Source organism: Kytococcus schroeteri (assembly GCF_042433515.1).
Lineage (GTDB): Bacteria > Actinomycetota > Actinomycetes > Actinomycetales > Dermatophilaceae > Kytococcus > Kytococcus schroeteri.
Window position 1 is genome coordinate 133,734 of the sequence record NZ_JBHLVH010000027.1, and the last position, 48,978, is coordinate 182,711.

Genomic DNA, 48,978 nt, shown 5'->3' on the forward strand with positions numbered 1-48,978 from the left:
TGAGCGTGGGGTCCTTGCCCAGCAGGTCCGCGAACTCCCGGGCCGAGCCCTGACGGTCCCTCCTCATGCCCAGACCCGCCAGGTTGTGCTGCGCGTGGTGGTGGTGCGGGTCGATGGCGAGCGCCTGCCGGTAGGCGTCCGCGGCCGCGCCCTGCCACCGGTCGTGCAACGCGTACCCCAGCGCGAAGTACGAGTCGGCGGCGTGCGGGTCCAGCTCCACGGCACGGCGCCCCGCCTCGACCGCCTGGGTGTACCGCTTGAGGTCGCTGAGAACCTGCGCCAGCACCCGCTGCCCCACGGCCCGGTGGGGGTCGAGCTCCACCGCACGCGTCAGGGCCCCCAGGGCCCGCTTGGGCTGGTCGCCCTGCCGCAGGGCATCGCCCAGCATGATGTGGGTGACCGGATCGTCCGGCGCCAGGGCGACGGCCCGCTCGGCGGCCTGCCGCGCCTCCTCCGCCCGACCGGCGGTGAGGTGCAGGCTCGCCCAGAGCAGGTGCAGCCGTGCCTCCTCCGGCGACTCCGCCGTGGCGCGGGACAGCTCGGCTGCGGCGTCGTCCACTCGCCGCAGGCGCAGCAGTTCCTGCACGCGCGCGACGCGCACCTCCAACAGGGCGTTCACAGCAGCTTCTTCCCCTTCATGTACGTGCGCAGGTCGCCGTACTCGCCGGACGGGTCGCCGTAGGTCACCACGTTGCGCGCCGCGGAGAACCACGCCCCCGTCGAGGGCCGCACCTCCCCCAGGGCGGCCTCGAGATCGCGCTGGGTGATCATGCGCGGCGTACCGCTGCGCACGCTGTCCATCATCGCCCGCTCGGCGGCGGTGTCCACGAGGTGCGCCAGGTCCGCACCGGTCAGCCCGTCGGTGCCCTTCACCAGGCGGCGCAGGTCCACCCCCTCCACCGGGCGCCGGGAGAGGTAGCCGCGCAGGATCTGCTCGCGCGCGGCGTCGTCCGGCGGCAGCACCAGCAGCGTGCGGTCCAGGCGGCCCGGGCGGCGCAGCGCGGGGTCGATGTCCCACGGCGCGTTGGTGGCCGCCAGCACGTACACGCCGTCGTTGTCCGAGCCCACGCCGTCCAGCTCCTGCAGCAGCTGGTTGACCACGCCGCGCATGGCCCCCATGTCGTGCCGGGTGCGCTTCTGCCCGATGGCGTCCACCTCGTCGAGGAAGAGCACGGCCGGCGCGCTGCGGCGGGCCAGCTCGAACAGGCCGTGCAGGTTGCCCTCGGACTGGCCGATGTACATGTCCAGCACGTCCGAGAGGCGCACGTTGATGAAGCCGGCCCCCATCTCGCCGGCCACGGCCCGTGCGATGTAGGTCTTGCCCACCCCGGGTGGCCCGTAGAGCAGCAGCCCCCCACGGAGGCTCTTGCCGTACATGCGCCGCATCTCGGGGCTGCGCATCGGGCCCAGGAAGGACACCTCGAGGCGGTCCTTCACCTCCTGCATGCCGCCCACGTCGGCCAGGGTCACGCCGGCACGCTCCACCTCGAAGAGGTCCTCCACGCCCGCCGGCTCGCCCTGCACGGGTACGCGCTGCGGCTCGCCGTGGCCGCCCCCGCCCGGAGCACCGGCGACCCCGCCCTCGGCGGGCTCCACGAACATCGGCCCGGGGGCGTCCGGGAACTGCTCCTCGGCAGCCGACCAGTCGTACCCGTCGGTCGAGGCCCCACCCCCACCGGTCGACGCCCCGCCCTGCACAGGGGCCTGGTCGGAGGTGCTCGCCTCCGCGGCCGGCATCGTGCCCGCCGGGGGCGTGGTGGGTGCGCCCCCACCGAGGGCACGGGCCATCAGCGCACGGGCCTGGCCGCTGGTGGGGTCCTGCTGCAGCACGGTGGCGCAGTGGGCCACCGCCTCGTCACCCCGGCCGGCCCCCACCAGCAGGTCTGCCAGGTGGAGTCGCAGCGCGATGTCGTCGGGGCTCGCCTGCACGGCGCGCCCGAGGGACTCGATGATCTGGTCAGACATGCCGCGAGCCTAACCAGCGTTTCTGGCGGGACCACCGGGCTCCAGCGCGCGTGCCTGCTCGGCGTGGAACTCGGCCTGCTCGGTGTCTCCCAGGAGGCCGTGGACCTCCGCGAGCTCCCGGTGGGCGATGACGTCGGTGGGGTCGAGCGCGGCCGCCCGCGTCAACGGCTCCAGCGCGTCCTCGTGGCGTCCCTGGCGGCGCAGGATGATCGCCAGGTAGAGGTGGTGCGTCGGCAGCCCCGGCTCCAGCTCGAGGACCCGCCGCTGGGCGGCCTCGGCCTCCTCGGGCCGCCCCTGGTTGAGCCGCGCGATGGCGAGGTGGATCAGCCCGCGGGCGTCGTCGGGGAAGGCCTCGACCAGCCGCGCGGCGATGGCCGCCACGTCGTCGTGGCGCCGCGCCTCGGAGAGCCGGATCAGGTAGTCGATGGTGCGGCGCGAGGGCCCGATCCCCTCGCCCTGCTCGAAGGCCGCCAAGGCACCGCGTGCGTGCTCGTTCCCCGGGTCGGCCTCCACCACGGCCCGCAGGTGGGCCAGGCACCGCTCACGGTCGGTCACGCGCGCGGCGAAACCGGCGGCCTCGCGGGCCCGCAGGTCGTCCGGGGCGAGCTCCACCGCCTGCTCGGCCGCCCGCACCGACCCCTCGTGGTCGCCCAGCAGGTCCAGGACCTCGGAGAGCAGCAGCTGGGCCGCCACGTCGTCCGGGGCGAGCTCGACGGTGGCCCGCGCGTGGTGCGCCCCCTCCAGCAGGTGCCCCGCCGCCAGGCAGCACCGCGCCGCCGTGGCCCGGATGCCGCGGGCCCCCGGCTCCAGCTCGGCCGCCCGCTCCGCCTCCGCCGCGGCATCCTGGAAACGCCCCCGCTGGGCCAGGGACTGCGCCCACACGTGGTGGGCCGACGCGGTGTCGGGATGGTCGGCCAGGAGGCGCGCCACCGCCTCGTCCAGCGCGGTGTGCTCGCCCCGCGTGGCCAGGTGGAACAGCTCCACCACGCGGGGGTCGTCCTTGGCCAGCCCCGCGTCGGCCAGGTGCTCCACCAGCCGGGCCGACCGCGGCACCCCCTGGAGCACCTGCGGGTCGTCCGCGGCGCAGCGCAGGGCCTCGCGGGCGTGGTGGAGCGCCCCTGGCACGTCCCCGGACCGCTCGAGAGCCACCGCCATCACATCGTGGGCCAGCGCACTGCGCGGGTCGATGTCCAGGCCCTCCCGGGCCACCTGCTGGGCCTCCTGGGGGCGCTGCTGGTCGAGCAGGAGGTTGGCCAGGTTGACCCGCCCCACGACCCAGCCCGGCTCCCGGCGCACCACCTCTCGGGCCGCGTGCTCGGCCGCCCCCAGGTCCCCCCGCCGAGAGTGCAGCGCCGTCCACGCGGTCTGCAGGGAGACCGCGTCCGGATACGCGTCCGTCAGCGACTGCAGCACCCGGGCGGCCTCGTCGAGCAGCCCCTCCTCCATGAACGCCCGCACCTGCCGGCGCCGCGGGTCGCCATCCACGCCCGGACCGGTCGGCCGCAGGTACTCCTGCTCCCGCTCGAGGCCCTGCCGCGCCTGCGCGTGCTCCGGGTCCCGGGCCAGCACCTCGCGGTAGGCCCGCTCGGCCAGGGCGGGGTCCACCACGGAGACCGCACGCCCCAGGGCCAGGTGCGCCGCGGGGTCGGCCCCGTCGAGCCGCACCGCCTCGATGCCGGCACGTCGCGCGTTGCCCAGGTCACCCAGGCCCCGCAGCGCATAGGCGTACATCTGGTGCACCGGCGACCAGTCCGGCCGCACCCGGTGCAGGTCGTCCAGCGCCACCCGGGCCGCGGACCACTGCCGGTTCTGCAGGAGCGTCTCGGCCAAGCAGCGCAGCGGGTTCACCCCCTGGGGGTCCAGGGCCACGGCCCGGCGCGCGGCCTCCTCGGCCTCCCGCGGCTGCTGGGTCGCGCGGAGGTGCCAGGCGGAGGTGACGTGGAACAGGGGGTCGTGGGCGTGGGTGGGGGCCAGACGGTCCAGGAGCTGCTCGAGCTCGGCGAACCGGTGCTGGGCCATGAGCTGCTCGCAGGTGCGCATGTCCATCGGGTCCATGGGGCGAGATTCGCACCACTACCGCCGGCCACCCCTCATCCCGGTGGTGGACCGTGCGCCCGGCGCCGCTCGCCACCGCTCCCGCACGCCGACGGGCGGCCCCTCCCGCAGGAGGAACCGCCCGTCGTCAGCCGCGGGCGCGGGGCCCGGCAGCCGGTGGGATCAGAAGCCCATGCCGCCCATGCCACCCATGTCGCCCATGTCGGCGCCGGCAGCGGCCTTGTTGTTGTCCGGCTTCTCGGCCACGATCGCCTCGGTGGTGAGGAAGAGCGCGGCGATGGAGGCGGCGTTCTGCAGCGCGGAACGGGTCACCTTGGCCGGGTCGATGATGCCCTCGGCGATCATGTCGACGTACTCACCGGTAGCGGCGTTGAGGCCCTCGCCCGGCTTCAGGGAGCGGACCTTCTCCGCCACGACGCCGCCCTCGAGGCCGGCGTTCACGGCGATCTGCTTCAGCGGGGCGCTGGAGGCCACGCGGACGATCTCGGCACCGGTGGCCTCGTCGCCCTCGAGGGACAGGCCCTCGAACGCCTTCGTGGCGGCCTGCAGCAGGGCCACGCCACCACCGGCGACGATGCCCTCCTCCACGGCGGCCTTGGCGTTGCGCACGGCGTCCTCGATGCGGTGCTTGCGCTCCTTGAGCTCCACCTCGGTGGCCGCGCCGGCCTTGATGACGGCCACGCCACCGGCCAGCTTGGCGAGGCGCTCCTGCAGCTTCTCGCGGTCGTAGTCCGAGTCGGAGTTCTCGATCTCGGCGCGGATCTGCTTCACGCGACCCTGCACCTGGGCGTCGTCGCCAGCGCCGTCCACGATGGTGGTCTCGTCCTTGGTGACGACGACCTTGCGGGCGGTGCCCAGCATGTCGAGCTCGGCGTTCTCCAGGGTCAGGCCGACCTCCTCGGAGATGACCTGACCGCCGGTGAGGATGGCCATGTCGCCCAGCATCGCCTTGCGGCGGTCACCGAAGCCCGGGGACTTCACGGCGACGGACTTGAAGTTGCCGCGCACCTTGTTGACGATCAGCGTGGCCAGGGCCTCGGCCTCGACGTCCTCGGCGATGATCACCAGCGGCTTGCCGGACTGCATGACCTTCTCCAGCAGCGGCAGCAGGTCCTTGATGGCGCCGATCTTGGAGTTCACCAGCAGGATGTAGGGGTCCTCGAAGACCGCCTCCATGCGCTCGGTGTCGGTGACGAAGTAGGGCGAGATGTAGCCCTTGTCGAAGCGCATGCCCTCGGTCAGCTCGAGGTCGATGCCGAAGGTGTTGCTCTCCTCGACCGTGATGACGCCCTCCTTGCCGACCTTGTCCATCGCCTCTGCGATGACCTGACCGATCTCGGGGTCGGCGGCGGAGATGGACGCGGTGGACGCGATCTGGTCCTTGGTGTCGATCTCCTTGGCCATGGCGAGCAACTCGTCGGAGACGGCCTGGGTGGCCTTCTCGATGCCGCGCTTCAGGCCCATCGGGTTGGCGCCGGCGGCCACGTTGCGCAGGCCCTCGCGGACCATGGCCTGGGCCAGCACGGTGGCGGTGGTGGTGCCGTCACCCGCGACGTCGTCGGTCTTCTTGGCGACCTCCTTGACCAGCTCGGCGCCGATGTGCTCGTACGGCTCGTCGAGCTCGATCTCCTTGGCGATGGACACACCGTCGTTGGTGATGGTGGGGGCGCCCCACTTCTTCTCCAGCACGACGTTGCGGCCCTTGGGGCCGAGCGTCACCTTCACGGCGTCGGCAAGGGTGTTCATGCCGCGCTCGAGGCCGCGACGGGCCTCCTCGTTGAACGCAATGGTCTTGGCCATCGGTGGTTTCCTCCCACACGCGTAGCGGATGACCACCGGTCGCCCGCGACGGACGGGGTCGCCCCGCGCGGTGCGGACCGCCCGGCATCGACCCCTCGACCTGTGGTCGGTGTCTTTCACCCGGGTCGGCTCCGTGGCGACCGGCCGGGCCGGACGGGGGCACTCTCCTCGTCCTGCTGGCCCTGCGACCTGTCACTCGGAGCCGCCGAGTGCCAAGTGCGATTCTGGCACTCGCCCCCGGAGAGCGCAAAGCGCGGGGCGCGGGCCTCCTGCCGCCCCGCCCGGCACGCCCGCGCGACTCGGCCGCACGGCCGATCAGTGGGAGGATCGCCCCATGCCGACTCCTGACGCCGTGCGCCTCCTCCTGCTCGACGCCGATGCCGTGATCCAGCGCATGCCCGACGGCTGGAAGGACGAGGCCATCACCCTCCTGGCCACCGGGTGGGGCGCCCCGGCCGACCGCGTGGCCGACGACCCCGCGCTGTGGGGCCGCGCCCAGGCCGTGCTCGACGAGGTCTTCGTGGCCGAGGTGTTCCTGCTCACCGGGCAGGAGACCGACCTGACCTTCCCGGAGACCATCGCCGGCATCCTGGAGGGCCACGGCAACTCCACCGACGCCGAGCAGGTGGCCCGCCTGTGGCACCGCACCGAGCCGCTGGCCGAGGAGCGGGCGATGGTGGCCACCGCCCGCCAGGGCGGGGTGCGCGTGGCCATGGCCACCAACCAGCAGCCGCATCGCGCGGCCTGGCTCACCGACAGCGGCGCCTTCGCCGACCTGGCCGACGAGGTCTACACCTCCTCGCGCCTGGGCGTGGCCAAGCCGGAGCCGGACTTCTTCCGGGCGATCCTGCGCGCCGAGGCCGAAGCCGGGCACCCGGTGGAGCCGGGCGAGGTGGTCTTCGTGGACGACCGCGCGGACAACGTCGAGGGGGCGGCCGCCATCGGCATCCGGGCGCGGCAGTACCACTTCACCCAGGGCGTCGAGGCCTTCCGCGAGGTGCTGGAGTCCACCGGGGTGCTCGATGGGGCCGCCCACGCCGACGCGACGCACGACGGACCCGCCCCCACCGCCTGACGTGCTCTTCGGCGACGAGCTGCTCCCCCGCCCCGCGCAGGAGGTGTCCCCGGGCTGCCACTGGGTGCCGGGGTGGCTCACCGCCGAGCAGCAGTGCTGGCTCGTGCGTCACCACGCCGACTGGGCAGCCGGCCCGGTGCCCGCGCACGCCCCAGAGGTCCACGGTGGACGCATGCGCGTGACGATGGTGCCCTTCGGCTGGGTGTGGACGGCCCGGGGGTACGCGGCGCTCGACCCCGCATCGGGCGCCGTGCCGCTGCCCGTGCCGGCCTGGATGACGCGCCTGTACCACCGCGCCCTCGTGGCCACCGGGTGGCGGCGGGCGGACGAGGACCCCGGTCCCGCCCCGGACGCGGCGCTGCTCAACCACTACGCACCCGGCACGTCGATGGGGATGCACCGCGACGCCGACGAACGCACCGAGGACCCCGTGGTGAGCCTCTCGGTGGGGGACGCGTGCACCTTCCGCTTCGGCAACACCACCACCCGCACCCGGCCGTGGACCGACCTGCGTCTGGAGGGAGGCGACCTCGTGGTCTTCGGCGGGGCGGCCCGCCGCGCCTTCCACGGGGTGCCGGCCGTCCACGGGGGCACCGCACCGGGACCCGTGGCCGCCGAGCAGGAGCGGGTGGGACTGCCGGGGCGCCTGAACCTCACCCTGCGCGTGACGGGGATGCAGCGGTGAGCGCCCGTCGGCCCGCCGTCCCGGCCGGCTCCGAGGTGGTGGTGGGCGCCGACGGGCTGGCCCGCACGCCGTGGGCCGAGGGCAGCGACCTGCTGCGCCACTACTACGACACCGAGTGGGGCCTGCCGGTGCGCGACGAGACCGGGCTGTTCGAGCGGCTCAGCCTGGAGGCCTTCCAGTCCGGCCTGTCGTGGGCCACCATCCTGCGCAAGCGCCCCGCCTTCCGGGAGGCCTTCGCCGGGTTCGACGCCGAGGCGGTGGCGGCCTTCGGCCCGGCCGAGGTCGAGCGCCTCATGGCCGACGACCGCATCGTGCGCAACCGGCGCAAGATCGAGGCGACCATCGGCAACGCCCGGGCCACCCTCGCGCTGCGACAGGACGGCGGGCTGGTGGACCTCCTCTGGTCCCATCAGCCCGCCGAGACCCCGCATCCGCTGCGGGTGGCCGAGGTGCCCACGCGGTCGGCGGAGTCGGTGGCGCTGTCGAAGGCGCTCAAGCAGCGCGGCTTCGCCTTCGTGGGGCCCACGACGATGTACGCGCTGATGGAGGCCGTCGGGATGGTGGACACCCACCTGCTGGGGTCCCACAGGCGCGGGTGCAGCGGCCTCTGGCCGGACTGAGGTCAGTCCTCGCCGCGCTGGACCTGCTCGGCCCGCTGGCGCAGGGCGTGGGTGACGCGGGCTCCGCCGCCGCGCTGCGCCACGTCCCGCATCGCGCGGGCGAGCCGGGCCAGCTCGGCCCGGCGCTCGGCCTCCGCCGCCTCGTCGCGGGCCCGCTGCCGCTTGAGCTCACCGCGCGCCAGGACCAGGCCGAGCACGACGCCCCAGATGAGCTTGTCGTGGTCCAGCACCCACAGGATCACCGGCTTCAGCGGCGCCAGCCAGGCGAACAGCCACGACAGGTCCGGCCAGGGGATGTCCGGCAGGTCGGGCCGCGGGATGCGGGGTAGGTCCGGCCACGGGATCCGGGGCCAGTGGATGTCGGGCCAGGGGATGCGGGGCCAGGGGATGTCCGGCAGGTCCGGCAGGAAGTGCTCCAGCCACGCGATGATGCGGTCGACGAGCGGGCCGAACAGCAGCACGAGCAGCGGCCAGACCAGCCAGCCGAGCTTCATCACCAGGAAGCGGGCGGCCGCCACCCGGGGGCGCCGGGAGCGGAGCGCCTGGAAGCGCTCGGCACGGCTGCCGGCCGGCGGTGTGAGCCCCACGGTGCGGGCGATGGCGGACGGCCCCGGGACCGCTCCGGCGCCAGGCACGAGGTCCATGTCGTAGGGCCGCCCGCGGGCGTGGCGCACCTCGAGGGTGGCGCCGCTGGTGAACGGGGTGCCCCGGCGCTCCTCGAGCGTCCACCCGGCGTTGGCCAGGGCGCCGCTGGTGGCGCGGATCCGCAGCACGCCGTCGTCCTCGGCCCGGCCCACGCACGTGCCGTCGACGACGAGCCAGGCCTTCTTCTCCGGCCAGCTCTTGTGGAAGCGCCCCTCCACGTGGTGCCCGTGCACCACGGTGGACCAGCGCTCAGCCTCCTCGTAGGCGGTGGCCTCGTCCTCGGCCGTGGCCCCCGCCGCGTCGTCGCCGACCGCCGCGGACTGGTCCTGCGTCATGCCTTCGGGCTCCTGGCCCGTCGCGCCCTCGGCGCGCTCCGCCCCCACCGAGGCGGTCAGTGGCCGCGGGCGCGGGTGCGCGCCTGCAGACGGGTGCTGTGCCGGGCGTCGCGCTGGCGGCGCAGGCGCTTGACCAGCAGCGGGTCCGCAGCCAGGGCGGCCTCGGTGTCCAGCAGCTGGTTGAGGCGCTGGTAGTACTGCGTGGTGGTGAGGCCGAACAGCTCGCGGATCTCCTGCTCCTTGGCGCCGGCGTAGCGCCAGGCCTGTCGCTCGAAGGCGAGGATCTCGCGGTCCCGGGCGGACAGCTCCCCCGCGGCCCCGGTCGTCTGCTCAACTGCTCCCATGGGGGCCAGTCTACCGGCGAACCACATGCGTGTGATTCGCCCGCGGGGCGTCCGCCCGCGCCAGGGTGGGCCCTCACACGAGGCCGTCGACCACCCATCGCCGGACCCAGACCCGCACCGGTGCGGATCTCGACTGCCCACCTCTCCCAGACCCGCACCGGTGCGGATCTCGACAGTCGACTTGCGCACCGGTGCGGAGTTCGGACCGGTGGCAGGACGAGATCAGCACCGGTGCGGAACCGGCCCCGGCGGCACGACGTACCGTGGCCCGCGTGAACGACGCCCCCACCTTCGCCGGCAGGGTCCACGAGTCCTGGGTGCCGGCGCTCGAACCCGCCGCCGAGACCCTCGCCGGGCTGGGCGTCTTCCTCCGCGAGGAGATCGCCGCCGGCCGGGGCTACCTCCCGGCCGGCGAGAACGTGCTGCGCGCCTTCTCCCTGCCGCTGGACCGGGTGCGCGTGCTGGTGGTGGGCCAGGACCCGTACCCCACCCCCGGGCACGCCGTGGGGCTGAGCTTCTCCGTGGCCCCCGAGGTGCAGCCCGTGCCCCGCAGCCTGGCCAACATCTTCACCGAGCTCGTGGACGACACCGGCTGCGAGCGCCCCACCCGCGGCGACCTCTCCCCGTGGTTCCACCAGGGCGTGCTACTGCTCAACCGCTGCCTCACCGTGCAGCCAGGCGAGGCGGGGTCGCACCGCGGCCGCGGCTGGGAGCAGGTCACCGAGCTGGCCATCCGCGCCCTGGCCGAGCGCGCCCGCGACGGCCAGCCCATGGCGGCCATCCTCTGGGGCCGCGACGCCCGCAACCTGGCGCCCCACCTTGCCCCGATGCCGTGCGTCGAGTCCCCACACCCCTCCCCGTTGAGCGCGAGCCGGGGCTTCTTCGGCTCCCGCCCGTTCACCCGCACCAACGCGCTGCTCGCCGAGCAGGGCGCCGACCCCGTGGACTGGAGCCTGCCGTGAGCACCCACCCCCTGCACACCGTCCCCGGCCCGCTGCAGCACCTGGCCAGCACGCCGCGTCCGTGGGCCACGTACGTCGCCCTGGGCGACTCGTTCACCGAGGGCATGTGCGACGACGAGGCCCCCGCGGTCGGCGAGTTCGGTGGCTGGGCGGACCGCCTCGCCACGCTGCTGGCCACCACCGCCCCGGCGCCGCCCGCCGGCAGCAGCACCCCGCGCTTCCGCTACGCGAACCTCGCCGTGCGCGGCCGCAAGCTGGCCGACGTGGCGGGCCCGCAGACCGAGGCCGCCCTGCGCCTGGTGGAGCAGGCCCGCGCCGAGCGCCCGGACGCACCCGTGCTCGTGAGCATCGTGGGCGGCGGCAACGACATCCTGCGCCCCCGTGCCGACACCGACGCCCTGGCCCGCGAGCTGGAGCGGGCCGTCATCCGCCTGCGGGCCGCGGCGGCCGACGTGCTGCTGGCCACCCCCACCGACCCGGCCGGGGCGCCGCTCATCTCGGCCACGCGCGGCCGGGTGGGCCAGTACATCGCCCACCTGGTGAGCATCGCCGGCCGCCACGGCTGCCACCTGCTCAACCAGTGGGACTGCGACTTCCTCAAGGACTGGCGCATGTGGGGCGAGGACCGCATCCACATGACCCCCGAGGGCCACCGCCGCGTCGCGCTCGCCGCGCACGCCGCGCTGGGCTTCGAGGAGGCCGACGGGGGCGCCTTCCGCGAGCCGCTCGACCCCGCCGACGCCCCGGTGCGCACCTGGGCCGAGCACCGCGACTGGACCCGCACCCACCTCGGCCCGTGGGTGAGGCGGCGCGTCACCGGCCGCTCCTCGGGTGACGGACGCACCGGCAAGCTCCCGGAGCTCACCGCCTGGCCGATGGGGTGAGCACCCGCCCTAGCACGCCTCCGGGCGACTCACAGGCCGGGCGCGGCACGACCGCCGTGTGACCCTCGTTACCCTGTGTGCATGCCCGTGACCCGCTTGATGCCGACGCCCGAGTCGGAAGACCTCATCGCCCTCGTCCGCGACATCGCCGCCAAGGAGATCGCCCCGAAGGCCGACGAGTACGAGAAGAATGCCGAGTTCCCCGCCGAGGTGTTCAAGACCCTCGGCGAGGCCGGACTGCTGGGCCTGCCCTACCCCGAGGAGTACGGGGGCGCCGGGCAGCCGTACGAGGTGTATCTGCAGTGCATCGAGGAGCTCTCCAGCGCCTGGATGGCCATCGGTGTGGGCGTCTCCATCCACGCCCTCACCTGCTTCCCGGTCTTCAACTACGGCACCGAGGAGCAGAAGCAGCGCCTGCTGCCGGACATGGTGGGCGGGCAGTGGTTCGGCTCCTACTGCCTGTCCGAGCCGGCCGCCGGCTCCGACGTCGCCTCGATGAAGACCAAGGCCGTGGGCAGCGGCGAGGTCGACGAGACCGGCCGGTCGGAGTCCTACGCCATCTCCGGCGGCAAGATGTGGATCTCCCACGCCGGCCACGCGGACTTCTACACCACCTTCGCCCGCACCGGGGAGAACGACGGCAAGGGCATCAGCTGCTTCCACGTCCCGGCCGGCACCGAGGGCCTCACCTTCGCCGAGCCCGAGCGCAAGATGGGCCTGCACTCCGACACCGTCCGCGAGGTGCTCTACGACAAGGTCACCGTGCCGGGTGAGAACCTCATCGGCACCCCCGGCAAGGGTCTGAACATCGCCCTGGCCGCGCTGGACTCCGGCCGCCTGGGCATCGCCGCGGCCTCCACCGGCCTGGCCCAGGCCGCCACCGACCTGGCACTGAAGTACGCCGCAGAGCGCGAGCAGTTCGGCAAGCCGATCATCAGCAACCAGGGACTGCAGTTCATGCTGGCCGACATGCAGGCACAGACCACCGCGGCGCGCAGCACCTACCTGCACGCCGCCCGCCTCAAGGACGCCGGCAAGCCGTTCGGCCGCGAGGCCGCCATCGCCAAGATGTTCGCCAGCGACACCGCGATGAAGGTGACCACCGACGCCATCCAGGTGCTGGGCGGCTACGGCTACACCACCGACTTCCCGGCCGAGCGCTACTTCCGCGACGCCAAGATCACCCAGATCTTCGAGGGCACCAACCAGATCCAGCGCATGGTCATCGCCCGCGACATGCTCAAGTCGCTGGGCTGACCCACCTCCACACCCCGCTGCGCCGCCCGCCACCGGGCGGCGCGGCCACGCCAGAAGGGACACCTGATGCAGATCACCGAGGACTTCGTCGCCCTCATCACCGGCGGCGCCCAGGGCCTGGGCAACAGCACCGCCCGCCGCCTGCTCGAGGCCGGCGCCCGCGTGGTGCTCGTCGACCTGCCGGGCGAGGCCGGCGAGAAGGCCGCCGCCGCGTTCACCGAGGAGTTCGGTGACGGCCGGGCGGTCTTCGCCGGCGCCGACGTGCGCGACGAGGAGCAGGTGGCAGCCGCCGTGGCCGCCGCCCAGCAGCTGGGCACCCTGCGCCTGGCGGTGAACTGCGCCGGCGTGGCCACCCCGGGCAAGATCCTGGGCCGCAAGGGCGTGCTGCCGCTGGAGACCTACCGGACGGTCATCGACATCAACCTGGTGGGCACCTTCAACGTGCTGCGCCTGGCTGCCGAGGCCATGGCCGCCAACGAGCCGGTGGCCGACGAGCGCGGCCAGGGCGACCGCGGCCTGATCGTGAACACCGCGTCGGTGGCCGCGTACGACGGCCAGATCGGCCAGGCCGCCTACGCCTCCTCCAAGGGCGCCATCGCCGCCCTCACCCTGCCGGCCGCCCGCGACCTGGCCCCCAGCCAGATCCGCGTCATGACCATCGCCCCGGGCGTCATGGAGACCCCGATGATGGCCGGCATGCCCGGTGACGTGAAGGAGACCCTGGAGGCCCTCGTCCCCCACCCGGCCCGCCTCGGCAAGCCGGAGGAGTACGCCGCCCTGGTGACCCACCTGGTGGAGAACCCGCTGCTCAACGGCGAGGTCATCCGCCTCGACGGCGCACTGCGCATGCCGCCCAAGTGAGCCGTTCCACCGCGAGCAGCACCCCGCAGGAGACGCCGCGCCTGGCCTGGATGGTCTGGGCCGCCGGCGTCTTCGCCTTTGCGGTGGCCGTCTTCCACCGCAGCTCCCTGGGCGTGGCCGCCGTGCCCGCCGCGGAGCGCTTCGGCGTGGGCGCCTCGGTGGTGGCCACCTTCGTGGTGGTGCAGTTGCTGGTCTACTCCGGCGCGCAGATCCCCGTGGGTCTGGCCCTGGACCGATGGGGCTCCCGGCGCCTCATCACCGCCGGTGCGGTGTGCATGGCGCTGGGCCAGACCGGCATGGCCCTGCTGCCGGACCTAGGCTGGGCCATCGCCGCCCGCGTGCTGGTGGGCGTCGGCGACGCGATGACCTTCGCCTCGGTGATCCGCCTCGTGCCGGCGTGGTTCCCCAGCCACCGCGTGCCGGTGATGACGCAGGTGACCGGTCTGACGGGCCAGTTCGGCCAGGTGGTCTCGGCGCTGCCCCTGGTGTGGCTGCTGCGCACCACCGGCTGGACGAGCGCCTACCTGCTGGCCGCCCTCACCGCGGCCTTCTCCGCGGTGACCACCTTCATGCTGGTGCGCGACCACCCGCGCCGCCCCGACGGCTCGCAGGAGGCCGACCCGGCAGCACCCCGTCGGCCGCGCACGGGCATGGGCGCCGTGCTGCGCCACCCCGGTACCTGGCTGGGCGCGTTCACCCACGCCTCCACCGTGTTCGCTCCCATGACCTTCGCCATGATGTGGGGCTTCCCCTACCTCACGCAGGCCGAGGGGCGCAGCGACGCCACCGCCTCGGGGCTGCTCACCCTGCTGGTGCTGCTGGGCGTCGTGGCCGGACCGACGGTCGGCTTCCTGACCCAGCGCCACCCGTTGCGCCGCTCCACCCTGGCGCTGCTCGTGGTGGCCGCCACCGCGCTGCCCTGGACCGCGGTGATGCTGTGGCCCGGCCCGGCGCCGGTGTGGCTGCTGGTGGCCTGGGTGGTGGGGCTCTCACTCGGTGGCCCGGGGTCGGCGGTGGCCTTCGACTTCGCCCGCACCTTCTCCCCCTCGGAGCGGCTGGGTACGGCCACCGGCGTCATCATCATGACCGGCTTTGGGGTCACGCTGCTGACCATCCTCGGCATCGGCCTGTCCCTGGACCTGCAGGGCGGCGGGTACTCGCTGGAGGCCTTCCGCCGGGCTTGGGCGGTGGTGCTCGTGCCCTACCTGCTCGGTCCGCTGGGCATCGTGCTCACCCGCCGCCGCGCCCGCCACGTGCACGGGCTGACGGTGCCCACCTGGCGCGAGGTGTGGCGCCGCGAGGTGGGCAACCGCAACTGGCCCCGGCTCACCGGCCGCCGCTGACGGCCCGCCCGAGCCGCCGTCGGACCCCGTCGGCACCCCTTCTCCCAAGAACGCCCCCGGCCCACCGGGGGCGTTCTTGGGTGCGCCCCAAGAGCCCCTCACAGCAGACCACGGTTGACCCAAGGAATGGTCAAAGGGGTTGGTACGCAAAGTGAGTTGACCCACGATCGATCTCACCGGCGGACCAACCGCCACGACGGCGGGACTCCGCCATCGACGTCAAGGAGGAAACTCATGACCACCGTTCGTACCGTCTTCGGCCTCACTGCTGCTGCCACCCTCGCGCTGGGCACCACCGCCACGGCCGCGCCGACCGCCTTCGACGTGAACGCCGGCTCCGAGCAGGGCGCGACCGTGATGAGCGCCTCGCAGGCCGCCGACTACATCGTCATGCTGGAGCTCCCGCAGCAGGCCATGGGCGCCCAGGGCATGAAGTCCGCCGACGCCAAGGCTGCCGTCGCCTCCACCACCGAGGCCACCGCCGCCAAGTACGCCGCGAAGGGCGCCGACGTCAAGAACGAACTCAAGTCCCTGGGTGGCTTCACCGCCAACCTGACCCCGGAGCAGGTCGCCGAGCTCGAGGCCGACCCGGCCGTGGCCTCGGTGACCAAGAGCCGCACCGTCCACGCCACCGAGGCGCAGACGGACGCCACCTGGGGCCTGGACCGCGTGGACCAGGAGGCCCCCGAGCTGGACCAGACCTACAACTACGAGGGCACCGGCGAGGGCGTGAACTCCTACGTCATCGACACCGGCGTGCGCGCCACCCACTCCGACTTCGAGGGCCGCGTCGGCGAGGGCTTCTCCGCCATCGACGACGGCATGGGCACCGACGACTGCAACGGTCACGGCACCCACGTCGCCGGCACCATGGGCGGCAAGGAGTTCGGCGTCGCCAAGGGCACCAACCTCATCCCGGTGCGCGTGCTGAGCTGCGAGGGCTCCGGCTCCACCGACGGCATCATCACCGCCATGGACTGGGTCATCGAGAACAAGGGCGACACCCCGTCGGTCGCCAACATGTCCCTGGGTGGTGGCGCCGACCAGGTGCTCGACGAGGCCATCGGCCGCATGACCGAGGCCGGCATCGTGACCGCCGTGGCCGCCGGCAACGACACCGACGACGCCTGCAACTACTCGCCGGCCCGTGCGGAGTCCGCCATCACCGTGGGTTCGACCGCCGAGGGTGACGCGCTGTCCGACTTCTCGAACTTCGGTGACTGCGTCGACATCCTGGCCCCGGGCACCGACATCACCTCGGCCTGGATGGACGACGACGAGGCCACCAACACCATTTCCGGTACCTCGATGGCCTCCCCGCACGTCGCCGGTGGCGCCGCCCTGGCCCTGGAGAAGAACCCGCAGGCCACCGTGGAGGAGGTCACGGCCACCCTGACCGAGACCGCCACGAAGGACGCGATCGACGGTGTGAACGGCTCGCCGAACCTGCTGCTGAACGCGCTGAAGGTCTCCGCCGGCTGACCTGACGGCAGGACATCTCCCCACTGGACGTGCCGGGCTCCCCTCGGGGGCCCGGCACGTCCCGGCCCGGCCCCGTGCCGCCGGCCCGACGCACACACCTCAGGTACCACCCCCTCCGCACCCACCTGGAGACCCCCGTGAAGACCACCCGCACCGCCCTCGCCCTGGCCGCCACCACCGCCCTGACCCTGGGCACCGGCGCCGCCACCGCCTCCCCGCTGACCCTCGAGGCCACCCCCTCCGGCGCCTCGTCCACGCAGTTCGACGCCGCCACCGCCGGCGACTGGATCGTCATGCTGGAGCTGCCCGAGGAGGCCACCGGCGACCGCGCGCTGACCACCTCCTCCGCGCGCACGGCCGTGGCCACCGCCACCGCGTCGGCCGCCTCCCGCTTCTCCGCGCAGGGCGTGGACGTCCGTGCGCAGCTCGACACCCTGGGCGCCGTGACCGCCGCGGACCTCACCCCCGAGCAGGTGGCCGCGCTGGAGGCCGACCCGGCCGTGGCGTCGGTGGAGCGCGACGCGCGCGTCAGCATCGACGAGGAGCAGGCCGACGCCCCGTGGGGCCTGGACCGCGTGGACCAGGAGGCGGCCGAGCTGGACAAGACCTACACCTACGAGGGCACCGGCGAGGGCGTGACCGCCTTCATCATCGACACCGGCATCCGCGCCACCCACAAGGACCTGGCCGGCCGCGTGGGCGAGGGCCACACCGTCGTGCAGGACGGCGAGGGCACCAACGACTGCCAGGGCCACGGCACCCACGTGGCCGCCACCGTGGGTGGCACCACCTACGGCGTGGCCAAGGACGTGAAGCTGGAGCCGGTCCGCGTGCTGGAGTGCGACGGCTCGGGCTCCGTGCTGGGCATCCTGGCCGCGATGGAGTGGGTCATGGACGAGGCCGCCGCCACCGAGGGCCCGGACGTGGCCAACATGAGCCTGGGCGGCACCAAGCTCGGGGCCATGGACGAGGCCGTGGACCGCATGAGCGACGCCGGCGTGGTGACCGCCGTGGCCGCCGGCAACGACACCGAGGACGCCTGCCAGCACTCCCCGGCCGCCTCCCAGAAGGCCATCACCGTGGGTGCCACGGACAACACCGACGTGCTGGCCGAGTTCTCCAACTTCGGTGAGTGCGTGGACATCCTGGCCCCGGGCGTGGACATCACCTCGGCGTGGAAGGACTCCGACGACGCCACCAAGACCATCTCCGGCACCTCGATGGCCTCCCCGCACGTGGCCGGTGCGGCCGCCCTGGCGCTGCAGAAGAACCCCGAGGCCACCGCTGACCAGGTGAAGGAGACCCTCACCACGACCGCCACGAAGTACGCGATCGACAAGGTGAACGGTTCGCCCAACCTGCTGCTCAACGCGCTCAAGGCCTTCCAGGCCTGAGGCAGCGCCCCACCCGTCGTGCCGGGTCCCGGACCCGGGGCCCGGCACGACGCATCCCCGCTCCCACGGCTCTCGCCCCTCACACCCCGGAGACCCCCGTGAACCGCTCGCACCACCCCTCCCGCCCGTTCGTCGCCCTGGCCGCGCTGGGCCTGGTGGCCGCACCCGCCGCCTCCACCGCGGCACCCCTGCTCGATGCCGGCGCCCCGGCCCCCGCTGCTCCCACGGCCCCCGGCGCACTGGACGCCTCGGGCCGCACCACCTGGCTGGTGGTGCTCGACCTGCCCGCGCAGGCCTCCGCCGCCGGGTCCCTGGCCGCCCCCACCGCACGCGCCGCCGTGGCCCGCACCACCGACCAGCGCGCCGAGGAGGCCACCGCCCGCGGCCTGGAGGTGGGCCGCCGCCTGCACGGCATCGGCGGGTACACCGTGCGCGCCACCCCCGCGCAGGCCGAGGCGCTGCGTAGGGCCCCCGGCGTGGCCGCGGTCTCCCGCGACGGCGCGGTGGGCGGCGCCGAGACGCAGGCCGACGCCCCGTGGGGCCTGGACCGCGTGGACCAGGAGGCCCTGCCGCTGGACGGCTCGTACAGCTACGAGTCCACCGGCGAGGGCGTCACCGCCTACGTCATCGACACCGGCATCCGCTCCACCCACCAGGACTTCTCGGGTCGCGTCGGCCAGGGGGCGGGCTTCGTCGAGGACGGGTGGGGCACCGAGGACTGCGCCGGGCACGGCACGCACGTGGCCGGCACCGTCGGCGGAGAGACCTACGGCGTGGCCAAGGACGTGTCCCTGGTGCCGGTGCGCGTGCTGGGCTGCGACAACCGCGGGTCGTGGGACGGCATCATCGCCGGGATCGACTGGGTGGCGCAGAACCACTCCGGCCCGTCGGTGGCCAACCTGAGCATCCAGGGCCCGGCCAACGAGGCCGTGGACGAGGCGGTGAACCGCCTCACCGCCAGCGGGGTGCTCTCGGTGGTGGCCGCCGGCAACTTCTCGGCCGACGCCTGCTCCACCTCCCCGGGCCGTGCCGAGGGCGCGCTGAGCGTGGGCTCCACCGACTCCGCCGACCGGCTCTCGGACTTCTCCAACTACGGCCAGTGCGTCAACCTGCTCGCCCCGGGCAGCGACGTGGTCTCGGCCGGCATCGCCGGGGACACGGCCTGGACCACCATGAGCGGCACCTCGATGGCCGCCCCACACGTGGCCGGCGCTGCCGCGCTGCACCTGCAGCAGCACCCCGAGGCCACGGTCGCCGATCTCACCTCGGCCCTGCAGCGGACCGCCACCCCCGATGCGGTGGGCGGCACCAACGGGTCGCCCAACCTGCTGCTCGACGCCGCCGAGATGGGTCAACCCTCGGCCTGAGCACCACCCCCCGACGGGGTGATCGGTCAAGGAGGACCGGTCACCCCGTCCCGCTTTGCCCAAGAACGGGTCAAGACTTGGTCAGGTACCTGTCCTCCTCCCACACCGCACCAGAAACTCCGTCTACCGGCCGGGCTCGCACACCCCCTCCCCCCTCGCCCGGCCACCCCTCGCACAAGGAGTTCCGATGCGCCTGTCGCGTACCACCCTCGCCCTCACCGCCGCCACCGCCCTCACCCTGGGTGCCGGTAGCGCCACCGCCGCGCCGTTCACCGCCCCCGACGCCCAGCCCGCCGCGCAGCAGGCCGAGCTGCTCGACGTCCCCGACTCCGGCTACATCGTGATGCTGGAGCTCCCCTCCACTGTGAGGTCCGGCCCCTCGGCCATGGCGTCCCCCACCGCCCAGCCCGCCGTGGCCCGTGCCACCCAGAAGCAGGCCGACCGCTGGGCCGCCAAGGGCGTCAGGGTGGGCGACCGCTTCACCGCGCTCGGTGGCTTCACCGCCGACCTCACCCCGGCCCAGGTCAGGGCCCTGCGCAACGACCCGTCCGTGGCCTCGGTGACCGAGAACCGCACCGTGTCGGTGGCCGGCAGCCAGACCAGCGCCCCGTGGGGTCTGGACCGCGTGGACCAGGCGGACATGCCGCTCAACGGCACGTACAGCTACTCCCAGACCGGTGCGGGCGTGACCGCCTACGTCATCGACACCGGCATCCGCGCCACCCACGGCGACCTCTCGGGCCGCGTCTCCGGCGGCGCCAGCGCCATCAACGACGGCATGGGCACCAACGACTGCCAGGGTCACGGCACCCACGTGGCCGGCACCGTCGGCGGCGAGACCTACGGCGTGGCCAAGGACGTCAAGCTCGTGCCGCTGCGCGTGCTCGGCTGCGACGGCAGCGGGCCCACCGCCGGCATCATCGCCGCGATGGACTGGGTGGCCCAGAAGCACACCGGTCCGTCCGTGGCCAACATGAGCCTGGGCGGGTACGCCGACGCCGCCACCGACGCCGCCGTGGCGCGCCTGACCGCCTCCGGCGTGGTCACCGTGGTGGCGGCGGGCAACGAGCAGCAGAACGCGTGCAACGTCTCCCCGGCCCGCGCCAGCTCGGCCATCACCGTGGGGTCCACGGACCGGACCGACTCGCTGTCCTGGTTCTCCAACTGGGGCTCGTGCGTGGACATCCTGGCGCCCGGCTCGGACATCACCTCGGCGTGGAAGGACTCCGACACGGCCGCCAACACCATCTCCGGCACGTCGATGGCCTCCCCGCACGTGGCCGGCGCCGCCGCGCTCTACCTGCAGGAGAACCCCACCGCCTCGGTCTCCCAGGTGACCAACGCGCTGAAGTCCTCGGCCACGCCCAACACCATCACCAACGTGCAGGGCTCGCCCAACCTCATGCTCAACACCACCGCCCTGCTGGGCAACGACACCACCACCCCGGACCCCGACCCGGTGACCGGTGTCGTGGTCAACGGTGACTTCGAGGCCGGCGCCACGGGCTGGACCGGCGACACCTGGGCCATCGGCAACGACGGCTACACCGCCTCCTCGGGCAGCAACAAGCTGTGGCTGGGTGGCGAGGGGTACGCGGTGACCCACACGGTGGACCAGACCCTCACCATCCCCGCGGGCGCCACCGCGCTGGACTACAAGCTGCGCATCGACTCCCGCGAGTTCTCCGGCAGCCCGCGCTACGACTCGATGAAGGTGCAGCTGCTGAGCCCCTCCGGCACCGTGCTGAAGACCCTGGCCACCTACGGCAACGACAACGAGAACACCTCCTACGCCGCCCGGAGCAACAGCCTGTCCGGCTACGCCGGTCAGAAGGTGACGCTGCGCTTCACGGCCACCGAGGACAACAGCTCCCGGACGTCCTTCCTCGTGGACGACGTCGCGGTGCGCTGACCTCCCGCCACGTGTGAACGGTGCGGGGTGTCCTGAGGGGCACCCCGCACCTCGTGCACCACCCCTTGCCGTCCTCCCCTCCCCCTCGATGCCGAAGGACCCCGCCGTGCGCACACTGACCCGCTCCCTGCTCGCCCTGACCGTCGCCTCCCTGGCCGGCGCCACCACCGCTGCCACCGCCCTGCCGCTGCCCGCCGCGCCGGTGGGCGGATCCTCCGACCTCGCGCCCGCCGCTGCCGGGTCCGCCGACACCGACGGCCGCCGCCTCCACATCGTGATGGTGGACCTGCCCGACGCCGCACGCCGTGGGCCGGCCGCGATGGCCTCGCCCACCGCCCGGGCCGCCGTCGCCCGGGCCACCGACCGCCAGGCGGACCGTGCCCGCGGGCGCGGCCTGGAGGTCTCCCAGCGCTTCCGCGGCGTGGGTGGCTACACCGTGGAGCTCACCGACGCCGAGGCCGCGGAGCTGCGCCGCACCCCCGGCATCGCCAGCGTGGCGCCCGATGCCGTGGTGACCGGCAGTGGCACGCAGGCCAACGCCCCGTGGGGCCTGGACCGCGTGGACCAGGACCGGCTGCCGCTCTCGGGGACCTACTCGTTCCAGCAGACCGGGGCCGGGGTGACGGCCTACGTCATCGACACCGGGGTGCGGGCCAGCCACCAGGACTTCTCCGGCCGCGTGCGCCAGGGCGTGACCTTCGTCAACGACGGCTGGGGCACCAACGACTGCGCCGGGCACGGCACCCACGTGGCCGGCACCGTCGGCGGCGAGACCTACGGCGTGGCCAAGGACGTCAGCATCGTGCCGGTGCGGGTGCTGGGCTGCGACAACCAGGGCTCCTGGGCGGGGATCATCGGCGGCATCGACTGGGTGGCGCAGAACCACTCCGGCCCGTCGGTGGCCAACCTGAGCATCCAGGGCCCGGCCAACAGCTCGGTGGACGCCGCCGTCAACCGCCTCAACGCCAGCGGGGTGCTCTCCGTGGTGGCCGCCGGCAACTACTCCGCCGACGCCTGCTCCACCTCGCCGGGGCGTGCCTCCGGGGCGTTCACCGTCGGCTCCACCGACCGGTACGACCGGCTCTCCGGGTTCTCCAACTACGGCCAGTGCGTCAACCTGCTCGCCCCGGGCAGCAACGTGCTCTCGGCCGGCATCTCCGGCGACGCCAGCTGGGCCACCATGAGCGGCACCTCCATGGCCGCCCCGCACGTGGCCGGCGCGGCGGCGCTCTACCTGCAGAAGAACCCCACCGCCACCGTGCAGCAGGTGGCCTCCGCCCTGCGGCAGACCGCCACCCAGGGCATGGTCAGCGGCACCTACGGCTCGCCCAACCTGCTGCTGGACACCACCGCCCTCACCGCCGGGGGCACCACGACCGACCCGCAGCCCACCGGCGGCATCGTCAACGGCGACTTCGAGGCCGGGACCACCGGCTGGACCGGCGACACGTGGACCATCAACTCCGCGCAGTACACCGCGGCCAGCGGCAGCTCCAAGCTGTGGCTCGGCGGCTACGGGCAGGCCCGCACCGAGACCGTGCGCCAGAGGGTGACCGTGCCGCAGGGGGCCACCACGCTCGCCTTCCGCCTGCGCGTGGACAGCTCGGAGTACTACCGCTCCCAGCCGTACGACCGCATGCAGGTGCGCGTGCTGGGCACCGACGGCCGCCTGCTGGGCACCGTGGCCTCCTTCTCCAATGCCGACCACGGCAGCACCTACACCACCCGCACCGCCGACCTGGCCCGGTGGGCGGGGCAGACCGTGGTGCTGGAGCTCACCGCCACCGAGGACTCCGGCGGCCAGACGTCCTTCCTCGTGGACGACCTCAGCCTGCGCTGAGGCCGGAGTCGGCCAGGGTGCGGCCCACCAGCTCGTGGCCGGCGTGCACGAGCAGCTCGGCCACGCCGGCCACCCGCAGGCCCATGATCTGGGCGGCGCGCACCGCGGTCTCCTCGTAGGCCGGGGCGAGGGTGACCGGCTCCACGCTGCCGCCGCGGTGCACGGTGGAGCGGAACTCGTCGCCCTGCCCGACGCCGACGGCACCGAGCAGGTGACCTTCTGGGTGAACCCCTGGCAGGAGTCCGAGGCCGACGCGGTGGAGGTGACCCGTCCGGTGCACGACCGCCGCCGCAACCGGGGGCGCTGAGTGGCCCGCGAGAGCTTCGGCATCGGGCCGGTGCGGGTGCGTGCCGGGCGTGCCCAGAAGGTGGAGCTGCCGGTGACGCGCACCGTCACCGGGGCCGAGGTGGTGGGCGTGGAGGTGATCCGACGGGTGCGGGCCGACCTGGACGACGACCTGACCCGCCGGTTGGCCACCGCGTTCGGTGCGCCGGCGATGCTGCACGCGCAGATCCGCGACAGGTCGCTGCGGCAGGCGGCCCGCGAGCGCGGCGCACCGGCATCCTCCAGGTGGAGTGCGCCCTGGGCCAGGAGGTCACCCGGGGTGACCGCCTGGGGGGCCTGGGGAACTCGTTCGGGCGCGCCCTGGCCGTGGTCAAGGCCGACCGCGACGGGATGGTGGTGGGGCGCACCGGGATGCCGCTGGTCAACGCCGGCAACGCGCTGGTGCACATCGGCGCGCGGCTGAGCGCCGTGGCGGCCGCCCCCACCGAAGGTGCAGGCACACCGCGCAGGGGTCCGCCCGTCGGCGGGTCACGGGACTCCCGGATCGCTTTAACATCGAGCCGCCGGGGGCATCCGGCACTCGTCGTCGACCCACCAGGGGGAACCATGAACCTGACCCGTCGCACCCTCGTGAGGACCGGAGCGTGGAGCGCTCCGGTCGTCCTGGCCGCCGGCGCCGCTCCGGCGGTCGCGGCCAGCGGGGCCACCTACGACCTGAATGCAGCCAGCTACAAGGGCCAGATGATCACCTGGTACACCCCCGAGCGGGACGCCTGGAACCGCGCCAACCTCGGGGTATGGACGCTGGAGAACACCGGGACCACTGCCTCCCCCGCCACCGGGGTGACCCTGACCGTCTCCTGGGACCGGCGCCTGTGGGGCGACCTGACGGACTACAACCCGGCGCTGCTCTCCGAGCCGACCACCACCACGGATGGTGACCTGGTGACCGCCGTGTTCGCCGTCATCGCTGCGGTGGAGCCCGGGCAGTACGAGGGTCCGAGCATGGACATCGCCTTCTCCGAGATGCCCGAGGACGGCGTGACCGAGGTGCGGCAGGACTACCTGCCGATGACGATCGACATCGCAACCCAGGTGCCGGACGCCGACCCGTCCAACGACACCCGGGTGCTGGAGGTGAAATACGGCGAGGTGACCCCGTGGAACGGTGCCATCTCCGGCACCTTCGACACCGTGCGCGTGGAGTGCAGCGATGGCGCCGCCGACATCGCCTACCCCTCGACGATCACCGTCACCAGTGACGGCCCGAACCCCGTTCCCGCCGACATCTCGGTGTACTACTTCGCCAACTCCACCTACGTGGATGATGGCAACGTCCACACCTGGGGGGAGTACTTCGAGACCTTCCGGTGCGAGTCCGCGACCCTCGACGGCCAGCCGGTCACGCTGGAGACCAGGCGCGACAGCGCGGGCCTCGACACCGACTGGTCCCTCAACCAGCCGATCCCGGCCGGTTCCGTGCTGCAGCTGCAGATCAGCGCCACCGGCAAGGCGACCAGCGCCGACCCCGTCCCCACGGCCTCCTACGGCGGCATCGGCTTCGACGAGTCCGAGACCAACGACGAGGACAACCAGCTGCGGGCACCGGAGCCGGTCCGCGTCTGACGCGCGTCCAGCCCGGCCCCTGGACGGGCACGACGCCGATGGGGGGGGTGGTCGCCACGTGGCGACCACCCCCCCATCGGGCAGTGCGGGTTCTGAGTCAGCGGCTCAGAAGTCCTCGTCGAACGAGACGCTGCCCTCCACGCCCACCTGGTACGCGGACACGCGGCGCTCGAAGAAGTTGCTCAGCTCCTGCACGTCCTGGAGCTCCATGAACGCCAACGGGTTCTTGGTGCCGTAGATCTCCGGCATGCCCAGCTGCACGGCGCGGCGGTCGGCCACGTTCTCCAGGTAGGCGCGCATGTCGGCCACCGACAGCCCGGCCACGCCGCCACCCAGCAGGTCCTCGGCGAACTGCGCCTCCGCGTCGACGGCCTCCATGAGCATCTGCCGCACCTGGCCGGCCATCTCCGCATCGAACAGGTCGGGCTCCTCGGTGCGCACGGTCTCCACCACCTCGAAGGCGAAGGCCATGTGCATCGACTCGTCGCGGAACACCCAGTTGGTGCCCGAGGCGAGACCGTTGAGCAGACCCCGGCTGCGCAGGAAGTACACGTAGGCGAACGCGCCGTAGAAGAACAGGCCCTCGATGCAGGTGCCGAAGCAGATGAGGTTCAGCAGGAACTGGCGGCGCTGCTCCTTGGTCTCCAGGCGGTCCAGGTCCTGGATGGAGTCGATCCACCGGAAGCAGAACTCGGCCTTCTTGCGGATGGAGGGGATGTTCTCCACGGCGGCGAAGGCCTCGAAGCGCTCGGCCTCGTCCGGGACGTAGGTGTCGAGCAGGGTCAGGTAGAACTGGATGTGGACGCCCTCCTCGAACAGCTGCCGGCTGAGGTACAGGCGCGCCTCCGGGGAGTTGACGTGCTGGTACAGGTTGAGCACCAGGTTGTTGGCCACGATCGTGTCGCCGGTGGCGAAGAAGGCCACCAGGCGGCTCACGAGGTGGCGCTCGGCGGGGGTCAGCTTGGTGTGCAGGTCCGACAGGTCGCTGTGGAGGTCGATCTCCTCGACCGTCCACGTGTTCTTGATGGCGTCGCGGAACATCTCGTAGAACTGCGGGTAGCGCATCGGCCGCAGGGTGAGCGACATGCCGGGGTCGAGCAGGCGGGAGCCCTGGGCCACGGCGTCGTGCAGGTCGGCCTCCACGTGGTCGGTGTGGGTGGCGGCGGCCTGGTTCTTGGTGACGGTCTGGTTGGTCGGGTCGGTCGGCTGGGTCACGGGAGTCTCCTCATCGATGTTGAGTCGTCGTTCCTCGGGGTGAATCAGCCCTCCGGACCCCGGAGAACGACGACTCAACGTGGGGGGGGGTGGGGTGCGCGGGGGGTGGGGTGCGCGGGTGCCTTACTCGCAGGCCTCACAGGCCTCGGGGTTCTCCAGCGAGCAGGCGAGCGCCTCGGCATCGGTGAAGGTCCGCACCGGCTCCGATGCGGTGAGCCCGCCGACCACGCCCGGCGCACCAGGGGCCGTGGGCTGGCTGGCGCCCGGGGCACCCGTCGCGGCGCCCCAGCTCGCGCCGGCACGCACACCGGACACGGTGGCCTGCTGGATGCGGGTGGCCGGCCGGCTGCGCAGGTAGTACGTGGTCTTCAGCCCGGCCTTCCACGCGTACAGGTACATCGAGCTCAGCTTGCCGATGTGGGGGCTCTCCATGAACAGGTTCAGGCTCTGGCTCTGGTCCACGTACGCCTGGCGGGCCGCGGCCATCTCGATGAGCGCCTTCTGCGGCAGCTCCCACGCGGTGCGGAACAGCCGCCGGGCCTCCTCCGGCAGGTCGGCGATGCCGGCCACCGACCCGTTGTCGGCCTTGAGCTTCTCGCGCACCGTGTCGGTCCACAGACCCAGGGACTTCAGCTCGCCCACCAGCGCGGTGTTCACCTGCATGAACTCCCCCGAGAGCGTCTCGCGCTTGAACAGGTTGCTCACCTGCGGCTCGATGCACTCGTAGCAGCCGGCGATGCTGGCGATCGTCGCCGTGGGCGCGATGGCGATCATCAGCGAGTTGCGCAGGCCGTGCTCGGCGATGCGGGCGCGCACCGCCGCCCACCGCTCGGTCTGCGTGGGGGTCACCCCGTACAGGTCGTGCTGCAGCTGGCCCTTCGCAGCCCGCGTCTCGTCGAAGCTCGGGTGTGCCCCGAGCTGCTCGGCGAGTTCGGCCGAGCGTTCCAGCGCGGAGAGCTGGATCTCCTCGGCGATCCGGGTGCTCAGCTCGCGCGCCTCCGGCGAGTCGAACGGCATCCGCAGGGCGAAGAACACGTCCTGCAAACCCATCGAGCCCAGGCCGATGGGGCGCCAGCGCGGGTTGGACGCCGCCGCCTGCTCGGAGGGGTAGTAGTTGATGTCGATGACGCGGTCCAGGTAGGTGACCGCCAGCCGCACCGTGGCGCGCAGCTTCTCCTCGTCCACGCCGACCGCGCGTGCGGCGGCGTCCTGCGGGCGGGCACCCGTGGTGCCGTCACTCCATCGGAGGTGCTGGGCGAGGTTCACCGACCCCAGGTTGCACACGGCGGTCTCGTCGTTGCTGGTGACCTCGATGATCTCGGTGCACAGGTTGCTCAGGTGCACCACCGGGGCCGGCTGGACGGTGCCGTCGGCGGCCACCCGCGGCGTCTGGTCGTCGCTGGTCTGGTTGCACGCCCGGTTGGAGGCGTCCTTGAAGGTCATCCACCCCTGGCCGGTCTGGGCCAGGGTCCGCATCATGCGTCCGTAGAGGTAGCGCGCCGAGACGGTGCGCACCACGTCACCGCGCTCCTCGGCGGCGCGGTAGGCGGCGTCGAAGGCCGGGCCCCACAGGTCGGGCAGCTCCGGCACGGCATCGGGGTCGATGAGGGACCACTCCCCATCAGCCTCCACACGGCGCATGAACTCGTCGGGGATCCAGTGGGCCAGGTTGAGGTTGTGCGTGCGGCGGGCGTCCTCGCCGGTGTTGTCGCGCAGCTCGAGGAACTCCTCGACGTCCGGGTGCCACGGCTCGAGGTAGATGCACGCCGCACCCTTGCGCCGGCCGCCCTGGTTGACCGCCGCCACCGAGGAGTCCAACGTGCGCAGCCACGGCACGATGCCGTTGGAGTGGCCGTTGGTGCCGCGGATCAGCGCCCCGCGGGAGCGGATGCGGGAGAAGGCCAGGCCGATGCCGCCGGCGAACTTCGAGAGCTTGGCCACCTGGTGGTAGCGCTCGTAGATGGAGTCGAGGTCGTCGCGCGGGGAGTCGATGAGGTAGCAGCTGGACATCTGCGTGTGGCGGGTGCCGGAGTTGAACAGGGTCGGCGAGCTGGGCAGGTAGGCTAGGGAGGAGAGCAGCTCGTAGAACTCCACCGCCTCCGGCGCGGTGCGCGAGAGCCCGGCGGCCACGCGCATCAGCCAGTACTGGGGCGACTCGATGACCGCCCGCGTGAGGGGGTGGCGCAGCAGGTAGCGGTCGTACACGGTGCGCAGGCCGAAGTAGTCGAAGCGCCAGTCGGCGTGGGCGGCTTGAGCGCGGTGCACGGCATCGTCCAGGAGGCTGGCGTGCTCGGCGACGAAGGCGGCGGTCACGTCGCCGATGAGGCCCTGCTCGTGGCCGGTACGCACGGCCTGGCTGAAGGTGGCGATGCCCTGGCCGCGCACCTCCTTGTCGATGGTGCCGGCCAGCAGCCGTCCGGCCAGGCGGGAGTACTGCGGCTCGGTGGCGGTCATCTCCGCAGCGGTGGCGATGGCGAGCTTGTCCAGTTCGGCGGTGGTGGCGCCGTCGTAGAGGCCGGCGATGGTGCGGGTGGCCACGCGCATGGGGTCTACCTCGGGCAGGCCGTCGGTGCAGCGCTCGATGGCGGTGACGATCTTGGCCAGGTCGACCTCCTCGTGCTCACCGCTGCGCTTGACGACGCGCATCGGGTGGCGGGAGGTGGTGGGGGTGCCGTCCAGGGTGGGCTGGGCGGGGGTGCCGGGGCCGGCGGTGTGGGTGGTCATGCCCTCTCCTCGCGAGCTCGCGCCGCGAGGGGTGGGGGCGTCGGCCGGCCGGGCAGCGGTGGGCGCGCGGCACGGCGGTGCCGGCGCCCGTGTCCGGACGTGCGTCTGCCAGCCGTCCCGCGCGGCTCGACGGACCGGCCGCGGTCGCGGCCGGGCGCTGGCAGGTCTTCGGACTCACGGGCGTCCTCGTCACCGAGGCGTCCGGCAGGTGCCGGACGGGTGCCTACTGGCCGTCGCTTCCCAGGTGCTGGCTGCACCCAGTGCTGTGTGACGGCGGTCGTTCCCGAATACCGCTGCGGGGCAGTCCCGGACTCGCACCGGGTTCCCTCTTGCCTCTCCCTGGGGCTCGGTCGCCGGGCGCCCTGCCGCGCAGTGGTGCTGCGCGGCGGTGGCGTGCTGTGAAGCTGCACGTCCGGGCCGTTGGCCGTGCCGGGGAGAACCAGCACCCGCACCATATACGGGGCCTGTGGCGCGGCGCCACCCCCACATGTTGTGTCCGGCCGGGTTCGGTGGCATGGCGCGGAGAACCGGCGGCGACCCGGGGCCCCGGCGAGGCGGCCTGGGAGGGGTGGCCCGGGCACCTCGAGACGTCCACGAATGGTCATGTCGACTGTCGAGATGACCATGCGTGGCTGTCTCGACGGTGACGCATGACCCTCCCGTGTAACGCTTCGGCCGCCAGGGCGACCACCTCGTCACACGCCCGCGAGCCCAGCAATCACTTCCTCACACACACGCCACCGGCTCACGTCTTCCTGGTGACGCCGTGACCACCGCTGCAGTCAGGCCCTGGCACGGCGTTGCCACACCAGGGTCCCCACGATGACGGCCACGCACACCCCTGCCACCGCCAGTGACACCGCCGTCACGAGCAGGTAGTTCTCGGTGGTGTACTCCGCCGTGCCGCCCACGTAGGCGAAGAGGTAGGCAGCCGCCACACCGATCGGCACCGCCAGGGCCACGGGCAGGAGGGTCGCCACGACCGTGGTGCGCGCCGCCTCATCGGGATGCAGCCCGGCCCGCTCCAGGGCGCGATGCTCCCCGGTGGTCTCGATGGCCCGGTCACCCAGCACGCGCAACATGCCCAACAGGAGCAGGAGTGATGCCGCGAGGACGCCGGTACGCATCCAGTCCGTTCCGGGGTGCTGGAAGTCCGTGTCTGGCCCAAGCTTCTGCATGAGGACCGGCTCGGTGGACCCCTGGAAGAGACGCAGAGCATCGGCCCCGTTCCAGTCCAGCGGACCGCTGACCAGAACGTAGTCGGACGGCGCGTGACGCGTGGGATCCCCGATCAGAACCTCGCTGACCCGGGCAACGGCGCGAGCGCCGTCCGTCCCCACCCCGCCGCACTGCTTGGCCGGCACCTGCGTGCCGAAGAAGTCCTCGGCGGCGGCACAGTCACGGAACACCACGGCCCCGCCGGTGCCCTGGCGGTTCGGCTCCACCCGCCCACCGGCCTGCTCGGCCCTCTCCTGGAGCGTGCCGACGAACCCCTCGGGCGCATCAGCCCAGTAGGCCGTCCAGACCTTCGCCGAGCCGCCTGACTCCGCGAACGCCGGGCCACCGCCCGTTCCTTCATAGAGAGAGACCTCCGAGCCGATGATGAACACCAGGATCCCCACGAAGGCACCCGCGCGGGCCAGCCGTGCCGAGCCACCGCCCAGACGCTTGGCGGCGAGCCAGCGAGTGGGGTTGCCGGAGCGGGCGAACAGCCCGGACACCCATCGAGCGAGCACGGGAAGCCCCAGGGGCAGTCCCGCGATCACCAGCACGGCGCCCACCATCAGCAGCTGCATCGACAGGTCCGCGTTCTTCTGGCCCAGCAACTCTGGCAGGGGGACCGCCAGGCCCAGGCACACGAAGGCGGCGATGAGGGGCAGGATCGCCCAGTCCCCCCATCGCACCCCAGAACGGCGCACCTGGGGCACCACCCTGGCCGTGGTGGCCCAGAGGACGGCCACCCCGACCGTCAGGGGGGTGACCACCGCCGGCATCCACCAACTGCCCCGCGCGGCCGGGAGGAGCACCGCATCGTTGCCGGGCCAGCTGGTCCGCCAGCTCAAGATCAGGAGCCAGGCAAGGGCCCCCGATACGGCTCCGAGCAACGCCAGGACGCCCGTCTCCAACACGACCACCCGGCGGATCGATGCCGCGCTGACTCCCAGCCGCCACAGGCGCTCGGCACGTTCCCGGGTGACCCCACCCACGGCACGCGCCGCTGTCCCCAGCAGGAGAAGTGCTGGTAGAAAAACCAGCGCGAGGACGGACACCGCGCCGGGGACACCGGCCGGCGCATCCAATGTGGTCTCGACGTAGCCCACCCGCGCCTCGCCCGGGCCGTAGCCCGAGATGCGCTTGACGAAGTCCTGGTCCAGCTTCTGACCCTCGGGTGGGCGGGCGATGGCGTAGCCCTCACTGCGTGAGATCAGGAAGTCGTCCCCGATGGTGCCGCCCTCACCCGTGCCCGCGTCACTCGGGCGCAGCCCGAGGTCCTCGGCGGTCAGACCGTGCCGCGCGAGCCCCGGGGAGATGACTGCCTCCCCCGGGGCGGGGAGGCGATCCAGCCCCGGGGGCACCAACGACGGATCGTTCTCATGGCCGGGGTCGGGGCTGATCCACTGGATGGGGATCTGACCCAACCCCTCAGGCAGGATGGGCATGGACTTTCCCCAGTCGGCGACGGCTGTTCCGCCGACGTTCGGCCGTCGCGCATCCAGGTGGTCGTCGACCACCAGCAGGTGTGCGGCCATCATCGCGGTCACCAGGAGGGCGACGGTGGCCACTGCCGCGGAGAAGACGATGCTCACCTGGCGCCAGCGCTGCCGCGGGTTCGCGCTCAACGCGAGGCCGCGGGCGAGTCGCCACGCCGGAGCCCAGCCGCCCCTCATCGGTGATCACGCAGGTCGATGACGGTGTCACAGGCTGCCGCGACAGCCGGGTCGTGCGTGGCGATGAGGGCACCCACCCCCGTGTCGTGAACGCGTTCGCCCAGAAGGCTGATGATGTCGGCCGCCGTGTCCTGGTCGAGGCTGGCCGTGGGCTCGTCCGCCACCAGCAGGACGGCGGACGGCCGCACCAGCGCACGGGCGATGGACACCCGCTGTGCCTGACCACCCGAGATCTGGTCGACCGGCTTGTCCACGTGGTCGGTGAGACCCACTGCAGCCAGTGAGTCAGACGCCATCGAGAGGGCCTTCGAGCGCGGCACACCGTCGAAGAGCAGGGTCACGGCGACGTTCTCCGCCACGCTCAACTCGGGCAGCAGGCCCGCGTCCTGGTACGCCACCCCCATCAGCTCGCGGCGGAGGCGGGCGCGCCGGGAGGGGCGGGCGCGCGACAGGTCGTTCCCGTCCACCGCGACCGATCCGCGCGTGGGCCGCTGCATACCCACCGCACACGCCAGGATGCTGCTCTTGCCGGAACCACTGGGGCCCATGAGCGCGACGGACTGCCCGCGTTCCACGATGAGGGAGAAGTCCTCGATGACGGTTCGGTCATAGGTCACGCCGAGATGCTCGATGGCCAGCGCGGGCTCGTGCTTCATGGTCGCCTTTCTACACAGTGGTGGTGGGTGGGCCGGCCACGCCAGCCCACCCACCATGAGAGTTCTGTCAGTTCTTCCAGACGCGCTTCGGCTCGACCCAGCCACCGCACTGGTCGAAGATCATGAGCCTGCAGGACCGGAACTCCTCAACAGAACTCGTCTGGGTCAGGTGCTCGCACGAACCACCCTTCGAATCGCGCGCTCGCGCGGTCCAGGTGCCCATTCGCGCCTGCACCTCCATCTCGTGGCCGTCGTCCAAGGTGTCGCAGACGTAGACGTGCCGATTCCAGTCGGAACTGGACGCGTTCTTCGCGTGGCCTCCGGTGGTCCGGCTCTCTGCCACCTCCCAGGCGGCAGAGGCCGAGCCCACCATCAGTCCGGAGGCGAGCAGGGTCGCAACGACGATCTTCTTCATGGATTTCTCCCCGTGTGTGTGGTCACCCCCCGACGTGGAGGACACCACCTATCCAGCCTCGCCGTGTGTGTGTGTCAAGGAGCAGGAGGGCGATTCAGCCATGGTGGACGACGCCCGACAGCCGGTTGACAGCAGACCAACAGTGTCGCCCTGCGAGGCGGGACCCGCAGGCCCCCGGGTCACTCCGTCCGGCGGGGCACGGTGAGCGCCGCACCCACGAGCGCCATCACCGCGAAGGCGAGCAGCACCCACATCGGGCGCCAGAGGTCGGCACCCAGGTCGGTGTGGTCACGCACGTGCTGCACGGCGTCCACCGCGTAGCTGAGCGGCAACACGTCGCTCACCAGCTCCAGCCCGCGGGGCAGCCGGTCGCGCGGCACGAGCAGCCCGCAGAGCAGGAACTGCGGCAGCACGAACGCCGGCATGAACTGCACCGCCTGGAACTCGGTCCGCGCGAAGGCACTGGCCAGCAGCCCCAGCGAGGTCCCCAGGAAGGACGACACCAACGCCACCAGCACCAGCGCCCACCACGGACCGGCCACCTCCAGCCCCACCCACCGGGCCACCAGCGAGGTGGCCGCGATCTGCAGGACGGTCATCACCGTGAAGGCCAGGGCGTACCCGGCCAGCAGGTCCACCCGCGCCATGGGGGTGGTGAGCAGGCGCTCCAGGGTGCCGGACTGCCGCTCCCGCAGGGTGGCGACGGAGGTGACGATGAACATCACCACGAAGGGGAAGACCGGCAGCAGCACCGGGCCGATGCGGTCGTAGGCGCCGGAGAAGTCGAAGACCCAGCCGAGCAGGGCCAACAGGGCGGCCGGCACCACCACCAGCAGGGCCACGGTGCGGGGGTCGCCGGCCAGCTGGCGCAGCACGCGCACGGCCGTGGCCAGGGTGCGGCGGGGGCTCATCGGGTCTCCTCCGGGGTGTGGTCGGCACCCTGCTCCACCAGGCGCAGGAAGGCCTCCTCGGCATCGGACGCACCGGTGCGGGCCAGCAGCTCGGCCGGCGTGAGGCCGGCCAGCACGCGCCCCTCGCGCAGCAGCACGAGGTGGTCGCAACGGGTGGCCTCGTCCATGACGTGACTGCTCACCAACAGGGTGCGCCCCTCGCCGGCGAGGCGGTCGAAGAGCTCCCACAGCGAGCGCCGCAGCACCGGGTCCAGGCCCACCGTCGGCTCGTCGAGCACGAGGAGCTGCGGGTCGGCCACCAGGGCTGCAGCCAGCGACACCCGGGAGGCCTGGCCTCCGGAGAGCGACGAGACGCGGGCGTCGGCGCGGGAGGTGAGGTCGACCTGCGCCAGGGTCCGCTCCACCGCATCGCGCGCGGCGGCCCCGGAGAGCCCCGCCATCGCGGCGAAGTAGCGCAGGTTGGCGCGCACCGGGAGGTCGGCGTACACCGCGGGCGACTGGGTGACGTACCCGACGCGGGCCCGGTTGGCCGGCGACCCGGCGGGCTCCCCGAGCACGGTCACCTCGCCGGCGGTCACCCTCTGCACGCCCACCACGGCGCGGATGAACGTGGACTTGCCGCTGCCCGAGGGGCCCAGCAGCCCGGTGACCCGCCCGGCGGGCAGTTCCAGGTCGATGCCGGGCAGCACCTCACGCCCGTCGCGCACCACCCGCAGCCCGCGGACGGTGACGGCCGGGGCGGCGGCGGGTTCCCCCGCTTCGACCGGGCGCGGGGAGGGCTTGGTCAGGCGCGAGGCGGACATCAGGCCTCCACGTGCTCGTGCCCGTGGCCGCCGGTGCGGTGGTGGCCCACCACCACGAGCAGCAGCCCCAGCGCGAGCCAGCCGGCCAGCACCAGCCACGGCTGCAGCGTGGACGCGTCGGGGAAGTAGGCCAGGTCGCGCACCAGGGTGCCGGTGGCGCCGGGCACGAAGAACTGCCCGATGGCGCCCCACGCGCCGGGGAGGAACTCGGCCGGGGACTGCGCGCCGGAGATCGGGTTGCCGATGAGCATGGTCAGCAGCGCACCGATGCCGATGCCGGGGGCGCCGATGGCGCTGTGCAGCCCCACGATGAGGGCCACCGTGGCACCCAGGCTCAGCGCGATGGAGGCCCACAGCGCGAGCCCCGGGGCGGGCAGGAGGTTGAACCACCAGTCGAGCACGGCCACCATCGCCAGGCCGCCGAGCGCGGCGTAGGCGAGCACGCCCACGAGGCGGCGCCAGGTGCCGCGCACGCCGCTGCTCAGCAGCACACCGCCGAGCAGACCACCGATGGTGAGCGGCAGGGAGGCCACGGCCAGGCCGGCACCGCGGGGGTCGCCCTCGGTGAGGGGCACGACGTCAGTCACCCGCGGGCCGGCGAGCGCCTGCTGAAGCACAGCGGCCTTCTTCTGGGCCGGCACCTGCTGGGCCACCTGCTGCGCGACGGCGGTGCTCATGCCCTGCCCGGCGGAGGTGAGCATCTGGGCCACCGAGGCGTTGGCCGCGCCGGCGGTGAGCACCTCGAGGCGGTCGGTGGGGGCCTTCGGCGCGACGAACGCGCCGTAGAGCTCGCGCTCCCGGATGCCCTGCACGGCGGCCTCGCGGGAGTCGACGCGCTGCAGGTCGAAGGGCACCTGGCCGCCGGTGTGCTCGGCCTGCTGCTCCATGCCGGCCTGGATGCGGTCGACGGTGGCCTGGTCGCCCACGACGGCGACCGGCAGGTCCTTGGGGGTGGAGGTGACGGCGGGCCACAGGAAGGCCAGCAGTACCAGGGTGACCACGGTGGCGGCCAGGGCGGCGGTGCGCAGGGCGGTGCCCCAGGGGCTGCGGCGGTCGACCTTCTCGTAGGTCGGGGTGGGGTGCTCGGCGCGCTCGGGCGCGGTGAGGCTGGTGGACGGCGCCATGGGGGTCCCTTCACAAAAAGAACGACTGTTCGCCAGCGTAGGACCGCGGCACCCCGAGCGCAAAAAGAACGACCGCTCTGTAAGGTGTCTCACATGCCCCGCCTCACCCCCCAGCGCCGCGAGGCGCAGCGCCAGCGCATCGTCGACGCCGCCCGCACCGCCATGCTCCGCGACGGATTGCAGGCCACGTCGATGGCCCGCGTCATCGAGGAGTCGGGCCTCTCGGCCGGTGCCATCTACGGCTACTTCGCCAGCAAGGACGAGCTGGTGGTGGCCGTGGCCGTGGAGGTGATCCGCACCCGGCTGGCGAGCATGGCCGCCCTCGCCGAGGAGCGCCCCGTGCCCCACCCCGCCGCCGCGCTGGGCGCCTTCGTCGGCCAGCTGCCCCAGGGGCGCGAGGCCGCCCTGGTGCTGGACATCTGGGCCTCGGCCGCGCACCACGAGGCGCTGCGCGAGCGCACCGGCGCGGTGTTCGCCGAGGTGAGCCAGGGGGCGCTGACCTACCTCGAGGCGTGGTTCACCCACGGGCGCGGCCTGACCCCCGCGGCGGCCGCCACCGAGGCCCGCCGGGCCCTGCCGGCGCTGCTCGCCCTGGGGCAGGGCTTCATCGTGCAGAGCACCCTGCTGGGCACCCCGTCCCCCGAGGACTTCCGCGCCGCCGTGGAGGCCCTCTGGCCGACCCCGGAGGAGACCCCCGATGGTGAGTGACCGCGAGTTCAGCCGGGCGTGGGACGCCGTGGTGGAGGACCCCGACGCCGGCACCGAGCAGCTGGAGCCCACCGCCGCCGAGGCCCTGCCCCGCAACGGCCTGCGCATCCTGGGGGCCACCTCGCTGCTCAACGCCGCCGACCAGCTGGTGCACGCCCCCACCGTGCTCACCTGGGCCCTCACCGGCCTCGGTGCGCCGGGGTGGACCGTCGGCCTGCTCGTGCCGGTGCGCGAGTCCGGGTCGATGCTGCCGCAGGCCGCGCTCACGCCGTGGGTGGTCTCGCACCGGCGGCGCCACGGGCTGGTGGCCGTCGGGGGCCTCGCGCAGGCGGTGGGCGCGGCCGGCATCGCGCTGGCACTGGCCCTGCTCACCGGGCTGGGCGCCGGGCTCGGCGTGCTGGCCGGTCTGGCGGTACTGGCCAGCGGGCGCGCCCTGACCTCGCTGGCGAGCAAGGACACCCAGGGGCGCACCGTGCCCAAGGGGCAGCGCGGGCAGCTCACCGGCACCGCCACCGTGGTGGCCGGCGCCCTGGCGCTCACGGTGGGCGTGGGGCTGCGCCTGGCCGGCGAGGGCACCTCGCCGCAACACCTGGCCTGGCTGGCGGCCGGCGCGGCGCTGCTGTTCGTGGGCACGGCGGTGCTGTGGAACCGGGTGGAGGAGCCGGCCGGTGACACCCGGGAGGCCGACACCCCGGTGAGCCCGTGGGCGCTGTGGCGCGATGCGCCGGACTTCCGGGCCTTCGTCACCGTTCGCGCCCTGCTGCTGGTGACCGCCCTGACACCCACCTTCCTGGTGGCCGCGGCCGCCACGCAGGGCACCACTCCCCTGACCGGGCTGGCTCCCTTCGTGCTGGGCACCGGCCTGGCCTCGCTCGTGGGCGGGCGGCTGGTGGGGCGCGCGGCAGACCGCTCCAGCCGGCGCCTCATGGCCGTGGCCTCCGGGGCGGCCACCGCGGTGGTGCTGGTGGTGCTGCTGCTGGCCGCCGTGCTGCCCCCGGGGCCGATGGCGTGGGTGCTGCCGGTGGCCTACTTCCTGGTGACGCTGGCCCACACCGGGGTGCGCACCGGCCGCAAGACCTACCTGGTGGACATGGCCGCGGGCGACACCCGCACCGCCTACACCGCAGCGGGCAACACGATCATCGGGGTGGTGCTGCTGGCCGCCGGCGCGGTGGCCGGCGCCCTGGCCACAGTGACGCCCTGGTGGCCGCTGGCCTTCCTGGCGGCGCTGGGCGTGCTGGGATCGGCGCTCGGGCTGCGGCTGCCGGAGGTGTCGCGCGGCTGAGGCGCCCGGCGGGGGCCCACCACCAATTCCGCACCGGTGCGGAATTGGGCGCGGGTGGCAGGGCGAATTCGGCACCGGTGCGGAGTTCGGCGCGGGTGGCAGGGCGAGATCAGCACCGGTGCGGAGTTCGGGCGCCGGCGCCCACCGCATCGCAAGGGTCAGGTTTGCCTTCCCCTCGCATCGAGGTGGCGCGTCGGTAGATCCCGAGGAGACCCATGCGCATCGTGCGTACCGGCGCCGTCCTGGCCGCCGCCAGCCTGACCCTGACCGCCTGCTCCACCGGTCCCGCCGGTGAGGAGAAGCCCTCCGAGGGCGCCTCCGGCAGCTCCAGTCAGAGCAGCGGTTCCGAGGGCGGGGACGCCGCCTTCCCGGTGACCGTCAAGCACGCCCTGGGCGAGACCACCATCGAGCAGCAGCCCACCAAGGTGGCCACCCTCGGCTGGTCCGACCACGACGTGGTGGCCGCTCTGGGTGTCGTGCCCACCGGCGCCCCGCAGATCACCTGGGGCGGCAATGCCAAGAAGTCCACCGACTGGTTCGACAAGAAGGTCAACGAGCTCGACCCGAAGGCCGAGATCACCCGCTACTCCGACGCCGACGGCGCCCCGGTGGACGAGATCGTCAAGCTGCAGCCCGACGTCATCCTGGCCACCAACTCCGGCGTGACGCCCGAGGAGTACGAGAAGCTCAGCAAGATCGCCCCCGTGGTGGCCTACCCCGAGGTGGCCTGGGGCACCAGCTGGCAGGACTCCACGAAGATGACCGGCCAGGCCCTGGGCAAGTCGGACGAGGCCGAGAAGGTCATCGCCGACACCGAGAAGCAGGTGGAGGAGACCGCCGCGAAGTACCCGGCGCTCAAGGGCGCCACCGTGGCGTGGGCCTCCTTCTCCCCCACCGACCTGTCCACGTTCGCGCTGTACACCACCACCGACAACCGCCCGCGCATGCTCGAGGAGCTGGGCATGGTCAACGCGCCCCTCATCGGCGAGCTGAGCAAGGACGAGAAGTCCTTCCAGGTGGACGTCTCCGCGGAGAAGGCCAGGACCGTGGACGCCGACGTGGTGGTGTTCTACGCCGACGAGGCCGGCACCGAGAAGGCCGTCACCGGCAACAAGCAGCTGGCCGCCATCCCGGCCTTCCAGCGCGGCTCGTACGTGGCAGCCACCGACCCGGTGGCCTCCTTCCCGATGTCCAGCCCCACCCCGCTGAGCATCCCGACCGCGCTGGAGAAGTTCGTGCCCGAGCTGGCCAAGGCCGCCGAGAAGGCCAAGGGCTCGAGCGAGGGCTCCTCGGCCGGGGCGTCGTCCGCCGAGTGACCTCGCACCTCGCACCGCACGGCCACGGCCGCCGGCTCGCCCTCCTGCTGGGGGGTGGGCTGGTGGCCGTGGCCGTCGCCGTCCTCGCCTCGCTGGCGGTGGGTGCCACGGTGGTGCCCGTCGGTGCCGTCTGGTCGGCCCTGCGCGGGGCGGCGGCGAGGCGGCCGGCATCGTCGAGGCGCGCGTGGACCGCACCGTGCTCGGCGTGCTCGTCGGTGCCGCGATGGGGTGCGCCGGGGCCGCGATGCAGGCCCTCACCCGCAACCCCCTGGCCGACCCCGGCATCCTCGGCGTCAACTCCGGCGCGGCGCTGGCCGTGGTGCTCGGGCTCACCACCGGGGTACTGCACGAGCAGGGCCAGTACGTGTGGTTCGCCCTGGCCGGGGCGGCGCTGGCCGCCGTGGTGGTCTACGGCATCGCCGCGGCGGGACCGGGCGGGGCGCAGCCGGTGACGCTCACCATCGCCGGGGCGGCCTTCGCGGCCACCGCCGGGTCGCTCGGCTCGGGGCTGATGGTGGTGGACCTGGCCGCGCTCGACGTGTTCCGGGTGTGGCAGGTGGGCACCGTGGCCGGACGCGACCTGGGCCTGGTGGCCTCCGTGGCGCCGGTGCTGGTGGCCGGGTTCGTGCTCACCCTGCCGGCCGGCGGGTGGCTCAACACCCTGGCGCTGGGCGACGACCTGGCGCGCGGCCTGGGGCAGCGCGTCGGGCTGGTGCGGCTGGTGGTGGCCGCCGGCGCGGTGATGCTGTGCGCCGCCGGCACGGCGCTGGCCGGGCCGATCGCGTTCGTGGGGCTCGTGGTGCCGCACCTGGTGCGCTCGTTGACCGTCCCCGACGAGCGCCGCGTGATGCTGGGCAGCGCGGTGTTCGGCGCGGCCCTCGTGGTGGCCGCCGACACCCTGGGCCGCGTGGTGCTGCCGCCCACGGAGGTGCCCGTGGGGATCATGACCGCCGTCATCGGGGCACCCGCGCTGGTGCTGCTGGTGGCCCGTCGAAGGGTGCACACATGAGTGCCACGACGCGGGGGGGGCCGAGCGCGCGGGGGCGCCGGCACCGCAGTCCGCCCCGAGCCCGCGGCGGACGCTGCGCGCGGTGGGGCGCCGCCACGGCATCGTGCTGGGTGGCCTGGCCGTGCTGCTGCTGGCGCTGTTCGCCGCCCGCGTGCTGCTGGGCGACTACACCGTCACCCTGCCGGACTTCCTGCGCATCCTGGGCGGGGAGAACATCCCCGTGGCCAGCTTCCTGGTGATGGAGTCCAAGCTGCCCCGCGCGGCGGCCGCCGTGGTGGCCGGGCTGGCCTTCGGGGCCGCCGGCGCCACCTTCCAGTCGGTGCTGCGCAACCCGCTGGCCAGCCCGGACGTGGTGGGCGTGAGCGTGGGCGCCAGCTTCGGCGCGCTCTTCGCCCTCGTGGTGCTGGAGTGGACCGGCCCGGCCGTGGCTCTCTCCGCAGCCGGCGGGGGGCTGGCGGTGACCGGCCTGCTGGTGCTGCTCTCACGGCGCGGCCCGGCCGATGCCGCCGCGCACACCATGGTGCTCACCGGCATCGGGCTCTCGGCCGCCCTCATGGCGGGGATCCACTGGCTGCTGCTGCGCACGGAGCTGCACAAGGCGCAGGACGCGGTGGTGTGGCTCTCCGGCAGCGTCAACGACGTGCTGTGGCGCGAGATCGGGGTGCTGGCGCTGCTGGTCGCGGTGCTGCTCCCGCTGCTCGTGGCCACCACCGCGCGCCTGGGCGTGCTGGAGCTGGGCGACGACCTCGCCACCGGCCTCGGCGAGCACCCCACCCGCCTGCGTGGCCTGGCAATGCTGCTGGCCGTGCTGCTCGTGGCCGCCGCCACCGCCGTGTGCGGCCCGGCGGCCTTCCTCGCCTTCCTGGCCGGCCCCATCGCGCGCGCCCTCAACCAGGGGCGCACCACGGTGCTGGGCGCCGGGCTGGTGGGCGCCTGCATCTTCCTGGCGGCCGACTACACCGGCGCCTACCTGGCCCCCGGCGGCAACCTGCCCGTGGGCATCGTGACCGGCCTGGCCGGCGGCCCCTTCCTGCTCGGCCTGCTCCTGACCTCTCGGAGGTGGATGTCCTCATGACCGCCCGACTCGCCTGCCGCGACCTGCGGCTCTCCTACGGCGGCCCCGAGGTGGTGCACGGCGTGAGCCTGGACGTGCCCGACGGGGCCATCACCACGCTGGTGGGCGCCAACGGGTGCGGCAAGAGCACCCTGCTGCGCGGTCTGGCGCGGCTGCTGAAGCCAGCGGGCGGACAGGTGACGCTGGACGGCACCGACCTGCACTCCCTGCCCACCCGGCAGGTGGCCACCACCATCGGGCTGCTCCCCCAGCAGCCGCTCGTGCCCGCGGGGCTCACGGTGGCCGAGCTGGTGACTCGCGGCCGGCACCCGCACCGCGCGGCGTGGCGGCCCGCGTCGGCGGCGGACCACGAGGCGGTGGAGGACGCGATGCGGCGCACCGACACCCTGGGCGTGGCCGACCGTCCCGTCGCGGCGCTGTCGGGCGGGCAGCGGCAGCGCGTGTGGATCGCGATGGCGCTGGCGCAGCAGACCGACGTGCTCATGCTCGACGAGCCGACGAGCTTCCTCGACCTGGCCCACCAGGTGGACGTGCTGGACCTGGTGGCGCAGCTCAACGTCGAGCGCGGCACCACCGTGGTGATGGTGCTGCACGACCTCAACCTGGCCGCGCGGGTCTCCGACCACCTGGTGGCAATGGCCGCCGGGCAGCTCGTGGCCGCCGGGACGCCGCGCGAGGTGATCACGGAGGAGACGGTGCGCGAGGTGTTCGGGCTGGACTCGCTCGTGGTGGACGACCCCGTGACCGGCACGCCGATGGTGGTGCCGCGCGGACGCGTACCGGCACGCGCGGCCACCTGACCACGTGGCCGTGAGGCGACCCCGGCCCTCGTGGGAGGGGTGTCCTATCGCGTGATAGGTCGACCGATACGCAGGCGGGTGACTGGGATTCGGTCGACCTATCGGCCGATAGGACACCCCTCCGGACCACCACCTCCCGCAGCCCCGCCAGCCCGCCCGACCGGCCCACAGCTCACCTCTCACCGCATCGTCGAGTAAGGCTTGCCTTGCCTTAGCGAGTTGGGTACTGTTCAGGCATCGCAGGGCGCAGGGGCCCGAGCGGTACCGGAGGACGGGACCGGGTGGTGGTTCCCCGCCCTCCACGCACTGAAGGGGCCGGAGCGCTGATGCGCTCCGGCCCCTTCAGTGCGTGCCGGCCAGCGGCCGTGCGTGGTCAGCGGGCGGCGGCCCCCACGCGGTCGCGGGGGTGCAGCAGCTCCTCCGGGCCGGCGGCCGTGCGGTTGCCCAGCCCGCTGCAGCGCCACTGCCACTCCACCAGCGCCAGACCCACGCCCTGCAGCAGCACGCTCATGAGCAGGACCGCCGGGGTGGAGGTGGTGTCGCCGCCCACGAAGCCGTCCTCGAAGCCGCCGAAGAACAGCGAGATGACCATGAGCGTCACGTTGTTGACCGAGTGCATGACCACGGCCGCCTCCATGCCGCCGGTGCGCACGATCATCACCAGGGCCACGAGGGCGAACAGGCCCAGGTCGGCGAGCACCCAGGGGTCCAACGAGCCGTGCGCGAGGGCGAAGAGACTCACCGAGGTGACCGTGGACAGCCCCAGGGCCAGCCACGTCCACGGGATCCAGCTGCCGAACCACTGCATCACGAAGCCGCGGAACAGGTACTCCTCGCCGGCCGCCTGCAGGGGCGTGGTCAGCACCACCACGAGCAGCATCCACCAGAAGTACCGGTGCGGGTGCGGCGTGAAGCTCTCACCGGCCAGCGCGGCCGTCCCGAGCAGGTAGAGCACCCACCACGGCGTGAGCACCACGAGCACACGCAGCGCCCAGCCCCAGCGGAAGCGCCCCGCCACCGAGGAGGCGAAGCCCGGCCGCATCCAGTAGGCCAGGGCGAGCACGCCGACGGCCGCCGGCACGAGGACGGCCAGGCCGGCGTTCATGCCCAGGAAGGTCAGCGGGTGGAAGACCTCCGGCATGCCGTCACCACCCTGCTCGAACCCCTGCCGCTGGCTCTCGATGGACAGCATCGGGGCGAGCATGGCCACGATGGCGACGAGTGCCACCACGATGCCGACCGGGATCCACAGGAGCAGGGCCACGACGGGGCGCCACCAGGCACGGCGGGGGCCACGGGTGAGCTCGTGGAACTCGGCGTCCGGACGCACCGACGAGACGGGGGCCGGCGGGCCGTACGGCCCCGGCGCGTAAGGGGGCGGGGCGTACGGCCCCGGTGCGTACCCCGTCGGGGCAGGGTGGGCGTACTGCCCGTACGGCGGTTGCGGGGCGTAGGGGTCCTGCGGCGGACCCTGGGGGTGCTGCGGATGGGGCTGGCCGGGCTGCTGATTCACCCGCACAGGGTAGGAGGGCCCCGCTCCGCCCGGTACCCCCGGCGGGGTGAGGCCCTCCGGTCCGGCGCCACGGCACCGCCGGGGCGGCGGTGCCGTGCGGTCAGCCGTTGAGCGTGTCGCTCTCGATGGCGGTGATGACGGCCCCGAAGTCGCGCCGGGGACCGTCGATGTCGACGAAGCGCTCGTAGGCGTCGCGGGCCGCTCGACCGAAGGCGGTGTCCACGCCGGCCAGCTCGGAGGCGTCCTGCGCGAGGTTCAGGTCCTTGAGCATGAGGCCCGAGGCGAAGCCGCCCTCGAAGTCGCGGTTGGCCGGCGATCCCTCGACCGGGCCCGGCACCGGGCAGTTGGTGTCCAGGGCCCAGCAGCGGCCGGAGCTGGTGGAGGCGACATCGAAGAAGGCCTGCGGGTCCAGGCCGAGCTTCTCGCCGAGCACGAAGGCCTCGGAGACGGCGATCATCTGCACACCCAGCAGCATGTTGTTGCAGATCTTGGCGGCCTGGCCATTGCCCGCACCGCCGCAGTGCACGATCTTGCGGCCCATGGCCTGCAGGACCGGCTCGGCACGGGAGAAGGCCTCGTCGGTGCCGCCGACCATGAAGGTGAGTGTGCCGGCCTCGGAGCCCACCACGCCGCCGGAGACCGGGGCGTCGATGCTGGAGTGGCCCGCCTCGCGCACCATGTCGGCCGCCTTGCGGGCGGACTCCACGTCGATGGTGGAGGAGTCGATGAACAGGACGTCCTGGCCGGTCACGGCCGGGACGATCTCGCCGTAGGAGTCCAGCACCAGCTGGCCGTTGGGCAGCATCGTGATGACGACCTCGGCGTCGGCCACGGCCTGCGCGCCACTCTCGGCCACGGTGACGCCGTTGCCCTGCGCGGTCTCACGGGCGGCGGGCACGGGGTCGAAGCCCGTGACGTCGTGGCCGGCCTTGACGAGGTTGGCGGCCATCGGGCCACCCATGTTTCCGAGTCCCAGGAACGCGATCTTCATGCCGCGAGCCTACTCCCCGCGTGATGCAGGTCACGGCCGGGAGGGGTGGGGTGGCAGGACGCCCCGGGCGCCCTCAGCGCGGGCGGTTGACGGGCACGAACCGCCCCTTGACGCGCCGCCGGACCTCCACCCGGGGCATCTGGACCACCTCGGACATCTCCGCGAGATAGCGCGCTGCCAAGTCGAACGCCTCGTGGTCCTCGGCGTCGTCGTTGGACTCGGCCACCACGCAGCGCACGGTCACCTGGGGCACGCCACGGGGCATGTCGAGGGACACCTTCTCCACCAGGTGGGTGCGGCCCACCACCTCCCGGGCGATGTCGAGCACCTTCGAGGGCGGGGTGTCACCCCGGACGGCGAGCACGTCGGCGACGAGGCGGTAGGAGGGCATCAGGCGCCCCGTTCCCCGGCCGGGCGCCACGGCTGCACGAAGTCGTTGCCCGGCTGGCCCCAGACCGCGAGCAGCAGCTCCGGAGAGGTCGCGCCGTCGATCTGCTCCCGGACGATGTCGGCGTGCCCGGCGTGGCGCGCGAGCTCCTCCACCACGTGCACGTGCTGGTAGCGCGCGCACACCCGCGCAGGGGCGTCCACACCGAACCAGGGCATGGCCGGCTGCTCCACCACCTCGCCCGGGTCGGCCGTGCGCAGGTTCTCCACGAGGGCCTCCATCACCTCGTCGAAACGGGCCAGGGTCAGCGCGAGCGTCTCGTCCTCGCGGAGGGTGAAGCTGGCCATGAACGCCTCGACCGGGTCCGCCGGGACCCGGTCCGGGTGCACGACCTCCGCGCCCACGACCTCGGCGTACACGTGCACCAGGTGCTTGAGCAGGCCGCCGATGCTCAGCGCGCTGCGGCAGGGCGTGAGGCGGGCCTGCTCCTCGGTGAGGCCGTACGCGCTTGCCCGGAGCGACTCCGCGAGCTGGCGGACGTACTCGGCGTGGGTGGTGGGCTCGTCGTGCTGGGCGGGCAGGTACACGGCATCCTCCTGGGCTGGTGGCCGGCGCCCCGGTGGCCACCAGGGTGCTGAACCCACAGCGTGGCAGCCGGCACCGACAACCTCCCGGTGGCTGCGAGACTGGCCGCATGGCTGCCTCCATCGTCATCGGCCCCCTGCTGCGCCACGTGGACCACGGGTCCGCCGCGATCTGGGTGGAGACCGACGCCCCCGCCCGGGTGGAGGTGCGCGCCGGGGAGCACACGGCATCGGCCAGCACCTTCAGCGCGCACGGGCACCACTACGCCGTCGTGGAGCTCACCGGGCTCCCTTCCGGCCTGGACAGCACCTACGAGGTGCTCGTGGACGACGCCCGCGCCTGGCCCGAGGCCGACGACCCCCGCCCCGCGCCGCGGCTCAACACGCTGACGCCCGGCGCCGCGGTGGACCTCGGCTTCGGCTCGTGCCGCACCTCGGTGAGCCACGACGCGAAGGGGCACCGCACCCACGGCGTGGACGCGCTGCGCACCCTGGGCATGGCGAACGCCCTCGGCCGGGAGGACGCACCCGCCCTGCCGGAGATGATGCTGCTGCTCGGCGACCAGGTGTACGCCGACGCCACGAGCGAGGCGATGCAGGAGTTCATCGCCTCGCGCCGCTCGCTCGACGAGGGGCCCGGCAAGGAGCTGGCCGACTACGAGGAGTACGCGCACCTGTACTCCCTGGCCTGGGGCGAGCCGTGGGTGCGGTGGCTGCTGGCCAGCCTGCCGACCCTCATGATCTTCGACGACCACGACGTGCGCGACGACTGGAACACCTCCGCCGCCTGGCGCGAGGAGATGGAGGCCACCGACTGGTGGCACGACCGCATCGTGGCGGCGCTGGGCTCGTACTGGGTGTACCAGCACCTGGGCAATCTCTCGGTGGCCGAGCGCGCCCAGGACGAGATCTGGCGGGAGGTGGTCTCGCGGCAGCGCACCGACCCCCACCCGGACGTCACCGAGGTGCTCGACGCCTTCGCCGAACGTGTGGACCAGCACCCCGACACCTACCGGTGGTCCTACGCCCGCGACATCGGCGCCACCCGCCTGGTCGTGGTGGACTCCCGCGCCGCACGGGTGATGGAGCGGGGCGAGCGGCAGATGCTCGACGAGCGCGAGATGCAGTGGCTCAGCGACCAGCTGCGGGGCGCCGACGGCATCGAGCACGTGGTGGTGGGCACCTCGCTGCCCTTCCTGCTGCCGCGCGGCCTGCACCACCTGGAGGCGTGGAACGAGGCCGTGGGCAACGGGGTCTTCGGGGAGCGCGCCGCGGCCGTGGCCGAGTGGCTGCGCACCACCGTGGACCTGGAGCACTGGGCGGCGTTCCACGCCTCGTTCCTGCGCGTGTGCGCGATGGTGGGCGAGCTGGCGCGCGGTGAGCGGGGGCCGGTGCCGCGGTCCGTGCTCTTCCTCAGTGGCGACGTGCACCACTCGTACGTGTCCGAGGTGGAGTCCGCGTCGCTGCTGGACGACCACGACCTCACCGACGACGAGCGGGCCCAGGCGGCCGCCGGGGAGGCGCCGGAGATGCGCGTGCTGCAGCTGGTGTGCAGCCCCATCCGCAACCCGCTGCCCACCGTGATGCGCTACGCGACGGCCGTGCTGGCCCACGGACTGGCCGTGCCGCTGGGGGCGATGGCGGGGCGCTCGGCGCACGTGCCGGCGCAGCCCTGGCGGTGGCGCGACGTGGCCGGGCCGTGGTTCACCAACAACGTGGCGCTGCTGCGGGTGGACGGGGAGGAGCTGGAGGCCAGCTGGTGGACCGGCGAGGTGCGCGACGGCGACCACGACCACCCGGTGCTGGTGGAGGTGCAGACCGTGGACCTCGACGAGGACGGGCGCGTGCGGGTGGAGTGAGGGGGCGGCGGGCGCCGCTCAGCCGCGCGGGACGTCGCGGCGCCGGAAGCCCGCGAACCCGGCGGCCACCAGCACGAAGGGCCCGAGGGTCCAGCCCAGCAGGGCCCCACGGTGCTCGTGCAGCGCCAGCCCGAACGGGGTGCGCAGCAGGGACGACGCGCGGTCCGGGCGCGGGCGGGCGCGCAGCAGGGCGGCGTCCACGTTACGGCGGGCGTGCAGCGCCACCGCCGCGGCCACGAGGAACGTGGCAGTCACCAGCAGCAGGCCCACCGGCCACCAGCGGGCGTCCCCGAAGGCACGGGCCTGGTCCACCCAGCCCAGCGGCGTGGCCCAACCCCAGACCGAACAGGCCGGCACCGTAGACCGCCGCACCCCGGGCATCCGCCCCGAAGGCCACGACCATGGCGAACTCGTTGGCCATCACCCCACCGAGGTGTCGGTGCCGGCCACACGCCCCTCGAGCACCCGGGGCAGGGCCGCGGCATCGGCCCACGGGTCCCCGCCGAAGAGGCGGACGGTGCCCGCATCGGCCCGCATCAGGCCCAGCAGGACGCGGATGGTGGTGGACTTGCCCGCCCCGTTGGGGCCCAGGAATCCGTGCACCTCGCCGGGGGCGACCGTGTGGTCCAGGCCGTCCAGGGCCCGCGCGTGGCCGAGGGCCTTGACCAGGCCCCGGACCTCGATGACGGGGTCGATCCGGCGAGGGCGGAGGCGTCGTGGGCGACGCGGGAGGAGGGCGTGGAGGCAGTCTGGCAGTCGGCACCGACTGCGCGTGGAACGATCTGACGATGCAGCACATCGCCATCCAGGGAGAGCCCGGGTCCAACTCACACCTCGTCGTCCGCGAGAACCACCCGGACGCACAGACGGTGCCCTGCGCCTCCTTCGAGGAGGCCTTCACGCGGGTGACCGACGGCGAGTGCGAGCTGGCCGTCATCCCCATCGACAACTCCCTGGCCGGGCGCGTGGCGGACATCCACCACCTGCTGCCGGCCAGCGGGCTGCACATCGTGGGCGAGCACTTCCTGCGCATCCGGTTCTCGCTCCTGGGCCTTCCCGGCGCCACGCTGGACGGGGTGCGCACCGTGGCCAGCCACGTGCACGCGCTGGGGCAGTGCCGCCGCATCATCCGCGAGCACGGCTGGGACACCGTGGTGGCCGGCGACACCGCGGGCGCCGCCCGCGAGGTGGCCGAGGCCGGCGACCCCGCCCGGGCGGCACTCGCCCCGCCGCTGGCCGCGGAGATCCACGGGCTGCAGGTGCTGGCCGAGGGCGTGGAGGACGCCGCGCACAACACCACCCGGTTCGTGGTGCTCAGCCGCGAGGCCGTCGTGCCGCCGCGCGACGCCGGGCCGCTGGTGACCACGTTCGTGTTCACCGTGCGCAACCACCCGGCCGCCCTGTACAAGGCGCTGGGCGCCTTTGCCACCAGCGGCATCAACATGACCAAGCTGGAGAGCTACATGCTCGACGGGCGGTTCACGGCCACGATGTTCCTCGCCGAGGTGGACGGCCACCCCGAGGAGCCTGCCCTGGCCGGGGCGCTGGAGGAGCTGACCTTCTTCACCACCGACACGCGCGTGCTGGGCACCTACCCGGCGTCCCCCTGGCGGGACGGGAGGCACTGAGGCGGAGCGGTTCTGGCCCGGCCCGCGTCGAGGCGGGACCACTGGCCCACGAGGGCTCCCACACCGAGGGCGACGCAGGTGACCACCCACTCACCCGACCCCTCCGGGCGGACGATCCCCAGGGCGGCGGCCGCGGCGGCGGCATGCCTGGCCAGCGCCGTGTCACGGTCACCCCGGAGGGCGAGGCCGGCGAGGGCGCGAGGGGGGGTTGTCCACAGGGTGGGTGGTGGTGCGGGCGCGGGCGTCAGGTCGTTCACATGTTCGATGGTGGGGTTGCAGTAGGTCGGTTGTGTGTACTAGTGTGGGGGTAGGTGGTTGGACAGGGGGTTCGACCAGTGGTTGGCCATCG

At 73.3% G+C, this 48,978-nt stretch carries 42 protein-coding genes, 2 pseudogenes and 1 riboswitch (1 of these 45 cut by a window edge); of the genes and pseudogenes, 23 read left to right on the plus strand and 21 right to left on the minus strand.

Annotated features, from left to right (window positions below; all coding sequences use genetic code 11):
- From ACFFHC_RS10850 to groL, 4 genes are all read right to left on the minus strand, one after another.
- Positions 1 to 619, minus strand: the 5' portion of a protein-coding gene (locus tag ACFFHC_RS10850) for a tetratricopeptide repeat protein (protein ID WP_379805340.1). 449 nt of this gene lie to the left of the window's left edge; 619 of the gene's 1,068 nt are visible here — the first part of the coding sequence; its start codon is at positions 617 to 619; its stop codon lies off the left edge, out of view.
- Positions 616 to 1,965, minus strand: a complete 1,350-nt coding sequence (locus ACFFHC_RS10855) for an AAA family ATPase (RefSeq protein ID WP_379805343.1) — start codon at positions 1,963 to 1,965, stop codon at positions 616 to 618. The genes ACFFHC_RS10850 and ACFFHC_RS10855 overlap by 4 nt, the downstream gene beginning before the upstream one ends.
- A 9-nt stretch (positions 1,966 to 1,974) precedes the next feature.
- Positions 1,975 to 4,020, minus strand: coding sequence for a tetratricopeptide repeat protein (locus ACFFHC_RS10860; protein ID WP_180802211.1), 2,046 nt, complete (start codon positions 4,018 to 4,020; stop codon positions 1,975 to 1,977).
- A 162-nt stretch (positions 4,021 to 4,182) separates the two neighbouring features.
- Positions 4,183 to 5,820 carry a chaperonin GroEL gene (groL, locus tag ACFFHC_RS10865; RefSeq protein WP_070703671.1) on the minus strand — a complete coding sequence of 546 codons (1,638 nt, stop codon included), beginning with the start codon at positions 5,818 to 5,820 and terminating at the stop codon, positions 4,183 to 4,185.
- A gap of 334 nt (positions 5,821 to 6,154) precedes the next feature.
- Between groL and ACFFHC_RS10870 the strand changes: the two genes are divergently transcribed.
- The 3 genes from ACFFHC_RS10870 to ACFFHC_RS10880 are packed head-to-tail and all read left to right on the plus strand — an operon-like array spanning position 6,155 to position 8,200.
- Positions 6,155 to 6,895 carry an HAD-IA family hydrolase gene (locus ACFFHC_RS10870; RefSeq protein WP_070703669.1) on the plus strand — a complete coding sequence of 247 codons (741 nt, stop codon included), beginning with the start codon at positions 6,155 to 6,157 and terminating at the stop codon, positions 6,893 to 6,895.
- Between the two features lies 1 nt (position 6,896).
- Positions 6,897 to 7,580 (plus strand): alpha-ketoglutarate-dependent dioxygenase AlkB family protein, encoded by a 684-nt coding sequence (locus tag ACFFHC_RS10875; RefSeq protein ID WP_238138150.1) that lies wholly within the window; start codon positions 6,897 to 6,899, stop codon positions 7,578 to 7,580.
- Positions 7,577 to 8,200 carry a DNA-3-methyladenine glycosylase I gene (locus tag ACFFHC_RS10880; protein ID WP_141494463.1) on the plus strand — a complete coding sequence of 208 codons (624 nt, stop codon included), beginning with the start codon at positions 7,577 to 7,579 and terminating at the stop codon, positions 8,198 to 8,200. The genes ACFFHC_RS10875 and ACFFHC_RS10880 overlap by 4 nt, the downstream gene beginning before the upstream one ends.
- A gap of 2 nt (positions 8,201 to 8,202) precedes the next feature.
- Here ACFFHC_RS10880 and ACFFHC_RS10885 read toward each other — a convergent pair whose 3' ends face one another.
- Positions 8,203 to 9,180, minus strand: coding sequence for a hypothetical protein (locus ACFFHC_RS10885; protein WP_141494462.1), 978 nt, complete (start codon positions 9,178 to 9,180; stop codon positions 8,203 to 8,205).
- 56 nt (positions 9,181 to 9,236) lie between these two features.
- Positions 9,237 to 9,524, minus strand: a complete 288-nt coding sequence (locus ACFFHC_RS10890; RefSeq protein ID WP_083323453.1) for a DUF3263 domain-containing protein — start codon at positions 9,522 to 9,524, stop codon at positions 9,237 to 9,239.
- A gap of 272 nt (positions 9,525 to 9,796) precedes the next feature.
- Between ACFFHC_RS10890 and ACFFHC_RS10895 the strand changes: the two genes are divergently transcribed.
- The 10 genes from ACFFHC_RS10895 (at position 9,797) to ACFFHC_RS10940 (ending at position 22,826) form a co-directional block, all read left to right on the plus strand.
- Complete coding sequence (locus tag ACFFHC_RS10895; RefSeq protein WP_070703918.1) at positions 9,797 to 10,486, plus strand: uracil-DNA glycosylase; 690 nt, start codon at positions 9,797 to 9,799, stop codon at positions 10,484 to 10,486.
- Positions 10,483 to 11,370 carry an SGNH/GDSL hydrolase family protein gene (locus tag ACFFHC_RS10900; protein WP_238138149.1) on the plus strand — a complete coding sequence of 296 codons (888 nt, stop codon included), beginning with the start codon at positions 10,483 to 10,485 and terminating at the stop codon, positions 11,368 to 11,370. The genes ACFFHC_RS10895 and ACFFHC_RS10900 overlap by 4 nt, the downstream gene beginning before the upstream one ends.
- Before the next feature lie 81 nt (positions 11,371 to 11,451).
- Complete coding sequence (locus ACFFHC_RS10905) at positions 11,452 to 12,627, plus strand: acyl-CoA dehydrogenase family protein (protein ID WP_070703912.1); 1,176 nt, start codon at positions 11,452 to 11,454, stop codon at positions 12,625 to 12,627.
- A gap of 66 nt (positions 12,628 to 12,693) precedes the next feature.
- Positions 12,694 to 13,488 carry an SDR family NAD(P)-dependent oxidoreductase gene (locus tag ACFFHC_RS10910; RefSeq protein WP_070703914.1) on the plus strand — a complete coding sequence of 265 codons (795 nt, stop codon included), beginning with the start codon at positions 12,694 to 12,696 and terminating at the stop codon, positions 13,486 to 13,488.
- On the plus strand, positions 13,485 to 14,831 hold the full coding sequence (locus ACFFHC_RS10915; RefSeq protein WP_237769721.1) for an MFS transporter: 1,347 nt from the start codon (positions 13,485 to 13,487) through the stop codon (positions 14,829 to 14,831). Before ACFFHC_RS10910 ends, ACFFHC_RS10915 begins: the two co-directional genes overlap by 4 nt.
- A 234-nt stretch (positions 14,832 to 15,065) precedes the next feature.
- Positions 15,066 to 16,313, plus strand: a complete 1,248-nt coding sequence (locus ACFFHC_RS10920) for a S8 family peptidase (protein WP_101849382.1) — start codon at positions 15,066 to 15,068, stop codon at positions 16,311 to 16,313.
- Between the two features lie 137 nt (positions 16,314 to 16,450).
- Positions 16,451 to 17,707 (plus strand): S8 family peptidase, encoded by a 1,257-nt coding sequence (locus ACFFHC_RS10925; protein WP_141494461.1) that lies wholly within the window; start codon positions 16,451 to 16,453, stop codon positions 17,705 to 17,707.
- 98 nt (positions 17,708 to 17,805) lie between these two features.
- A complete protein-coding gene (locus ACFFHC_RS10930) occupies positions 17,806 to 19,074 on the plus strand; it encodes a S8 family peptidase (protein ID WP_379805358.1) in 1,269 nt (422 codons plus the stop codon).
- A gap of 187 nt (positions 19,075 to 19,261) precedes the next feature.
- Positions 19,262 to 20,986 carry a S8 family serine peptidase gene (locus tag ACFFHC_RS10935; RefSeq protein WP_379805376.1) on the plus strand — a complete coding sequence of 575 codons (1,725 nt, stop codon included), beginning with the start codon at positions 19,262 to 19,264 and terminating at the stop codon, positions 20,984 to 20,986.
- Between the two features lie 106 nt (positions 20,987 to 21,092).
- Positions 21,093 to 22,826 carry a S8 family peptidase gene (locus ACFFHC_RS10940; protein ID WP_141494913.1) on the plus strand — a complete coding sequence of 578 codons (1,734 nt, stop codon included), beginning with the start codon at positions 21,093 to 21,095 and terminating at the stop codon, positions 22,824 to 22,826.
- Between the two features lie 61 nt (positions 22,827 to 22,887).
- Here the strand turns inward: ACFFHC_RS10940 and ACFFHC_RS10945 are convergent.
- Positions 22,888 to 23,013: pseudogene (locus ACFFHC_RS10945) on the minus strand (30S ribosomal protein S6--L-glutamate ligase); the annotation flags it as partial.
- On the opposite strand from ACFFHC_RS10945, the gene ACFFHC_RS10950 reads away from it, so the two are divergent.
- Positions 22,984 to 23,133, plus strand: a complete 150-nt coding sequence (locus tag ACFFHC_RS10950) for a hypothetical protein (RefSeq protein WP_168168457.1) — start codon at positions 22,984 to 22,986, stop codon at positions 23,131 to 23,133. The pseudogene ACFFHC_RS10945 and the gene ACFFHC_RS10950 overlap by 30 nt on opposite strands.
- A gap of 263 nt (positions 23,134 to 23,396) precedes the next feature.
- Positions 23,397 to 24,737 (plus strand): hypothetical protein, encoded by a 1,341-nt coding sequence (locus tag ACFFHC_RS10955; protein WP_180802209.1) that lies wholly within the window; start codon positions 23,397 to 23,399, stop codon positions 24,735 to 24,737.
- Between the two features lie 105 nt (positions 24,738 to 24,842).
- Here ACFFHC_RS10955 and ACFFHC_RS10960 read toward each other — a convergent pair whose 3' ends face one another.
- The 8 genes from ACFFHC_RS10960 to ACFFHC_RS10995 all read right to left on the minus strand — a co-directional run bounded on the left by ACFFHC_RS10960 (position 24,843) and on the right by ACFFHC_RS10995 (position 35,473).
- Positions 24,843 to 25,952 carry a ribonucleotide-diphosphate reductase subunit beta gene (locus ACFFHC_RS10960; protein ID WP_083323548.1) on the minus strand — a complete coding sequence of 370 codons (1,110 nt, stop codon included), beginning with the start codon at positions 25,950 to 25,952 and terminating at the stop codon, positions 24,843 to 24,845.
- Positions 25,953 to 26,075: 123 nt separating this feature from the next.
- Complete coding sequence (locus ACFFHC_RS10965; protein ID WP_379805383.1) at positions 26,076 to 28,676, minus strand: ribonucleoside-diphosphate reductase subunit alpha; 2,601 nt, start codon at positions 28,674 to 28,676, stop codon at positions 26,076 to 26,078.
- Positions 28,677 to 28,838: 162 nt separating this feature from the next.
- Positions 28,839 to 29,004: riboswitch (cobalamin riboswitch) on the minus strand.
- A 454-nt stretch (positions 29,005 to 29,458) separates the two neighbouring features.
- Positions 29,459 to 31,408, minus strand: coding sequence for an ABC transporter permease family protein (locus ACFFHC_RS10970; RefSeq protein WP_379805386.1), 1,950 nt, complete (start codon positions 31,406 to 31,408; stop codon positions 29,459 to 29,461).
- A 152-nt stretch (positions 31,409 to 31,560) separates the two neighbouring features.
- Positions 31,561 to 32,220, minus strand: a complete 660-nt coding sequence (locus tag ACFFHC_RS10975; RefSeq protein WP_070706046.1) for an ABC transporter ATP-binding protein — start codon at positions 32,218 to 32,220, stop codon at positions 31,561 to 31,563.
- Between the two features lie 67 nt (positions 32,221 to 32,287).
- Entirely contained in the window at positions 32,288 to 32,635 is a 348-nt protein-coding gene (locus ACFFHC_RS10980; RefSeq protein WP_070706044.1) for a hypothetical protein, read from the minus strand.
- A gap of 179 nt (positions 32,636 to 32,814) precedes the next feature.
- On the minus strand, positions 32,815 to 33,546 hold the full coding sequence (locus ACFFHC_RS10985) for an ABC transporter permease (RefSeq protein WP_379805392.1): 732 nt from the start codon (positions 33,544 to 33,546) through the stop codon (positions 32,815 to 32,817).
- Positions 33,543 to 34,349: an ABC transporter ATP-binding protein gene (locus tag ACFFHC_RS10990; protein ID WP_083323729.1), complete on the minus strand. Its 807-nt coding sequence runs from the start codon at positions 34,347 to 34,349 to the stop codon at positions 33,543 to 33,545. Before ACFFHC_RS10990 ends, ACFFHC_RS10985 begins: the two co-directional genes overlap by 4 nt.
- Positions 34,349 to 35,473 (minus strand): hypothetical protein, encoded by a 1,125-nt coding sequence (locus ACFFHC_RS10995; protein WP_379805396.1) that lies wholly within the window; start codon positions 35,471 to 35,473, stop codon positions 34,349 to 34,351. The genes ACFFHC_RS10990 and ACFFHC_RS10995 overlap by 1 nt, the downstream gene beginning before the upstream one ends.
- 93 nt (positions 35,474 to 35,566) lie before the next feature.
- On the opposite strand from ACFFHC_RS10995, the gene ACFFHC_RS11000 reads away from it, so the two are divergent.
- From ACFFHC_RS11000 to ACFFHC_RS11025, 6 genes are all read left to right on the plus strand, one after another.
- Positions 35,567 to 36,181 (plus strand): TetR/AcrR family transcriptional regulator, encoded by a 615-nt coding sequence (locus tag ACFFHC_RS11000; RefSeq protein ID WP_141494639.1) that lies wholly within the window; start codon positions 35,567 to 35,569, stop codon positions 36,179 to 36,181.
- Positions 36,171 to 37,466, plus strand: a complete 1,296-nt coding sequence (locus ACFFHC_RS11005; RefSeq protein ID WP_070706038.1) for a hypothetical protein — start codon at positions 36,171 to 36,173, stop codon at positions 37,464 to 37,466. The genes ACFFHC_RS11000 and ACFFHC_RS11005 overlap by 11 nt, the downstream gene beginning before the upstream one ends.
- A 215-nt stretch (positions 37,467 to 37,681) precedes the next feature.
- Positions 37,682 to 38,782, plus strand: a complete 1,101-nt coding sequence (locus ACFFHC_RS11010) for an iron-siderophore ABC transporter substrate-binding protein (RefSeq protein WP_070703460.1) — start codon at positions 37,682 to 37,684, stop codon at positions 38,780 to 38,782.
- A 184-nt stretch (positions 38,783 to 38,966) separates the two neighbouring features.
- Positions 38,967 to 39,791 (plus strand): FecCD family ABC transporter permease, encoded by an 825-nt coding sequence (locus tag ACFFHC_RS11015; RefSeq protein WP_379805402.1) that lies wholly within the window; start codon positions 38,967 to 38,969, stop codon positions 39,789 to 39,791.
- Between the two features lie 82 nt (positions 39,792 to 39,873).
- Entirely contained in the window at positions 39,874 to 40,866 is a 993-nt protein-coding gene (locus ACFFHC_RS11020) for a FecCD family ABC transporter permease (RefSeq protein WP_379805404.1), read from the plus strand.
- Positions 40,863 to 41,666 carry an ABC transporter ATP-binding protein gene (locus ACFFHC_RS11025; protein ID WP_101849373.1) on the plus strand — a complete coding sequence of 268 codons (804 nt, stop codon included), beginning with the start codon at positions 40,863 to 40,865 and terminating at the stop codon, positions 41,664 to 41,666. The genes ACFFHC_RS11020 and ACFFHC_RS11025 overlap by 4 nt, the downstream gene beginning before the upstream one ends.
- A gap of 373 nt (positions 41,667 to 42,039) precedes the next feature.
- Here ACFFHC_RS11025 and ACFFHC_RS11030 read toward each other — a convergent pair whose 3' ends face one another.
- From ACFFHC_RS11030 to ACFFHC_RS11045, 4 genes are all read right to left on the minus strand, one after another.
- Entirely contained in the window at positions 42,040 to 43,179 is a 1,140-nt protein-coding gene (locus tag ACFFHC_RS11030; protein ID WP_379805407.1) for a CPBP family intramembrane glutamic endopeptidase, read from the minus strand.
- A gap of 100 nt (positions 43,180 to 43,279) precedes the next feature.
- Complete coding sequence (mmsB, locus tag ACFFHC_RS11035) at positions 43,280 to 44,170, minus strand: 3-hydroxyisobutyrate dehydrogenase (protein WP_141494635.1); 891 nt, start codon at positions 44,168 to 44,170, stop codon at positions 43,280 to 43,282.
- Positions 44,171 to 44,243: 73 nt separating this feature from the next.
- Positions 44,244 to 44,561 carry a hypothetical protein gene (locus ACFFHC_RS11040; RefSeq protein WP_141494634.1) on the minus strand — a complete coding sequence of 106 codons (318 nt, stop codon included), beginning with the start codon at positions 44,559 to 44,561 and terminating at the stop codon, positions 44,244 to 44,246.
- Positions 44,561 to 45,145, minus strand: coding sequence for a mycothiol transferase (locus tag ACFFHC_RS11045; protein ID WP_070704497.1), 585 nt, complete (start codon positions 45,143 to 45,145; stop codon positions 44,561 to 44,563). The genes ACFFHC_RS11040 and ACFFHC_RS11045 overlap by 1 nt, the downstream gene beginning before the upstream one ends.
- A gap of 107 nt (positions 45,146 to 45,252) precedes the next feature.
- On the opposite strand from ACFFHC_RS11045, the gene ACFFHC_RS11050 reads away from it, so the two are divergent.
- A complete protein-coding gene (locus tag ACFFHC_RS11050; protein WP_101849369.1) occupies positions 45,253 to 47,001 on the plus strand; it encodes a DUF7800 domain-containing protein in 1,749 nt (582 codons plus the stop codon).
- A gap of 18 nt (positions 47,002 to 47,019) precedes the next feature.
- Here ACFFHC_RS11050 and ACFFHC_RS11055 read toward each other — a convergent pair whose 3' ends face one another.
- Together ACFFHC_RS11055 and ACFFHC_RS11060 are read right to left on the minus strand one after the other, a co-directional pair.
- Positions 47,020 to 47,358 carry a hypothetical protein gene (locus ACFFHC_RS11055; RefSeq protein ID WP_141494633.1) on the minus strand — a complete coding sequence of 113 codons (339 nt, stop codon included), beginning with the start codon at positions 47,356 to 47,358 and terminating at the stop codon, positions 47,020 to 47,022.
- Positions 47,359 to 47,460: 102 nt separating this feature from the next.
- Positions 47,461 to 47,697, minus strand: a pseudogene (locus ACFFHC_RS11060) (ATP-binding cassette domain-containing protein); the annotation flags it as partial.
- 92 nt (positions 47,698 to 47,789) lie between these two features.
- Here ACFFHC_RS11060 and ACFFHC_RS11065 point away from each other — a divergent pair.
- Positions 47,790 to 48,629, plus strand: coding sequence for a prephenate dehydratase (locus tag ACFFHC_RS11065; RefSeq protein ID WP_379805414.1), 840 nt, complete (start codon positions 47,790 to 47,792; stop codon positions 48,627 to 48,629).
- Positions 48,630 to 48,978: the final 349 nt, after the last annotated feature.

Bases quoted from the DNA above. Each gene is read 5' to 3' on its own strand.
- ACFFHC_RS10855 (WP_379805343.1), bottom strand. From the start codon at position 1,965: ATGTCTGACCAGATCATCGAGTCCCTCGGGCGCGCCGTGCAGGCGAGC.
- ACFFHC_RS10860 (WP_180802211.1), bottom strand. From the start codon at position 4,020: ATGGACCCGATGGACATGCGCACCTGCGAGCAGCTCATGGCCCAGCAC.
- groL (WP_070703671.1), bottom strand. From the start codon at position 5,820: ATGGCCAAGACCATTGCGTTCAACGAGGAGGCCCGTCGCGGCCTCGAG.
- ACFFHC_RS10870 (WP_070703669.1), top strand. From the start codon at position 6,155: ATGCCGACTCCTGACGCCGTGCGCCTCCTCCTGCTCGACGCCGATGCC.
- ACFFHC_RS10885 (WP_141494462.1), bottom strand. From the start codon at position 9,180: ATGACGCAGGACCAGTCCGCGGCGGTCGGCGACGACGCGGCGGGGGCC.
- ACFFHC_RS10890 (WP_083323453.1), bottom strand. From the start codon at position 9,524: ATGGGAGCAGTTGAGCAGACGACCGGGGCCGCGGGGGAGCTGTCCGCC.
- ACFFHC_RS10905 (WP_070703912.1), top strand. From the start codon at position 11,452: ATGCCCGTGACCCGCTTGATGCCGACGCCCGAGTCGGAAGACCTCATC.
- ACFFHC_RS10910 (WP_070703914.1), top strand. From the start codon at position 12,694: ATGCAGATCACCGAGGACTTCGTCGCCCTCATCACCGGCGGCGCCCAG.
- ACFFHC_RS10920 (WP_101849382.1), top strand. From the start codon at position 15,066: ATGACCACCGTTCGTACCGTCTTCGGCCTCACTGCTGCTGCCACCCTC.
- ACFFHC_RS10935 (WP_379805376.1), top strand. From the start codon at position 19,262: ATGCGCCTGTCGCGTACCACCCTCGCCCTCACCGCCGCCACCGCCCTC.
- ACFFHC_RS10965 (WP_379805383.1), bottom strand. From the start codon at position 28,676: ATGACCACCCACACCGCCGGCCCCGGCACCCCCGCCCAGCCCACCCTG.
- ACFFHC_RS10975 (WP_070706046.1), bottom strand. From the start codon at position 32,220: ATGAAGCACGAGCCCGCGCTGGCCATCGAGCATCTCGGCGTGACCTAT.
- ACFFHC_RS10980 (WP_070706044.1), bottom strand. From the start codon at position 32,635: ATGAAGAAGATCGTCGTTGCGACCCTGCTCGCCTCCGGACTGATGGTG.
- ACFFHC_RS10985 (WP_379805392.1), bottom strand. From the start codon at position 33,546: ATGAGCCCCCGCCGCACCCTGGCCACGGCCGTGCGCGTGCTGCGCCAG.
- ACFFHC_RS10990 (WP_083323729.1), bottom strand. From the start codon at position 34,349: ATGTCCGCCTCGCGCCTGACCAAGCCCTCCCCGCGCCCGGTCGAAGCG.
- ACFFHC_RS10995 (WP_379805396.1), bottom strand. From the start codon at position 35,473: ATGGCGCCGTCCACCAGCCTCACCGCGCCCGAGCGCGCCGAGCACCCC.
- ACFFHC_RS11000 (WP_141494639.1), top strand. From the start codon at position 35,567: ATGCCCCGCCTCACCCCCCAGCGCCGCGAGGCGCAGCGCCAGCGCATC.
- ACFFHC_RS11005 (WP_070706038.1), top strand. From the start codon at position 36,171: ATGGTGAGTGACCGCGAGTTCAGCCGGGCGTGGGACGCCGTGGTGGAG.
- ACFFHC_RS11010 (WP_070703460.1), top strand. From the start codon at position 37,682: ATGCGCATCGTGCGTACCGGCGCCGTCCTGGCCGCCGCCAGCCTGACC.
- ACFFHC_RS11025 (WP_101849373.1), top strand. From the start codon at position 40,863: ATGACCGCCCGACTCGCCTGCCGCGACCTGCGGCTCTCCTACGGCGGC.
- mmsB (WP_141494635.1), bottom strand. From the start codon at position 44,170: ATGAAGATCGCGTTCCTGGGACTCGGAAACATGGGTGGCCCGATGGCC.
- ACFFHC_RS11040 (WP_141494634.1), bottom strand. From the start codon at position 44,561: ATGCCCTCCTACCGCCTCGTCGCCGACGTGCTCGCCGTCCGGGGTGAC.
- ACFFHC_RS11050 (WP_101849369.1), top strand. From the start codon at position 45,253: ATGGCTGCCTCCATCGTCATCGGCCCCCTGCTGCGCCACGTGGACCAC.
- ACFFHC_RS11065 (WP_379805414.1), top strand. From the start codon at position 47,790: ATGCAGCACATCGCCATCCAGGGAGAGCCCGGGTCCAACTCACACCTC.